Annotated in this window: 47 protein-coding genes, 1 tRNA gene and 1 pseudogene (1 of these 49 running past the window's edge); 35 read left to right on the top strand and 14 right to left on the bottom strand. The window is 72.5% G+C overall.

The genetic code is table 11. The annotated features are described in order from the left end of the window. Positions 1-1696, top strand: partial view of a hypothetical protein gene (locus tag ABD296_RS29710; protein ID WP_344274366.1) — the 3' portion only. Its footprint begins 92 nt before the window's first position; only the last 1696 of its 1788 coding nucleotides appear in the window; the start codon falls outside the window, past its left edge; it ends in the stop codon at positions 1694-1696. Here ABD296_RS29710 and ABD296_RS29705 read toward each other — a convergent pair. After that, a complete protein-coding gene (locus tag ABD296_RS29705) occupies positions 1693-3318 on the bottom strand; it encodes an ArnT family glycosyltransferase (protein ID WP_344274363.1) in 1626 nt (541 codons plus the stop codon). The genes ABD296_RS29710 and ABD296_RS29705 overlap by 4 nt on opposite strands. Before the next feature lie 197 nt (positions 3319-3515). On the opposite strand from ABD296_RS29705, the gene metG reads away from it, so the two are divergent. The 11 genes and pseudogenes from metG (at position 3516) to ABD296_RS29650 (ending at position 16298) form a co-directional block, all read left to right on the top strand. Next, positions 3516-5318: a methionine--tRNA ligase gene (metG, locus tag ABD296_RS29700; RefSeq protein WP_344274360.1), complete on the top strand. Its 1803-nt coding sequence runs from the start codon at positions 3516-3518 to the stop codon at positions 5316-5318. Continuing rightward, entirely contained in the window at positions 5315-6145 is an 831-nt protein-coding gene (locus ABD296_RS29695) for a TatD family hydrolase (RefSeq protein ID WP_344274355.1), read from the top strand. The genes metG and ABD296_RS29695 overlap by 4 nt, the downstream gene beginning before the upstream one ends. 38 nt (positions 6146-6183) lie before the next feature. Next, positions 6184-7869, top strand: coding sequence for an FAD-binding dehydrogenase (locus ABD296_RS29690; protein WP_344274353.1), 1686 nt, complete (start codon positions 6184-6186; stop codon positions 7867-7869). Between the two features lie 886 nt (positions 7870-8755). Then, on the top strand, positions 8756-9550 hold the full coding sequence (locus tag ABD296_RS29685) for a transglycosylase family protein (protein WP_344274350.1): 795 nt from the start codon (positions 8756-8758) through the stop codon (positions 9548-9550). Between the two features lie 18 nt (positions 9551-9568). Then, positions 9569-10417 (top strand): annotated as a pseudogene (gene rsmA / locus ABD296_RS29680) (16S rRNA (adenine(1518)-N(6)/adenine(1519)-N(6))-dimethyltransferase RsmA); the annotation flags it as partial. A 196-nt stretch (positions 10418-10613) separates the two neighbouring features. After that, positions 10614-11723, top strand: a complete 1110-nt coding sequence (locus tag ABD296_RS29675; RefSeq protein WP_344274347.1) for a glycoside hydrolase family 26 protein — start codon at positions 10614-10616, stop codon at positions 11721-11723. A 31-nt stretch (positions 11724-11754) separates the two neighbouring features. Next, positions 11755-12675: a 4-(cytidine 5'-diphospho)-2-C-methyl-D-erythritol kinase gene (locus ABD296_RS29670; RefSeq protein ID WP_344274388.1), complete on the top strand. Its 921-nt coding sequence runs from the start codon at positions 11755-11757 to the stop codon at positions 12673-12675. A 128-nt stretch (positions 12676-12803) separates the two neighbouring features. Continuing rightward, on the top strand, positions 12804-12947 hold the full coding sequence (locus ABD296_RS29665; protein WP_344274344.1) for a hypothetical protein: 144 nt from the start codon (positions 12804-12806) through the stop codon (positions 12945-12947). Positions 12948-13043: 96 nt separating this feature from the next. Next, positions 13044-13316: a hypothetical protein gene (locus ABD296_RS29660; RefSeq protein ID WP_344274341.1), complete on the top strand. Its 273-nt coding sequence runs from the start codon at positions 13044-13046 to the stop codon at positions 13314-13316. Between the two features lie 42 nt (positions 13317-13358). Next, a complete protein-coding gene (locus ABD296_RS29655) occupies positions 13359-15128 on the top strand; it encodes an ABC-F family ATP-binding cassette domain-containing protein (RefSeq protein ID WP_344274338.1) in 1770 nt (589 codons plus the stop codon). Positions 15129-15185: 57 nt separating this feature from the next. After that, the gene (locus ABD296_RS29650) at positions 15186-16298 is read left to right on the top strand and encodes an amidase (protein WP_344274335.1); all 1113 of its coding nucleotides are present in this window, start codon (positions 15186-15188) and stop codon (positions 16296-16298) included. A gap of 19 nt (positions 16299-16317) precedes the next feature. Here the strand turns inward: ABD296_RS29650 and ABD296_RS29645 are convergent, their stop codons facing one another. From ABD296_RS29645 to ABD296_RS29635, 3 genes are read right to left on the bottom strand one after another with little or no spacing between them, the layout of a single operon-like run. Beyond that, complete coding sequence (locus ABD296_RS29645; RefSeq protein WP_344274332.1) at positions 16318-16806, bottom strand: MarR family winged helix-turn-helix transcriptional regulator; 489 nt, start codon at positions 16804-16806, stop codon at positions 16318-16320. A gap of 49 nt (positions 16807-16855) precedes the next feature. After that, positions 16856-17254: a nuclear transport factor 2 family protein gene (locus tag ABD296_RS29640; RefSeq protein WP_344274329.1), complete on the bottom strand. Its 399-nt coding sequence runs from the start codon at positions 17252-17254 to the stop codon at positions 16856-16858. Positions 17255-17274: 20 nt separating this feature from the next. Next, on the bottom strand, positions 17275-18195 hold the full coding sequence (locus ABD296_RS29635; RefSeq protein WP_344274326.1) for a zinc-binding dehydrogenase: 921 nt from the start codon (positions 18193-18195) through the stop codon (positions 17275-17277). Positions 18196-18395: 200 nt separating this feature from the next. Here ABD296_RS29635 and ABD296_RS29630 point away from each other — a divergent pair, with 200 nt between their 5' ends. Genes ABD296_RS29630 through ABD296_RS29620 form a run of 3 tightly spaced genes read left to right on the top strand, consistent with a single transcriptional unit; the run spans position 18396 to position 22413 of the window. After that, a complete protein-coding gene (locus tag ABD296_RS29630) occupies positions 18396-20579 on the top strand; it encodes an MMPL family transporter (protein ID WP_344274323.1) in 2184 nt (727 codons plus the stop codon). Positions 20580-20584: 5 nt separating this feature from the next. Further along, a complete protein-coding gene (locus ABD296_RS29625; RefSeq protein ID WP_344274320.1) occupies positions 20585-21766 on the top strand; it encodes a sensor histidine kinase in 1182 nt (393 codons plus the stop codon). Continuing rightward, positions 21763-22413: a response regulator transcription factor gene (locus tag ABD296_RS29620; protein ID WP_344274317.1), complete on the top strand. Its 651-nt coding sequence runs from the start codon at positions 21763-21765 to the stop codon at positions 22411-22413. The genes ABD296_RS29625 and ABD296_RS29620 overlap by 4 nt, the downstream gene beginning before the upstream one ends. A 16-nt stretch (positions 22414-22429) precedes the next feature. On the opposite strand, the gene ABD296_RS29615 is transcribed toward ABD296_RS29620, so the two are convergent. After that, entirely contained in the window at positions 22430-23209 is a 780-nt protein-coding gene (locus ABD296_RS29615) for a patatin-like phospholipase family protein (protein ID WP_344274314.1), read from the bottom strand. Beyond that, positions 23209-23601, bottom strand: coding sequence for a PPOX class F420-dependent oxidoreductase (locus ABD296_RS29610; RefSeq protein ID WP_344274311.1), 393 nt, complete (start codon positions 23599-23601; stop codon positions 23209-23211). The genes ABD296_RS29615 and ABD296_RS29610 overlap by 1 nt, the downstream gene beginning before the upstream one ends. Before the next feature lie 112 nt (positions 23602-23713). On the opposite strand from ABD296_RS29610, the gene ABD296_RS29605 reads away from it, so the two are divergent. Next, positions 23714-24508 (top strand): trans-aconitate 2-methyltransferase, encoded by a 795-nt coding sequence (locus ABD296_RS29605; RefSeq protein WP_344274307.1) that lies wholly within the window; start codon positions 23714-23716, stop codon positions 24506-24508. A 270-nt stretch (positions 24509-24778) separates the two neighbouring features. Here ABD296_RS29605 and ABD296_RS29600 read toward each other — a convergent pair whose 3' ends face one another. Next, positions 24779-25531, bottom strand: coding sequence for a TetR/AcrR family transcriptional regulator (locus tag ABD296_RS29600; RefSeq protein WP_344274304.1), 753 nt, complete (start codon positions 25529-25531; stop codon positions 24779-24781). A gap of 53 nt (positions 25532-25584) precedes the next feature. Next, complete coding sequence (locus ABD296_RS29595) at positions 25585-26538, bottom strand: acyl-CoA desaturase (RefSeq protein ID WP_344274301.1); 954 nt, start codon at positions 26536-26538, stop codon at positions 25585-25587. A gap of 474 nt (positions 26539-27012) precedes the next feature. On the opposite strand from ABD296_RS29595, the gene ABD296_RS29590 reads away from it, so the two are divergent. The 12 genes from ABD296_RS29590 to rfbD all read left to right on the top strand — a co-directional run bounded on the left by ABD296_RS29590 (position 27013) and on the right by rfbD (position 39580). Continuing rightward, positions 27013-27083 (top strand) — tRNA-Gln (locus ABD296_RS29590). A 180-nt stretch (positions 27084-27263) separates the two neighbouring features. Continuing rightward, positions 27264-28715, top strand: coding sequence for a bifunctional UDP-N-acetylglucosamine diphosphorylase/glucosamine-1-phosphate N-acetyltransferase GlmU (glmU, locus tag ABD296_RS29585; protein ID WP_344274298.1), 1452 nt, complete (start codon positions 27264-27266; stop codon positions 28713-28715). Positions 28716-28897: 182 nt separating this feature from the next. Continuing rightward, entirely contained in the window at positions 28898-29878 is a 981-nt protein-coding gene (locus tag ABD296_RS29580) for a ribose-phosphate diphosphokinase (RefSeq protein ID WP_285912278.1), read from the top strand. A gap of 301 nt (positions 29879-30179) precedes the next feature. Beyond that, a complete protein-coding gene (locus ABD296_RS29575; RefSeq protein ID WP_344274292.1) occupies positions 30180-30827 on the top strand; it encodes a 50S ribosomal protein L25/general stress protein Ctc in 648 nt (215 codons plus the stop codon). A 75-nt stretch (positions 30828-30902) separates the two neighbouring features. Next, positions 30903-31478, top strand: a complete 576-nt coding sequence (gene pth / locus ABD296_RS29570; protein WP_344274290.1) for an aminoacyl-tRNA hydrolase — start codon at positions 30903-30905, stop codon at positions 31476-31478. 190 nt (positions 31479-31668) lie between these two features. Next, positions 31669-33144, top strand: a complete 1476-nt coding sequence (locus tag ABD296_RS29565) for a sugar transferase (RefSeq protein WP_344274287.1) — start codon at positions 31669-31671, stop codon at positions 33142-33144. A 106-nt stretch (positions 33145-33250) separates the two neighbouring features. Next, positions 33251-34198, top strand: a complete 948-nt coding sequence (locus ABD296_RS29560; RefSeq protein WP_344274284.1) for an inositol monophosphatase family protein — start codon at positions 33251-33253, stop codon at positions 34196-34198. A gap of 120 nt (positions 34199-34318) precedes the next feature. Further along, positions 34319-35236: a sulfate adenylyltransferase subunit CysD gene (cysD, locus tag ABD296_RS29555; protein WP_344274281.1), complete on the top strand. Its 918-nt coding sequence runs from the start codon at positions 34319-34321 to the stop codon at positions 35234-35236. Between the two features lie 74 nt (positions 35237-35310). Continuing rightward, positions 35311-36573: a sulfate adenylyltransferase subunit 1 gene (locus ABD296_RS29550; protein WP_344274385.1), complete on the top strand. Its 1263-nt coding sequence runs from the start codon at positions 35311-35313 to the stop codon at positions 36571-36573. A 64-nt stretch (positions 36574-36637) separates the two neighbouring features. Continuing rightward, a complete protein-coding gene (locus ABD296_RS29545) occupies positions 36638-37705 on the top strand; it encodes a glucose-1-phosphate thymidylyltransferase (RefSeq protein WP_344274278.1) in 1068 nt (355 codons plus the stop codon). Further along, positions 37702-38691 carry a dTDP-glucose 4,6-dehydratase gene (gene rfbB / locus ABD296_RS29540; protein WP_344274275.1) on the top strand — a complete coding sequence of 330 codons (990 nt, stop codon included), beginning with the start codon at positions 37702-37704 and terminating at the stop codon, positions 38689-38691. Before ABD296_RS29545 ends, rfbB begins: the two co-directional genes overlap by 4 nt. Positions 38692-38704: 13 nt before the next feature. Further along, positions 38705-39580 (top strand): dTDP-4-dehydrorhamnose reductase, encoded by an 876-nt coding sequence (gene rfbD, locus ABD296_RS29535; protein WP_344274271.1) that lies wholly within the window; start codon positions 38705-38707, stop codon positions 39578-39580. On the opposite strand, the gene rfbC is transcribed toward rfbD, so the two are convergent. Then, the gene (rfbC, locus tag ABD296_RS29530) at positions 39553-40152 is read right to left on the bottom strand and encodes a dTDP-4-dehydrorhamnose 3,5-epimerase (protein ID WP_344274268.1); all 600 of its coding nucleotides are present in this window, start codon (positions 40150-40152) and stop codon (positions 39553-39555) included. The genes rfbD and rfbC overlap by 28 nt on opposite strands. Positions 40153-40251: 99 nt before the next feature. Here rfbC and ABD296_RS29525 point away from each other — a divergent pair, with 99 nt between their 5' ends. Then, positions 40252-41238 (top strand): hypothetical protein, encoded by a 987-nt coding sequence (locus tag ABD296_RS29525; protein WP_344274265.1) that lies wholly within the window; start codon positions 40252-40254, stop codon positions 41236-41238. Here ABD296_RS29525 and ABD296_RS29520 read toward each other — a convergent pair. Next, on the bottom strand, positions 41182-42534 hold the full coding sequence (locus ABD296_RS29520; RefSeq protein WP_344274262.1) for an O-antigen ligase family protein: 1353 nt from the start codon (positions 42532-42534) through the stop codon (positions 41182-41184). The two genes, ABD296_RS29525 and ABD296_RS29520, sit on opposite strands and share 57 nt — an antisense overlap. A gap of 97 nt (positions 42535-42631) precedes the next feature. Here ABD296_RS29520 and ABD296_RS29515 point away from each other — a divergent pair, with 97 nt between their 5' ends. Next, on the top strand, positions 42632-43519 hold the full coding sequence (locus ABD296_RS29515; RefSeq protein WP_344274259.1) for a sulfotransferase: 888 nt from the start codon (positions 42632-42634) through the stop codon (positions 43517-43519). 55 nt (positions 43520-43574) lie between these two features. Here the strand turns inward: ABD296_RS29515 and ABD296_RS29510 are convergent, their stop codons facing one another. Then, positions 43575-45353: a right-handed parallel beta-helix repeat-containing protein gene (locus tag ABD296_RS29510; RefSeq protein WP_344274256.1), complete on the bottom strand. Its 1779-nt coding sequence runs from the start codon at positions 45351-45353 to the stop codon at positions 43575-43577. A 96-nt stretch (positions 45354-45449) separates the two neighbouring features. Then, positions 45450-46031: a hypothetical protein gene (locus ABD296_RS29505; RefSeq protein WP_344274253.1), complete on the bottom strand. Its 582-nt coding sequence runs from the start codon at positions 46029-46031 to the stop codon at positions 45450-45452. Positions 46032-46187: 156 nt separating this feature from the next. Here ABD296_RS29505 and ABD296_RS29500 point away from each other — a divergent pair, with 156 nt between their 5' ends. The 3 genes from ABD296_RS29500 (at position 46188) to ABD296_RS29490 (ending at position 53171) form a co-directional block, all read left to right on the top strand. Then, entirely contained in the window at positions 46188-49457 is a 3270-nt protein-coding gene (locus ABD296_RS29500) for a LamG-like jellyroll fold domain-containing protein (protein WP_344274250.1), read from the top strand. Positions 49458-49638: 181 nt separating this feature from the next. Continuing rightward, positions 49639-51285: a hypothetical protein gene (locus ABD296_RS29495; RefSeq protein ID WP_344274247.1), complete on the top strand. Its 1647-nt coding sequence runs from the start codon at positions 49639-49641 to the stop codon at positions 51283-51285. Positions 51286-51602: 317 nt separating this feature from the next. Next, positions 51603-53171, top strand: a complete 1569-nt coding sequence (locus ABD296_RS29490) for a PQQ-binding-like beta-propeller repeat protein (protein WP_344274245.1) — start codon at positions 51603-51605, stop codon at positions 53169-53171. A 101-nt stretch (positions 53172-53272) separates the two neighbouring features. Here ABD296_RS29490 and ABD296_RS29485 read toward each other — a convergent pair whose 3' ends face one another. Both ABD296_RS29485 and ABD296_RS29480 read right to left on the bottom strand, forming a co-directional pair. After that, entirely contained in the window at positions 53273-54190 is a 918-nt protein-coding gene (locus tag ABD296_RS29485) for a phosphotransferase (protein WP_344274243.1), read from the bottom strand. Positions 54191-54194: 4 nt separating this feature from the next. Beyond that, on the bottom strand, positions 54195-55325 hold the full coding sequence (locus ABD296_RS29480) for a DUF1972 domain-containing protein (RefSeq protein WP_344274241.1): 1131 nt from the start codon (positions 55323-55325) through the stop codon (positions 54195-54197). Positions 55326-55484: 159 nt separating this feature from the next. Here ABD296_RS29480 and ABD296_RS29475 point away from each other — a divergent pair, with 159 nt between their 5' ends. Then, positions 55485-56645, top strand: a complete 1161-nt coding sequence (locus ABD296_RS29475; protein WP_344274239.1) for a glycosyltransferase family 4 protein — start codon at positions 55485-55487, stop codon at positions 56643-56645. 18 nt (positions 56646-56663) lie between these two features. Continuing rightward, the coding region (locus ABD296_RS29470) for a GumC domain-containing protein (protein WP_344274237.1) at positions 56664-57671 on the top strand (1008 nt) is incomplete at its 3' end.

Raw genomic sequence — 57671 nt, 5'->3', positions numbered from 1 at the left:
CTGGGTACTGCTGTTCGTGCTCGGCTGGGCGCTGCAGGTCGCGGTGCGGCTGTGGCTGGCGTCCGGGCAGACGATGCCCGTCGCGACGCCGGACGAGTCGGGGTACCTGTTCGCCGCGCGGGTCCTGACCGGCGGCACCGACGCCGACATGTCGTACGGGACGGTGTACCGCGGCGGCTACCCGCTGCTGCTGGCGCCGGTGCTGTGGATCGCGCACGATCCGGTGAGCGTCTACCGCGGCGCGCTCGTCGTCAACGCCCTCATCAGCGCGCTGATGATGCCGCTGGCTTACCTGATGCTGCGGGTGCTCCACGTGCGCGCGCGCTGGGCGTACATGTTCGCGCACGTCACGGCGTTCCTGCCGGGGGTGCTGTTCTACTCCGAGTTCGTGCTGACCGACGCGGTCCTTCCGGTGGTCGTGGTCGGCTGGCTGCTGCTGGTGCACGCGTGGCTCCACGCCGACCGTACGCGCGCGCGGGGGATACCGCGCGTGACGCTGTACGGGGTGGGTGCCTCCCTGCTCGTCGCCTTCGCCTACACCTCCCATACGCGCGGGACGATCCTGCTGGGCGTCCATGCCGTGCTGCTGGTGGCGGCGCTGGTGTTCCGGTGGCGCCCCTGGCGCGGCGTGGCGGTGTCCACCCTCGCCCTCGCCGCCGCCGTGGGCGCCGGGACGCTGCTGAACCACTCGCTGCTGCCGCACATGTACCCGTCCGGCGACAACGACCTGAGCGGCAACCTCGTCCGGCGGGTCACCACGCAGGACGGCTGGGCCTGGATGCTGTCGCTCGGCACCGGCCAGATCTGGTACCAGGCCGTCGCCACGGGCGGGATCGCGGCGATCGGCCTCGTCACGGTCGCGGTCGCCGCCGCCCGGCGCGGCACGCCGCTCCGCGAGCGGACGCTGGCGCTCGGCGTGCTGGCGATCGTGGCGGGCATCGCCTTCGCGACGTCGGCGGCGCTCCCGGACGAGTACCGCATCGGCAATTACGTCTACGGCCGCTACCTGGCGTGCATCACGCCGGTGCTGTTCATGGTCGGGGTCGCCGTCCTGCTGCGGGCGCCGCGCCGGACGCTGGCGCTGGCGGCGGGATCGTCCGCCGCGCTGACCGTCCTGGCCGGGTTCGTGGTCGAGTCGTACGCCGGGACCCGGCTGACCCGGTACACGTTCACGCCGTACGACTTCCCGGAGACGTCCTTCCTGACCTGGGACTGGAAGTCCTTCCAGCTGTGGCACGCCACCATCGCCGGGCTGGTGCTGCTCGGCGCCGCCGTGGCGGCGGTGCTGCTGCGCCGCCACGGCCCGGCGCTGCTCGCGGGATTCCTCGCGGTCGTGGCGCTGACGATGTCGGTCACCGCGACGGACCGCATCGCCCACCCGCTCGTCAGCGCCGAGACCGCGCACACCGACCTGCGGAACGTCCGGGGGCTGCGGGACACGCGCCACCTCGCGATCGACTGGAACGTCCCGTGGACGATCCGGCTGTCGCAGTACTACTGGGCCTGGTGGAGCGACGGCGGCGTCTTCAACGCCCAGACCACGCCGGTGCCGCGGAACGCCGACATGGTCATCATGTGGTGGCCGAAGAACGTCCCGGCGGAGAAGTCGTGGCCGCACGGCGCGCCGGCCGGCTGGAAGGTCGTCGACGGCCGCCGCACCGTCGAGGGCGACTGGGTCGCCTGGACGCGCTCCTAGAAGGCGACCTTCCCGGTCGCGGCGCCGGGCGGCGGGTTCCACAGCTGCAGGACGCCGTCGGACGAGCGCCACATCAGCCGCCAGCCCCGCGCCGGGTCCGGCTTCCAGCCCGCGGCGATCTGCGACTCCTGGCCGCGCCAGTGCGTGTACAGCATCGGCCCTTCGAGGACGTCGCGCGGCAACTGCGGCACATAGTGCGGGAAGTCGCGGACCTCGCCGTGCCAGATGGGGTCGCCCCACATGTCCCGCGTGTAGAAGGTGAGGGTCTGCGCAAGGCGCCGGTCGGCGCAGATGAGCCTCAGGTCCTGGTGCTTGCCGAGGTAGATCCGCAGCTGGTTCCACGCCTTGTCGCGCGGCAGCTCGGGGACGGCCGTCACCGCGGCGTACACGTACGCGCCGCTCAGCAGCACCGCAACGACCGGGACAACGAGGGTCCGCAGCCGCAGCCGCGCGACCAGGCCGTCCGGGATCATCCGGAACATCAGGATCAGCGACCCGAACCCGCCCGCGAGCAGCGCGGGCAGCACCCCGAACCAGTACCGCTGCAGCCAGGCGCGCAGCGAGATGCTGTGCGGGTCGAGCACCCCGGAGAAGAGCGTCAGCGGCACGGCGAGGGTGAAGAACCACACCAGCACCAGGGCGAGCCGCCGGTCCCGGGTGACCGCGAACCCGACGATCGTCAGGACCAGCGCCCCGACGAAGACCGCCCCGAGCGGGTTCCAGTCGTGCATGGCGCGCAGGAACGAGCGGGCCGCCAGCGCGCGGGTCACGTAGTCGCGGGACTCGCCGCCGTGCTCGGCCGCCGAGATCAGCCCGGCGAGCGGGTTGCCCCACACGATCTGGTTGTGGACGAAGTTGAACACCAGCACGACGGCCATCGGCGCGCCGACCGTGACGTTGCGGCGCCACGGGATCCGCAGCAGCGCCAGGTAGGCGGGGATCGCCAGGAACAGGAACGCCAGGAACTCCCGGACCAGGAACGAGCAGCCGAGCAGCGCCCCGGCCGCCAGCAGGAACCGGGTCTGGACGCGGCCCTCCCGGCGGCTCGCCACCACCAGCGCCGCCATCCCGATCGCGAACAGCCCGGCGCCCGGCATGTCCGGCAGCATCACCCCGGTCGACCAGGTGATCTCGTGGCCGTACGGGTTGGTCATCGTGAAGAACGGGTGGACCAGCAGGACCCCGGCCGACAGCAGGCCCGCGACGTCGCCGAACAGCGCCCGCACGACCAGGTACGTGCCGACGAAGAACGCGATCGCGCCGAGCGCGGCGATCACGAAGTAGGCGGCCTGGCCGGGGCCGAGGACGTCCTGGACGAGCCGCGCCGGCAGCACCAGCCCGATCCGGGTCACCTGGTGCGGGACCTCGTCGAACGGGAACACGCCGAGCGGGATGTCCGGCCAGTCGCGGGCGGCGAGCCACACGTAGTACGGGTCGAAGTACAGGGGCGGTGTCATCAGCACCCACTGCGCGGCGACCGCGCACGCCCCCACCAGCAGCGCCAGCCACCACACCCGGCGGGTCCGGCGGATGCGGGCGAGCAGCCGCCGGGGCAGCCCGTCCGTCCGTCCGGCGGTCGTTTCCTGCGTGACGGCCGGCTGGTCGGCCGTGGTCTGCGGCATGGCTGGCTTCTGCCCCTGGATGGACTACAGGCTGGACTGCGCTGAACGCCGGACCAGGCTACTCGGGTGCCGGACCCGCCGTAGTCGGCCGTACCGGATCTGCGGCGAGCTTCCAGGGAACGATCATCGGGGGCCGGTTATCCACAGGTGGCGATATTGGTGCGGTTCAACGGGACGGCGCGACTACCCTTGATTTCATGTCCTCGTCAAGCCGACACATCCTGACCGCGCCCGCCTGGCCGTACGCCAACGGGCCCCGTCACATCGGGCACGTCTCCGGTTTCGCGCTGCCCGCCGACATGTTCAGCCGCTACCAGCGGATGGCGGGCAACAAGGTCCTGATGGTCAGCGGCACCGACGAGCACGGCACGCCGATCCAGGTGCAGGCCGACAAGGAGGGCGTGTCCGCCCGCGAGCTGGCCGACCGCTACAACGGCGTGATCGCCGAGGACCTGCACGGCCTCGGCATGACCTACGACCTGTTCACCCGGACCACCACGCGCAACCACTACGCGGTCGTCCAGGAGGTCTTCAAGGGCCTGTACGACAACGGCTACATCTTCCCGACCACCACGATGGGCGCGATCTCGCCGTCCACCGGCCGCACGCTGCCGGACCGCTACATCGAGGGCACCTGCCCGATCTGCGGCTACGACGGCGCCCGCGGCGACCAGTGCGACAACTGCGGCAACCAGCTCGACCCGGTCGACCTGATCAACCCGGTGTCGCGGATCAACGGCGAGACGCCGAAGTTCGTCGAGACCGAGCACTTCATGCTCGACCTGCCCGCCTTCACCGAGGTGCTCGGCCGGTACCTGCGCGGCAAGCAGAACGGCGCGCTGGCGTGGCGGCCGAACGTGCTGAAGTTCGCGCTGAACCTGCTCGACGACATCCACCCGCGGGCGATCAGCCGCGACCTCGACTGGGGCGTGCCGATCCCGCTGGACGGCTGGCGCGACAACCCGGCGAAGAAGCTGTACGTGTGGTTCGACGCCGTCGTCGGCTACTTCTCCGCCTCCGTCGAGTGGGCGCGGCGGTCCGGCGACCCGGAGGCGTGGCGCGCCTGGTGGCAGGACCCGGACGCCCTGTCCTACTACTTCATGGGCAAGGACAACATCGTCTTCCACGCCGAGATCTGGCCGGCGATGCTGCTCGGCTACAGCGGCCGGGGCGACAAGGGCGGCACGCCCGGCTCGATGGGCGCGCTGAACACCCCGACCGAGGTCGTGTCGTCGGAGTTCCTGACGATGGAGGGCAAGAAGTTCTCCTCGTCCCGCAACGTCGTCATCTACGTCAAGGACTTCCTGGAGCGCTACGACGTCGACGCGCTGCGCTACTACGTGGCCGTCGCCGGCCCCGAGAACAACGACACCGACTTCACCTGGTCGGAGTTCGTCCGGCGCAACAACGACGAGCTGGTCGCCGCGTGGGGCAACCTCGTCAACCGCTCGGTGAACATGGCCGCGAAGAACTACGGCGCCGTCCCCGAGCCCGGCGACCTCAACGACGCCGACCGCGCCCTGATGGAGCGCAGCCGCACCGCCTTCGCGAGGGTCGGCGCCGAGCTGGAGCGGTCCCGCTTCAAGAACGCGATCACCGAGGCGCTCGACGTCGTCCGGGACGCCAACAAGTACCTGTCCGACCAGGCGCCCTGGAAGCTGAAGGACGACCCGGCCCGCGTCCAGTCGATCCTGCACACCGCGCTGCAGGTCGTCGACGACGCCAAGTCGCTGCTCACCCCGTTCCTGCCGAACTCCTCGCAGAAGGTGTACGAGCTGCTCGGCGGCGAGGGCGTGTGGAGCGGGATGCCGCGGCTGGAGACGGTCTCGGAGGAGGGCGGCCCCGACTACCGCGTGCTGACCGGCGACTACGCCACCGCGGCGCGCTGGGAGTCCATGCCGATCAAGCCGGGCGTGCCGCTGGCCAAGCCGGCCCCCCTGTTCAAGAAGCTCGACACGTCCGTGGTGGACGAGGAGCTCGCCCGGCTGGAGGCCGAGTGAGCCCGGCCGGCGACGGCGGCGGGGAGGCCGCCCGGTCCTTCCCGCCGCTGCCCGAGCGGCTGCCGGTCGACGTCTTCGACAGCCACTGCCACCTCGACATCGTCGAGACGCCGGTCAGCGAGCAGCTGCACTCGGCGAAGGCGGCGGGCATCACCCGCATCGTCACGATCGGCTGCGACCTGCCGTCGTCGCGGTTCGCGGTGGACGCCGCGGACGAGTTCGACGACGTCTACGCGGGCGTGGCGATCCACCCGAACGAGACCACCGGGATCTCCGACGCCGTCCTGCACGACATCGAGGTGATGGCGGCCCATCCCAAGGTGAGGGCGATCGGCGAGACCGGCCTGGACTACTACCGCGACTGGGCGCCCAAGGCCGACCAGCACACGTCCTTCCGCGCGCACATCGCGATCGCCAAGCGCACCGGCAAGGCCCTGGTCATCCACGACCGCGAGGCCCACGACGACGTGCTGGCGATCCTGCGGGAGGAGGGCGCGCCCGAGAGGGTGGTGTTCCACTGCTTCTCCGGCGACGCCGAGATGGCGAAGGTCTGCGCCGAGCGCGGCTACGTGATGAGCTTCGCCGGCAACGTCACCTTCAAGAACGCCGAGCCGCTCCGCGAGGCCCTCCGCGTCGCTCCCCTCGACCTGATCCTCGTCGAGACCGACGCGCCGTTCCTCACCCCCGTCCCCAACCGCGGCAAGCCGAACGCCTCCTACCTGATCCCGCACACCGTCCGCGCGATGGCGGAGGTCAAGGACGTCGACCTGGCCGACCTCTGCACCGCCATCGCCGCCAACGGGGAACGCACCTTCGGCCCCTGGTAACCGGGTGCGGTCTCCCTTCCCGGGGGAAGGGAGACGATATGGACGCGGATGTCATCATCGTCGGCGCGGGCCTGGCCGGGCTGGTCGCCGCACACGAGCTGACCAGACGCGGGCGTCGGGTCGCACTGCTGGACCAGGAGAACGCGGCGAACCTCGGCGGGCAGGCGTTCTGGTCGCTCGGCGGCCTGTTCCTGGTCGACACGCCGGAGCAGCGCCGGCTCCGCGTCCGGGACTCCTTCGACCTGGCCTGGAACGACTGGCAGGGCAGCGCCGCCTTCGACCGGCTGGACGACGAGGACGCCTGGGCGGTCCGGTGGGCCCGCGCCTACGTCGAGTTCGCCGCCGGGGAGAAACGGTCGTGGCTGGCGTCCCACGGCATCACGTTCACCCCGGTGGTCGGCTGGGCGGAGCGCGGCGACCTGCGCGCCGACGGGCACGGGAACTCGGTGCCGCGCTTCCACATCGCGTGGGGGACGGGCACCGGCGTGGTGGCGCCGTTCGTACGCAGCGCCCACCGCGCCGCCGACGAAGGCCTCCTCACCTTCCACCACCGCCACCGTGTGGACGGCCTGACCCTGACCGGCGGCGCCGTGACCGGAGTGCACGGCACCGTCCTCGCCGGCGACGACTCCCCGCGCGGCGTCGCGTCCAACCGCGAGGAGACGGGGACGTTCGAGCTGTCGGCACAGGCGGTGATCGTCACCAGCGGCGGGATCGGCGGGAACCACGACATGGTCCGCCGCTACTGGCCCGACCGCCTCGGCACCGCGCCCACCCACATGATCACGGGCGTGCCCGCCTACGTGGACGGCCGAATGCTCGACATCAGCGCCGCCGCCGGGGCCCGCCTGGTCAACCGCGACCGGATGTGGCACTACACCGAGGGCGTGCGCAACTGGGACCCGATCTGGCCCGGCCACGCCATCCGCATCCTGCCGGGCCCGTCCCCCATGTGGTTCGACGCGCTCGGCCGGCGCCTCCCCGCCCCCTGCCTCCCCGGCTACGACACCCTCTCCACCCTTGAATACCTGCGCACCACCCCCGACATCGCCGCCTACGACCACTCCTGGTTCGTCCTCACCCAGAAGATCATCGAGAAGGAGTTCGCGCTGTCGGGATCGGAGCAGAACCCCGACATCACCAGCGGCGACCGCAAGGCGGTGCTGCGCGAACGCGTCCTGTCCAAGGGCGCACCAGCCCCGGTCGAGGCCTTCAAGCGCCACGGCGCCGACTTCGTCGTCGCCCCCAACCTCGGCGAACTGGTCGATGGCATGAACGCCCTCACCGACGAACCGCTCCTGGACGCGGCCCGGCTACGCCGCCAGATCGAAGCCCGCGACCTGCAGATCGCCAACCCCTACAGCAAGGACGCGCAGATCCAAGGCATCCGCAACGCGCGCCGCTACCTGGGCGACCGGCTCAGCCGCACCGCCGCCCCGCACCGCCTCCTCGCCCCGTCCGCCGGCCCGCTCATCGCCGTCAAACTGCACATCCTGACCCGCAAAACGCTGGGCGGCATCCAAACCGACCTGGACTCCCGAGCCCTGGCCCCGAACGGCAACCCGATAGACGGCCTCTACGCAGCCGGCGAGGTAGCAGGATTCGGCGGCGGCGGCGTCCACGGCTACAACGCCCTGGAGGGCACCTTCCTAGGCGGCTGCCTATTCACAGCCCGAGCCGCCGGCCAAGCCGCAGCCCAAGCCGCAGCCCAAGCAACCGCCTAACCCCACAAGCAACCCCCCACGCACCCAAGACACCCCGCACACCCACTCCCGCCCCACACGCGGACGGAGGCGGCCACACGCCCATGCGCAGACGAGAGGCGGCCACACGCGCGCGAGGCGGCCACGCGCGAGCGGCGGCCACCCACGGACGTGAGGCGGTCACACGCGCGCGTGGCGGTCAGGCGCAGACGTGAGGCGGCCAGATGGGCGGGCGGCGCATGCGCGCAGGGGCGAGAGGGTCATCCGCGGGCGGAGGCACTCATGCGCGGCCACGGTCGGACGGGGCTGGGTACGCGCGGGCGGCAGGCGGTGGGCGCGGAGGGGAGGCGGTCGTGGGCCGTTGGGGCGGGCCACGGGGCGGGGGGAAGGTGATCGTCCTTAAGCCGAGGGGGTGGTGGCCTGAGCGTTGCGATCGCGTGCGAAGCCAAGTTCGAGCTTGCGAGAACTTGATCGCGCAGCGAGCCCCCAGGGCGAGTCGGAGCGATGCAGCGATCGCCGCTTTGTCCGCCGAAGGGAGGGCCCCCAGGGCCCGACCGCCAAGGACAAAGCAATGAGCCGGGTGCGGACGGCCGGGCTCTGGCCGTCCGCACCGGCCCCCTTGCCTCTTCGCGGGTTTCCGCGCCCTGGACTCCCGCGGTCGGCGTGGGCTCCCTTCTCTTGCGGGCGGACTCTCGATTACTAACAGTAGTCAGATGATGACTCTGTGAATATGGCCGTTCGGGTTCGCTTCTTCTTACCCGAGGGGGCGGGGAGACCGCTGTGGGCGTTGAGGTGGCGGGGGACGGGCGTTCCGCTCTAGGGTCTGACGCTATCGATCGGCCGTCGCGCGAGCGCGCGAGTTGACCGGCGGGCACCCCCGAGCCCGCTCGGCCCCCCTGGAGGAACGGTGCGTCGAGCCCCTGCGGCTTCTGCTGCCCTGGCCGTGACGGTCCTGCTGGCGACGGCGTGCGGAGGCGGCGGATCGCCGAAGCCGGAGTCGACCGTCCGGGTGGCGGACGCGCCGCGGACGAGCGCCCCGGCGCCGCGCAAGGTCGTCATCGTCGTGGACAAGAAGAAGACGACCACGATGACCACGGGGACGACCGTCCAGCAGGTGCTGGACCAGGCCGGGATCCGGCTCGGCCGCTACGACCTGGTGAAGCCCGCGCGCGAGCAGCCTGCCGGGGGCACGGTCAAGGTGCTGCGGCTGCTGTCGAAGCCGGTCACCAAGACGGTGAGCGTGCCCGCACCGACGATCAGGAAGAAGAGCTCGTCGGTGCCGCCGTGGTCGGAGAAGGAGCTGCGCAAGGGCCGCACGGGCATCAAGGTCGTGCAGGTGGCCTACGTCCGGCGGAAGGGCAAGAAGGTCAAGGCGGTCATCGCGCAGAAGGTGAAGCGCAAGGCCGTCGCGCGGATCCTGGCGGTCGGCCCGAAGGCGGCGGCCACCGGTGCGGCGGCCAGGCTGAACTGGAGCGGGCTCGCCAACTGCGAGTCGCACGGCAATCCGAAGGCGGTGAACCCGTCCGGTTACTACGGGCTGTACCAGTTCTCGATGTCGTCGTGGGCGTCGGTCGGCGGGACGGGCAGGCCGTCGGACGCGAGCGCGGCGGAGCAGACCTACCGGGCGCAGCTGCTCTACAACCGGGTGAACGGGCGCTGGCAGGGGCAGTGGCCGGTATGCGGGAAGTTCCTGTTCTCCTGACCTGCCACACTTGTTCTCATGGGGGAGAGACGGGGGCTGCTCGGGCCGGCGGACGTGCGGGAGCTGGCGGGACGGCTGGGCATCAGGCCGACCAAGACGCTCGGGCAGAACTTCGTCATCGACGCCAACACCGTCCGGCGGATCGTGCGGGCCGCGGGCCTGGGGCCGGACGACGTGGTCATCGAGGTCGGGCCGGGACTGGGGTCGCTGACGCTGGCGCTGCTGCCGGAGGCGGGCCGTGTCGTCGCGGTGGAGATCGACCCGGTGCTGGCGGCGGAGCTGCCCGCGACGGTGGCCGCGCGGGAGCCGGAGCTGGCGGGCCGGCTGGAGGTCGTCCGCGCCGACGCGATGAAGATCACACGGGTGCCGGGCCCGGTGCCGACCGCGCTGGTGGCGAACCTGCCCTACAACGTCGCGGTGCCGGTCGTGCTGAACCTGCTGGCGGCGCTGCCGTCGCTGCGGTCCGCGCTGGTCATGGTGCAGGCGGAGGTCGCCGACCGGATGGTCGCGGCGCCCGGGAGCAAGATCTACGGGGTGCCGTCGGTGAAGCTCGCCTGGTACGGGGAGGCCCGCCGTGCCGGTGCGGTGGGGCGCGCGGTGTTCTGGCCGGCGCCGAACGTCGATTCCGGGCTGGTGGCGTTCACCCGCAGCGACCCGCCGCCCTCCGCCGCGTCCCGCGAGCAGGTGTTCGCCGTGGTCGACGCGGCGTTCGCGCAGCGCCGCAAGACGCTGCGGGCGGCGCTGGCGGGCTGGGCCGGCTCGGCGGCGGAGGCGGAACGGGCGCTGCGGGCGGCGGACGTCGATCCACGGGCCCGGGGCGAAGCGCTGGACGTGGCCGCCTTCGCCCGTATTGCCGAGTATGGTCCTTCAGACGTGGGGGACGGCGCGCGGAACGCCGGTACCGCCGGCACCGGCGCGATGGACGCCGGCACCGGCGCGATGAAAACGCGAGAGTCGGAGGACGATGGTGAAGGCGCGTTCGCGGACGGCGCGGGCGGGGACCAGGCGGGTTTGGACGGCGCGCGCCCTCCGGCCCGGCGCGGCGCGCAGGGCCCGGCTGCCGGTGGCGGCGACGGCGCTGGTGGCGGCGGGCGGGCTGGTCGCGACGGTGGCGGCGGGCTGCAGTGACGGCGCGGGCGCGGCTCCGAAGATAACGACGACCGCGCGGGCGGGCATCGCCCCGACCCCGCCGGCGAAGGGCGCCTACTTCGGCGCGTGGGTGCCGCCCGAGGTGGGGGGCGCGGCCACGAAGTCGCCCTCGGCGGGGGCGTCGAAGACCGCGTCCGGTACCCCGGAGGACAGCGCGTCCGGCACCCCGACGGGCACCCCGACAAGCACGCCCACCGGGAAGGACGCCGGCAAGCCGGGCATGGCGCCCGTCGCCGCGTTCGAACGCGACATGGGCCGGCAGCTGGACATCGTGCAGAGCTACCGGGGCTGGAAGTCCGACTTCCCCGCGGGCCTGGACTCCTCGGTCGTCGGCGGCAACCGGTACCTGCTGCTGACCTGGGCGGGCGCCGACACCAAGGAGATCGTGCAGGGCAAGTACGACGCGATGATCCGCGCCCGCGCCAAGGCGATCAAGGCGACCGGCAAGCCGGTGTTCCTGCGCTGGTCCCGCGACATGGACCGGTCGTCGCTGAAGGACCGGACGCACTCACCGGCGGACTTCGTCGCCGCGTGGAAGCACCTGCGGCAGATCTTCACCGCGGAGAACGTCGACAACGTGGCCTGGGTGTGGTGCCCGAGCGCCCGCGGGTTCGGCGCGCCCAACGCCGGCGCCTACTACCCCGGCGACGACCAGGTCGACTGGATCTGCGCGGACGCGCCGCCGGGCGCCGACTACGAGTACCGGGACCTGTCGGAGACGCTGAAGCTGTTCATGCAGTGGGCCCGCGGCCGGCACAAGCCCATCATGATCGCCGAGTTCGGGGTGCCGAAGTCCTACGGGCAGCGCCGCGCCGAATGGCTGCGGGCCGCCACCAGGACCCTGGAGGACCCGCAGGTCAAGGCCGTGGTGTACTTCGACTCGGACGAGCAGGCCGACGGCCCCCGCGACGAGCGGCGCGCCTACGCGGTGACGGGCGACACGCACGCGGTGTCGGCGCTGCGGGAGATGGCGACCGCGCCCTACTTCAATCCCCGCAACCTCCCGGTGACGAGCGGAGGCTGATCCCTGCCTTAGGGTTCTGGACGTGAGCGCAGTGAGGGTACGCGTCCCTGCCAAGGTCAACCTCCAGCTCGGCGTCGGGCCGATCCGGGAGGACGGCTACCACGATCTCGTGAACGTGTTCCACGCCGTGTCGCTGTTCGACGAGGTGACCGCGGAGTCGGCCGACGGCCTGGAACTCGCGGTCGAGGCCGCGCCGTACTCGCGGGTGGCGATCGGCCGCGTCCCGACCGACGCCGGCAACCTGGCGGCGCGGGCGGCGGTCATGGTCGCGGCCCGGCTCGGCGTCGAGCCGCTGGTGCGGCTGCGGATCCGCAAGGCGATCCCGGTCGCCGGCGGCATGGCGGGCGGCAGCGCGGACGCGGCGGCGGCGCTGGTCGCCTGCACCCGGCTGTGGGACGACCGGGAGCGGCCGGCGCTGGCCCGCGGCGACCTGCTGGAGATGGCCGCCGACCTCGGCAGCGACGTGCCGTTCGCGCTGCTCGGCGGCACCGCCATCGGCGTCGGGCGGGGCGAGCGGCTCACCCCGGCTCTCACCCGCGGGACGTTCCACTGGGTGTTCGCGACCGCCGACGGCGGCCTGTCCACGCCCCGCGTCTACGCCGAGTGCGACCGGCTGCGCGAGGCCGCGGGGGAGAGCGCCCCCCGGCCCACGGTCGCGGAGGACCTCATGACGGCCCTGGCGACCGGCGACGCCAAGGCGCTCGGCGCCGCGCTCGCCAACGACCTGCAGCCCGCCGCGCTGCGGCTGCGGCCGTCGCTGGCCCGCACCCTGAACGCCGGCCGCGACCTCGGCGCGATCGGCGCGCTGGTGTCGGGATCCGGCCCGACCTGCGCGTTCCTCGCCGAGAGCGACGAGGACGCCGCCGACCTCGCGGTGGCGCTGGACGGCGCGGGGGTCGCCGAGCAGATCGTCCGGGCGCAGGGCCCGGTGCCCGGCGCCGCGGTGCTCTGAGCGCCGCCGCCGTCCGGTCTCGTCGCAGCGTTCCGATCCGATCACTGTGTGCTCTCGGCACACAAGCGAACTCCCGGCGCTCCGCGGGCGTCTTGATCGGTGACGCCGATTCCCGACGAGGTGGAGCGATGACGTATCTGACGGGGCTGCTGGCGCTGGTGGCGGTCGCGATGGTGGCGACGCTCGCGGTGCGGGCGGTGCGCCGCGACCGGGCGATCCGCCGCGACGCCCCGGACGCGGTGATCTCCGCCCGGCGCCCGCCGCTACGCTGATGCCAGGCGGGCGCCACGGCGGGCCACGCGCGTCCGTGCGCGCCCGGCGCCGCAGCGTTCCCCGAAGTGCAGCGTCCCCCGAAGTCAGGAACCCGCATGGTCGCCCTCCTGCTGATCGTCCTGGTCCTCCTCGTCGTCGCCGCCCTGGTCGCGGTGATCGTCGTGGCCGCCGTCGCGAGCTCCCGGAAGCGCGCCGCGGGTTCGACGGCGTACCGGCCGCCCGGCGCCCCGTACCCGCCGCAGCCGCCGTACGGCCGGCCGGCGCAGCCCGGCCCGTACGGCCAGCCGGGCCAGCCGGGCCAGCCGGGCCAGCCCGACCCGTACGGCCGGCAGGGCCCGCCCGGGCCGCCGGCGCCGCCTCAGGGCTGACCGTCCGGGCAGGGCGCGCGGGGCAATAGGCTGGACGGCGTCGTGAATCTGATCAACGTTGAGAACGTCGTCAAGGCGTACGGGCCGAAGCCGCTGCTGGACGCCGTCTCCCTCGGGCTCGACGAGGGCGACCGGATCGGCGTCGTCGGCCGCAACGGCGGCGGCAAGAGCACGCTGGTGCAGGTCCTGGCGCGCGAGGTCGAGCCGGACGAGGGCCGCGTCACGCACACGCGCGGCCTGCGGCTCGGGTACCTGACGCAGCGGGACGTGTTCGCGGAGGGCGCGACGGTCCGGTCGGTGGTGCTGGGGGACCGCGCCGAGCACGAGTGGGCGGGCGACACCCGCGCCCGCGAGGTCCTCGCCGGGCTGCTCGCCGACGTCGACCTGGACGCGCCGCTGGCCGGGATGTCGGGCGGGGAGCGGCGCCGGATCGCGCTGGCGCGGCTGCTCGTCCCCGAGTCCGACCTGCTGATGCTGGACGAGCCGACCAACCACCTCGACATCGAGGCGATCGCGTGGCTGGCCCGGCACCTGAAGGGCCGCCGGGTCGCGCTGCTGGTCGTCACGCACGACCGCTGGTTCCTCGACGAGGTGACCGAGCGGACGTGGGAGGTCGTGGACGGTTCCGTCGAGCGCTACGAGGGCGGGTACTCCGCCTACGTGCTGGCGAAGGCGGAGCGGTCCCGGATCGCGGCGGCGACGGAGACCAAGCGGCAGAACCTGCTGCGCAAGGAGCTGGCGTGGCTGCGGCGCGGCCCGCAGGCCCGCACGTCCAAGCCGAAGTTCCGGGTGGACGCGGCGCAGGCGCTGATCGCCGACGAGCCGCCGCTGCGCGACTCGGTGGAGCTGACGACGTTCGCGACCGCGCGGCTCGGCAAGACCGTGTACGACGTCGAGGACGTCGGCGTGCGGGTCGGCGGGCAGGAGATCTTCGAGCGGATGACGTGGCGGCTCGGCCCCGGCGACCGGGTCGGGCTGGTCGGCGTCAACGGCAGCGGGAAGAGCACGCTGCTGCGGCTGCTGGACGGCTCGGTGGAGCCGGTGTCGGGCAAGGTGGTGCGGGGCAAGACCGTCCAGCTCGCGCACCTGTCGCAGAACCTGGAGGAGCTCGACCCGGAGCGCCGCGTCCTGGAGTCGGTGGAGGAGATCCGCCGCCGCATCACGGTCGGCAAGCGCGACTGGACGGCGAGCCAGCTGCTGGAGCGGCTCGGGTTCGTCGGCGACCGGCAGTGGACGCCGGTCGGCGACCTGTCGGGCGGCGAGCGGCGCCGCCTGCAGCTGCTGCGGCTGCTGATGCGCGAGCCGAACGTGCTGCTGCTGGACGAGCCGACCAACGACCTCGACATCGAGACGCTCACCGAGGTCGAGGACCTGCTGGACGGCTGGCCCGGCACCCTCGTCGTCGTCAGCCACGACCGGTACTTCCTGGAGCGCATCACCGACCACGTGGTGGCGCTGCTCGGCGACGGGCGGGTGTCGATGCTGCCGGGCGGCGTCGACGAGTACCTGGAGCGCCGCGCCGCCGGCACGGCCCGCACCCGGACGGCCCAGGTGCACGCGCAGGAGGCGCCCGCCGCCGCGCCGCCGAAGCCGAAGGGCGGGCAGGACTGGAAGGCCCGCAAGGAGCTGGACCGGCTGGAGCGCCGCCTGGAGAGGCTGTCCGGGCAGGAGGCGGAGCTGCACGAGAAGCTCGCCGCGCACGCCACCGACTTCGTCAAGCTCCAGGAGCTGGACGGGAAGCTGAAGGAGATCCAGGCGGAGGCGGCCCGGGTCGAGGAGGAGTGGCTGATGCTCGCCGAGGACGTCGACTAGGTCCGGACATCGGCGGAAACCCTGGTGCTCGCCGTCCGGAATCGTCATGATCCACCAATGACGACTTGGATCGTGAAGATCGACGATGCGCCGGGGGACGGGCCGCGGCTCGCGGTGAAGGACGCCATCGACGTGGCCGGGCTGCCCACCACGGCGGGCAGCCGGGCGGTGGCCGAGCGCGCCGGGCCGGCGGCGGTGGACGCGGCCGTCGTCGCGTCCGCCCGCGCGCAGGGCGCCCGCATCGCCGGCAAGGCCAACCTCACCGAGTTCTGCCTGGCCGCCGACGGCGTCAACCCCTGGTCCGGGACGCCGGTGAACCCGCTGGACCCGGCGCGGGTGCCGGGCGGGTCGTCCAGCGGGTCGGCGGTGGCGGTGGCGTCCGGGGAGGCCGACGTCGCGTTCGGCACCGACACCGCCGGGTCCGTGCGGATCCCGGCGGCGTGCTGCGGCATCGCGTCGCTGAAGACCACGAACGGGCGCGTCCCGCTGGACGGCGTCTACCCGCTGTCGCCGACGCTCGACACGGTCGGGCCGATGGGCCGCGACGTCGCCGCCGTCGTCACCGGCATGCGGCTGATCGAGCCCGGTTTCACCCCGGACGCCTACGACCCGGACCTGCCGGTCGGGCGGCTGCGCGTCCCGAACGTGGACCCCGCGATCGACGCGGCCGTGGACGGCGCGCTCCGCCTCCTCGGCCCGATCACCGATGCGACCTGCGAGCACTTCCAGGACGCGGCGCTCGCCAACGGCGTGTTCGTCGGCGAGGAGGCGCACGCGCAGAACGGGCACCTGCTCGGCGACCCGTCGAAGATCAGCGAGCGGATGCACCGGCGGCTGACCGTGCTGAAGGAGGCCGCGTCCGGCCGCCGGTCGTGGGCGGAGGACGTGCGGAAGACGCTCAGGGCGGAGTTCGACGAGCTGCTCGCCCGGCACGGGGTGCTCGCGCTGCCGGTGCTGGCCGGGGTCGCGCCGGAGCCGCCGGACGGCGACGACGACCTGCTGCTGACGATGCTGACCGGCCCGGTGAACGTGGCGGGGCTGCCGGCGTTCGCGCTGCCCGTCCCGCTGCCCGGCTCGCATCTGCCCGCGTCCGTCCAGCTCATCGGACCGGCGGGCGGCGAGGAGCGGCTCTGCGCCGTCGCCGCCGCACTCGAATCCGCGCTGCGCTGACCTGCGGCGGGGATGAGGGTCAGGCGTCGAAGGGGATCAGGAGGGTGCGCAGCAGGACGGCCAGGGTCTCGTGCTGCTCGGGGCTGAGCGCTTCAAGGATGGCCTCCTCGCGCGCCAGCAGGTCGGCGAACGCGGTGTCCACGCGGGTCAGGCCCGCCTCGGTGAGGCGGACCTGGACGCCGCGCTTGTCCTGCGGGTCGGGATGCCGCTCGACCAGGCCCGCGGCGGCGAGCCGGTCGATGCGGTTGGTCATCGTGCCGGAGGTCACCAGCGTCGCGCGCAGCAGTTGCCCGGGGCTGAGCTGGTAGGGGGAGCCGGCCCGGCGCAGCGCGGTGAGCACGTCGAACTCCCACGACTCCACCTGGTGGGCGGCGAACACGGCGCGGCGGGCGCGGTCGAGGTGGCGGGCCAGCCGGGAGACGCGGCTGAGGACCTGGAGCGGCCGGACGTCCAGGTCCGGGCGCTCGGCCTGCCATGCCGCGACCAGCCGGTCGACCTCGTCCTCCATGCCGCAAGCCTACCTGTCTTGATGTCGAGGGACCTGTGGCCGGGCCCGGCTAACCGAACAGGGTTCGCTCGACGTGCTGGGTGTCGGCGTACTCCTTGACCGACACGATCCTGCCGTCCCGGACGACGTAGATCCCGGCGCACGCGTTGTCGTAGATCTTGCCCGACCTGGTGATCCCCTTCGCCGTCCACTCGGCGAGCACCTGGTCGCCCTCGGCGATCACGTTGACCAGCGCGACCTCCGGCGCGGTGCCCGGCTTGAACAGGCCGCCGGTCGCGGCCCCGAGGAAATCGTCGACGATCGCGTCGCGGCCCTTCCAGGTTCCGGTGAGCGGCAGGTCGCCCGGGTAGGTCCAGGTCGCGTCCTCGGCGAAGCTGTCCCTGATCGTCTCCAGGTCCCCGTCGGCGACGGCCTGGACGTAGCGGACGACGACATCCTTGGCGTTCATGGCGTTCTCCTCTTGTGCGTTCAGCGGTCGATGGTCAGGACGGCGTTGCCGCGCACGCGGCGTTCGCGCAGGTCGGTGAGGACGGCGGCGGTCTCGGCCCAGTCGGCGACCCGCCCGATCTCCGGGTGCAGCCGCCCCTCGGCGACGAGCCGGACCAGGACGGCCAGGTCGTCGGCGTCCGCGGTGCCGGCGTCCTCGTAGTGGAAGTGCCGGATGGTGGCCGATTCCGGCCCGTCGAAGAACCGGAAGAAGTCCAGCGTCACCGGGGTCCGGGACGCCTGCCCGAACCAGATCAGCGTGCCGCGGCGGCGCAGCCGCTCCAGCGCGGCCGGGAACTGCGCGCCGCCGGTCGACTCCAGCACCAGGTCGAACGGGCCCCGCGCGGACGCCGCGTCCGGCACCACCGCGGCACCGAACTCCGCCAGCCGCCGGCCCCGCTCGGTCGTCGCCGACACCGCGGTGACCTCCGCGCCCGCCGCCACGGCCAGCTCGGTGACGTAGTGCCCGACGCCGCCGGACGCCCCCGTGATCAGGACCCTCCGCCCGGCCAGGGACCCGGCGGTGCGCAGCAGCCGCAGCGCGGTGAGGCCCGCCAGCGGCAGCGCCGCCGCCGTCTCGGCCGGAACCCGATCGGGCAGCTCCGCCAGCGACGACGCCGGCACCGCGACGTACTCGGCCCAGCCCGCCGCCGGCGGGTGCCCCACGACGCGCGTCCCGCACGCGGGACCCGACCCGTCCGCCGCCGCCTGCACGACCAGGCCCGCCACGTCCTTGCCGGGCCGCCAGCCGGGGCGGTCGCCCTCCAGCTGGAACGTCTCGCCGCGGTTCACCGAGAACGCCGCCACCTTCACCAGCGCCTCGTCCGCGTGCGGCACCGGCTCGTCGGCATCGGCGAACGCGACGGTCTCCCGCGCGTCGCCGGTCGGCACGAGTGCCTTCACGACCCCTCCTCAGATCCCTGCCGGCGGCCTTCCGCCGGCCCGGTGGACCCAGTGGACCGTGCCGCCAATACCCCCGTCCAACAGCTGTTGAGCAGCTATGACAACCGACGGTTGTCACGGCAGGTCCACCGGTCGGTGGACGGCAGGTTCAGCCGGTCGAGGCTCATGCCGGAGGGGCCCGGGACGCGAGCATTTCCGGCATGAGAGATCTTCCTGTGCGCATGGCCCGGTGGAGCGCCGGGCACCCCTGGCGGGCGATCGCCGGCTGGTTCCTGTTCGTCGCGGTCTGCCTCGGCGTCGGGATCTCCGTCGGCGGGCACGCCGCGACCAGCGCGGACTTCCGGATCGGCGAGGCCGGACGCGCCGAGGCGATGGCCGCCGAGGGCGGGCTCCAGCAGAAGCCGGTCGAGCAGGTGCTGATCACGGCGCGGCCCGGCGCCGGCCCGCTCGACGCGGCCGCCGCGACCGCCGCCGCACGCGACGCGGCGGGCCGGATGGCGCGGCTGCCCGACGTGGAGTCGGTGTCCAGCCCGATCGGCTCGGCCGACGGGACGGCCGTCCGCGTCGAGGTCACCATGCGGGGAGCGGAGCTGGACGGCGACAAGCACGTCGCGACGCTGATCGCGCAGACCGCCCGGGTGCAGGCCGCGCATCCCGGACTCCGGGTCGAGGAGACCGGCGGGCCGTCCGTCAGCAAGGGCGTCGACGACCTGCGCGACCGCGACCTGTCGCGCACCGAGATGATCGCGCTGCCGGTCACGCTGGTCACGCTGCTCGTCGTGTTCGGCTCGGTGTCGCTGGCCGTGGTGCCGATGCTGCTCGCGCTGTCCTCGATCGCGGCGGCCGTCGGGCTGTCGATGCTCGCCTCGCACGTCTTCCCGGACGCGGGCGTCGGCACCAACGTCATCCTGCTCATCGGCATGGCGGTCGGCGTCGACTACACCCTCTTCTACCTCAAGCGCGAACGGGAGGAACGCGCCCGGTCCGGCGGACGGCTGCCGGCGGCGGCCGTTGTCGAACTCGCCGCCGCCACGTCCGGGCGGGCCGTGGTCGTGTCCGGGCTCGCCGTCGCCATCTCCAGCGCCACCCTGTACCTCGCCGACGACGTGATCTTCTCCTCGATCGCCACCGGCGCGATCGTCGTGACGCTCGTCGCCGTCCTCAGTTCCCTCACGGTGCTGCCCGCCCTGCTCGCCAAGCTCGGCCAGTGGGCGGAGAACCGCAGGGAACGCCGGATCCGGCGCGGCAGGCCGGTGCGCGGGACGCGATCGGAGAGCGGCGGGCGGCTCACCCGCGCCCTGCTGCGGCCGACCGGCCGCCGTCCCGGCGTCACGCTGGCCGTCGGGGTCCTGGCGATGCTCGCGCTCGCCGCGCCACTGCTCGGCATGAAGCTCACCGACATGGGCCGCGAGACCCACCCGCGCTCCATCCCGGCGATGCAGGGCTACGACCGGATCAACGCCGCGTTCCCCGACCTCAAGGCCATGCACCAGGTCGTCGTGAAGGCCGACCCGTCCCGCCGGGCGGAGGTGGCGGGCGCGCTCCGCGACCTCGCCCGCCGCGCGGAGAACGACCCGCGCCTGTCCGGCACGCCCGAACTGCGCACCTCCCCGGACGGCCGGATCAGCCTGCTCGAACTCCGCGTCCCGCACTACGTCAGCGACCCGGCGGCGGTCGCGTCGCTCAAGACCGTCCGCGGCGACTACGTGCCCGCCACGGTCGGGCGGCTGCCCGGCGTCAAGGTCGCCGTCACCGGCGACGTCGCCCGCTACGCCGACTACCCCGACCACCAGAAGCAGAAGCTGCCGCTGATCATCGCGTCGCTGCTGCTGGTCACGTTCGCGATGACGGTGTGGGCGTTCCGGTCCGTGGTCCTCGGCGTGGTCGGCGTGCTGCTGAACCTGCTGTCGGCGGGCGCCGCGCTCGGCCTGCTCGTCCTGACGTTCCAGGGGACGTGGGCCGAAGGGCTGCTCGGCTTCACCTCCACCGGGACGATCGGGTCCCGGGTCCCGCTGTTCCTGTTCGTGATCCTGTTCGGCCTGTCGATGGACTACCAGGTCTTCGTGATCAGCCGGATCCGGGAGGCCAGGCTCGGCGGCGTCCCCACCCGCACCGCCGTCCTGGACGGCATCGGACGCTCCGCCGGCGTCGTCACCAGCGCCGCGTTCGTCATGGTGACCGTCTTCGCCAGCTTCATCCCGCTGCACATCATCGAGATGAAGCAGATGGGCTTCGCGCTCGCCGTGGCGGTGCTGGTGGACGCGTTCGTCATCCGCATCGTGGTGCTGCCCGCCCTGATGCTGCTGCTCGGCGAACGCAACTGGTGGCCGTCCCGCCCCGGACGCACCGCCGTCCCGGCGCCCGCCCCCGCGAAAGTAGGCTGACCGGCATGGAGCAACGGCCACAGCACGACGACCGGCTCCAGGCGCAGGCCCTGCGCCGCTGGTACGCCGCCCTGTGGGTGTGCTTCGGCCTCGTCCCGCCCGGCATCGCCGTCTGGGACCACGCCGAGGGCACCCGGTCCGGCGCGCTCGCGCTGCTGGCCGTGCTCGCGGTCTGCCACCCGATCACCGGAACGTTCCCCGGGAACCCGGCCGTCCGCCGGTACACGTTCCTGGCCGTGCTGATCATCGGCATCGGCACCGTCTCCTACCTGCTGGACGGCGCCGCGTCGCTGCTGATCGTCTCGCTCCCGCACTTCTGGATCCATGGCGGCGGCCCGCGGCGCGCGATCGCCCTCAGCGGCGCCGCCGCCGCGGCCACCGTCGCGGGCATCGCCGCGAACCCGGACGGCCCGCCCCTCACCGGCAACACCGTCGCCGCCCTCACCGGCTACGCCGCGAGCATCCTCGTCGGGCTGTGGATGACCCGCGTCGTCGGGCGGCACGACGAGCGCGCCCGGCTCCTCGCCGCCGACCTCGAGGACGCGGAGCGCCGCCTCGCCGAGGCGCAGCGCCGGCAGGGCGCCGCGGACGAGCGCGAACGGCTCGCCCGCGAGATCCACGACACCCTCGCGCAGGGCCTTGCGTCCATCGTCGTGCTCGCCGAGGCCGCCCGCGAGGGCCTCGGCACCGACCCGGCGGCGAGCGCCCGCCAGCTGGTGTCCATCGAGCGCACCGCCCGCGAGAACCTCGCCGAGGCCCGCGTCCTGGTCGGCGCCGCCCCGGGCGGCGGCGTCGCGTCCGGGTCCATCGCCGCCACCCTGCGCCGCACCCTCGACCGGTTCGCCGAGGACACCGGCCTCACCGTCGGCGCCGACCTGCCCGACGTCGACTGCGACCAGCCGACCCGCGTCGCGCTGCTGCGCTGCACCCAGGAGTCCCTCGCGAACGTCCGCAAGCACGCCGCCGCCACCACCGTAGGCGTCGTCCTCGCCGCGCACCCGCACGGCGTCGAACTGGAGATCACCGACGACGGGCGCGGGTTCGCGCCCGGCACCGCGTCCGGCGGGTTCGGGCTGGACGGGATGCGCCGCCGCCTCGCCGAGCTCGGCGGCCGGCTCACCGTCACCAGCGCCCCCGGCGAGGGCACCCGCGTCCTCGCGCTGCTTCCCCGCGAAGGCACCCCATGAACGACGGTTCCTCGAAAAACAGCACGGTCCGCGTGATCCTCGTGGACGACCACACCGTGATGCGCGCCGGCGTCGCCGCGCTGCTGGCCGGCGAGCCCGGGATCGAGATCGCCGGCGAGGCCGGCGACGGCCGCGAGGCGGTCGCGCTCGCCGAACGGCTCCGCCCCGACGTCGCGCTCGTCGACCTGCGGATGCCCGTCCTTGACGGCGTCTCGGCCACCACCGAGATCCTCGCCCGCTGCCCCGGCACCCGCGTGCTGATCCTCACCACCTACGACACCGACGCCGAGATCGAGCGCGCCGTGGAGGCCGGCGCCATCGGCTACCTGCTCAAGGACGCCACCCGCGAGCAGCTCGCCGACGCCGTGCGTGCCGCCGCGCGCGGCGAGACCGTGCTCGCCCCGCGCGTTGCGCAGCGGCTCGTCGCCCGGATGCGGCAGCCCGCGCCCGTCGCCCTCACCGCCCGCGAGGCCGAGGTGCTGAACGCGGTCGCCGACGGCCTGTCCAACGCCGACATCGGGCGGCGGCTCGTCATCGCGGAGGCCACGGTGAAGACCCACCTGCTCCGCGTGTTCGCCAAGCTCGACGTGAGCGACCGCACCCGCGCGGTCGTCGTCGCGATGGAACGCGGCCTGATCAAGCGCTGACGGCCCACCCTCCCCGTCAGGCCACGGCGGCGATCAGCTTCGCCGCCTCGGGGGCCTGCCGGACGCCCGCGCGGTAGCACTGCGACCAGCGGGTCACGTCGCCGACGTCGCCGCCGAACGCCTCCAGCGCCGCCTCGTCCGGGACGATCCGGACGTCGCCCCCCGACCCGTCCGACATGTGCGCGAACGGCTCGACCAGCACGACCGGCCCCGCGTCCTTCGCCAGCCACGGCCACGAACCGCCGCCGAACGCCCCGTCCATGTAGAGGCGCCCGCCGACCTCCACCGGACGGGCGTGACCGGGCGCCGCGCTGCTCGCCGCGACCGCCGCCGACAGCGGGACGCCGCTCGCCCGGTCCCAGACGACGGGCTCGCCGGACGCCACGTCCACCCCGGTGAGCAGCAGCGGCCGCTCCGGCCACACGTCCGTGCCGACCAGGAACTCCATGCTCGCGCGGTGCACCTCGGCCGGCAGCGCGGCGGCCTCCAGCGCGAGCCTCCCGACCCGGCGGCGCGCCTCGTCCGGGGGCAGCACCGGGTCGTTGAGCAGCCCGAACACCCGCTCCATCGCCGACGGGTCGTGCGGGCGCGGCCCGTCGCGCGGCGGGAGCTCGGCGACCGCCGCCAGGTCGCGGCCCGCGGCGATCATCGCGCCGGCGATCGCGCCCGCCGACGTCCCGACGATCAGGTCCGCGGCGGCCGGGTCGACGCCCGCCTCGCGGAGCCCGGCGGCGAGGCCCGCCATCCACGCCGTGCCGACCGGGCCTCCCGGGCCCAGCACCAGGCCCCAGCCCATCAGCCCGCCTCGACGTCGCGCGCGGCCATGCCGGGGCGGTCCGGGTCGATGTTGAACGCCAGCAGCCGGCGCGGCCGGATGCGGATGAACCAGTCCTCCTGCCCGCCGTCCCGGACCTGCTCGGCCAGTCCCCGGATCTCCAGGAACCGCATGTTCTCCGCGCCCTCGCCGATCGCGTCGTCCACGACGAACGACACCGCCGCGTTCCGCCCGACGTTGCGGAACTTCGCCGAGCCCGCCATGCCGAACCCGTGGATGTCGATCGTGCCGTGCTCGGCGTTGTGCTCGAACCCGACCGGCTTGTTCTGCGGGCTCCCGTCCGGCGCGACCGTCGCCAGCCGCCCGCGCGGGACCTGCGCCAGATACCTCTGCTCGACCTCGTTGAACGTCATGCCCCGACCCTAGGAACGGGACGCCCCGGGCGGCATCCGTCGGATGACTGGTGCGGCGCGCCGCGACGAAGACTCTTGACATCAAGATAAGCGCGCGGCATCATGTCTCTTGATGTCGAGACAAGCCGAGGCCGTGTGGGACCCCGCCCAGTACGGGGTCTACGGCGACGAGCGCGCCAGGCCGTTCACCGAACTGGTCGGCCGCCTCGGGCCGATCGAGCCCCGGCGCGTCGTCGACCTCGGGTGCGGGAGCGGGGAGCTCACCGCGACACTCGCGGGCCGCTGGCCCGGCGCGGTCGTGGAGGCCCTCGACTCTTCCCCCGAGATGATCGCCGAGGCCCGCGCCCGCGAGATCCCCGGACGGCTCACCTTCGAGGTCGCCGACGTCACCGCCTGGGAGCCCGGGCGGCCCGTCGACCTCATCGTCTCCAACGCCGTCCTGCAGTGGGTCCCCGAGCACCTCGACCTGCTGCCGCGCTGGATCGGCGCCCTCGCCCCCGGCGGCCGCCTCGCCTTCCAGGTCCCCGGCAACTTCGCCGCCCAGAGCCACGTCCAGCTCCGCGAACTGTGCCGCTCCCCGCGCTGGCGCGACCGCCTGGCCGGCACCGTCCGCGACGACCCCGTCCTCGACCCGGCCGGCTATCTCGACCGCCTCGCCGGCCTCGGATGCGCCGTCGACGCCTGGGAGACCACCTACATGCAGGTCCTCACCGGCGACGACCCCGTCCTCGAATGGGTCAAGGGCAGCGCGCTGCGCCCCGTCCTGTCGGCCCTCCCGCCGGACGAGACCGGCGAGTTCCTCACCGCCTACCGCGACCGGCTCCGCGCCGCCTACCCCGCCCGCCCCTACGGCACCGTCTTCCCGTTCAGGAGAGTGTTCGTGATCGCCACACGGCACGCCCCGTAGACGGGGTGCCGCCCGCCGGCCGAGGCAAGCCAATCGTTCCCCTGCGGTGTGCTCCTCGGCCGGCGGGCGGCATCCAGGCCGCGCGGACGCGACCACGACAGGATCGCGGAGCGCGCGGCCCGGCACCGAACCCCGGCTTCGCGACCCGACGCCGGCGACCCCTGCCGGTGGCCGCCCGGACGAACTCCGGACGGCCACCGGCGTCCGCAGGAGCCCCGGAACGCACGAGACCGGCCGCGCGCTCCACGCGCACGACCGGCCAACGGCGGTTCAGACCGACGGGTGCGGACTCGGATCGACGAACTCGGCCTCCGCGTCACGACGGCTCCGGCGCTGCGCCTTCGCCGCCGCCTTCTCTTCGGCCTTCTCCGCCTTCGCCGCCGCCTTCTCGGCGCGCTTCTCCGCGCGCTCCAGCTCCTTGCGGCGCTGCCGCGGATCCAGCGACGGCTTCGGCTCCAGCCCGGCGAGGCCGTTCCACGCGAGGTTCACCACGTGCGCGGCGACCTCCTCGCGCTTCGGCTTGCGCACGTCCAGCCACCACTGGCCCGTCAGGGCCACCATGCCGACCAGGCTCTGCGCGTACAGCGGCGCGAACTTGTCGTCGTAGTCGTGCCGGTCGAACTCCTGCGCGAGGATGTACTCCACCTCGCCGGCGATCTCGCTGAGCAGGCTCGCGTAGCTCCCGGTCCCCGTGCCGCCGTGCGAGTCGCGCACGAGGATCCGGAACCCGTCCGGATGCGCCTCGATGTACTCCAGCAGCGCGAGCGCCGCCTTCTCCAGCTTGCTCCGGTAGTGGATCGCCGAGTTCAGCGCCTCCGTCACCAGGCTCAGCAGGCGCTCGAACTCCCGGTCGACGACGACCGCGTACAGGCCCTCCTTGCCGCCGAAGTGCTCGTACACCACGGGCTTCGACACACCCGCGGCGGAGGCGATCTCCTCCACCGAGGTGCCGTCCAGGCCGCGCTCGGCGAACAGCGTGCGGCCGATGTCGAGGAGCTGCTCGCGGCGTTCCTTACCGGTCATCCGCTTTCTGCGCGGCCTGGGAGCGGGATCTGTCACGGGATCAATTGTGACGGTCACGCCGCCTGCTTCGCGCGCTTCGCGGCGAGCCTGTCGTCCTTCGGCCACCGGACGTCCCGCGCCCAGCCCAGCCGCTCGAACGCCCAGATGATCCGGGCACTGACGTCGACCTGCCCCTTCAGCACGCCGTGCCGCGCGCACGTCGGGTCCGAGTGGTGCAGGTTGTGCCACGACTCGCCCAGCGACGGGATGGCCAGCCACCACACGTTGCGGGACTTGTCGCGCACCTCGAAGTGCTCCTTGCCGAACGTGTGGCAGATCGAGTTGATCGCCCACGTCACGTGGTGGACGAGCGTGATCCGCACGAACCCCGCCCAGAACAGCGCCGTGAAGAAGCCGAGCCACGACATCGTGATCAGCCCGCCGAGCGCGGCCGGCAGGAGGAAGGACACCGCCACGAGGCCGGGGAAGGCCAGGTGGATCCGGGTGATGTCGCGGTCGTTCAGCAGGTCCTTGGCGAACCGCTGCTTGGACGTCCGGTTCGCGTCGAACAGCCAGCCGTAGTGGGCCCACACCAGGCCCTTGGCGAGCGCCTTCCAGTCGTCCCCGAACCGCCACGGCGAGTGCGGGTCGAACTCCTGGTCGGAGTGCTTGTGGTGGCGCCGGTGGTCGGCCACCCAGGTGATCACCGGGCCCTGGATCGCCATGCTCCCGGCCAGCGCCAGGAAGATCTTCAGGCCCCGGTTCGCCTTGAACGACCCGTGCGTGAAGTACCGGTGGTACCCGACGGTGATGCCGCCGGCGGACAGCACGTAGAAGACGGCCGTCAGCGCGACGTCGGTCCAGCCGAGGAACCTGCCCCAGGCGAGCGGGACGGCCGCGAACAGGGCCAGGAACGGGACGCCCGTGAACACCGCGACGAGCGCGCGTTCGGCGTTGCCCTGCTGGTCGGGTGCTAGTTCGGGACGCCGTTCGGGTTGAGGAGGAGCCATGGTCGGAGCCGTTGTCATGCGTCACCACTTCCTGCGACTAGGGGCTGCCTTACCTACGCCAACGTAACCTACGCAACCGTAAGTTGGACAGGGACCGCCGGTGAATTCGGCGGGAATCTGTCTCATGGGCCACAGAACTCTCATGCGAACGTCCGGTCGCCCGCCGCGGAAGGAACCCCATGCCCCCGGCCCTGATAGGGCGCTCCGACCGCTCTCGTGCGGGTGGTCGGACGACACGGTGATGGAGTGCTCCGTAGTGGGCGTTCTAAACCGATTCGGGAAAATCGGCCAGGACGTGCCGGTGGGGTCGCCGGCCGGTTCGAGGTCCACCGCTGCTGCGGCGCGGGGCTAGGCCTGCGAGCCCGTGCCGGACCGGTCCACCCAGTAGAGTCCTGCGCGAGACGAAAGCCCTGGGGATCGCGCGGGTCCACTCGGTATCGTTGGTCTCGCTCGAGTCGGCCCTCTCTCCTGCAGAGGGGTCCGAACCGCCCATCCCGGGTCGTCTAGGGGCAGGACAACTGATTTTGGTTCAGTCAACGGAGGTTCGATTCCTCCCCCGGGAGCTCTCTAGTCCGGATCGCCGCACTCCGGGGCGTCCGTCCTGGTGAAGTGGCCCTCCGGGTGACGCGCGCCCGGCGGGCGGTATCCTTCCCGTGTCGGGTGCGCTTCGGCCTGCCGTGCCGTGATCTCGCAGGTGGGCGTACTCGCCGTCGATCCCGTCCGCGATGCCGAGGAGCCTCCTAGTGAGTGCCAAGAGCCCGGCCGCCGTCATCGTTCTCGCCGCGGGCGAGGGCACACGGATGAAGTCCCGCACCCTGAAGGTCCTACACGAGCTGTGCGGGCGCGCCATGCTCGGCCACGTGCTGGCCGCCGCCCGCGAACTGGAGCCGCGCAGGCTCGTCGCGGTCGTCGGGCACCGGCGCGAGCAGGCCGTCGCCTACCTGGGCGAGCAGGCGCCGGACGTGGAGCCCGTCGTCCAGGAGGTCCAGGGCGGGACGGGCCACGCCGTCCGGATGGCGCTGGAGCAGACCGGGTCGCTCGACGGGACGGTCGTGGTGACCAACGGCGACCACCCGCTGCTGCGCGGCGAGACGCTCGCCGCGCTGGTCCGCGCGCACGAGGACGAGGGCAACGCGGTCACCGTGCTGACGACGGAGATGCCCGACGCGACCGGGTACGGGCGGATGATCCGCGCGGCGGACGGCAGCGTCGAGGCGATCGTCGAGCACAAGGACGCGACCGAGGCGCAGCGGGCCGTCACCGAGATCAACGTCGGCATGTACGCCTTCGACGGGACCCTGCTGGAGGACGCGCTCAAGCGGGTGACCACCGACAACGCGGGCGGCGAGGAGTACCTCACCGACGTGGTGGCGATCCTGCGCGGCGACGGCCACCGGGCCGGCGCGCACCTGGTCGCGGACTGGGTGGAGACGCAGGGCGTGAACGACCGGGTCCAGCTCGCGCAGGCCAGGCGGCAGCTGAACGACCGGATCCTGGAGGCCCACATGCGGGCCGGGGTGACGATCGTGGACCCCGCGTCCACCTGGATCGACGTGGACGTGACCGCCGAGCCGGACGCCGTCGTGCACCCGGGGACGCAGCTGCACGGCCGCACCCATCTGGAGGCGGGCGCAAGCGTGGGGCCGAACTGCACGCTGACCGACACGCGGGTGGGCGAGGACGCGTCCGTGGTGAACGCGGTGTGCGTCGAGGCGGAGATCGGCCCGGAGGCGTCGGTGGGCCCGTTCGCCTACCTGCGGCCGGGCACGCGGCTGGCCCGCAAGGGCAAGATCGGAACCTACGTCGAGACCAAGAACGCCGACATCGGCGAGGGCACGAAGGTGCCGCACCTGACCTATGTCGGCGACGCGGAGATCGGCGAGCACTCCAACATCGGCGCGAGCTCGGTGTTCGTGAACTACGACGGCGTGCGGAAGAGCCGCAGCGTGATCGGCTCGCACGTGAAGGTCGGCAGCGACAACATGATCGTCGCGCCGGTGACGGTGGGCGACGGCGCCTACACCGCGGCCGGGTCGGTGATCATCCAGGACGTCCCGCCGGGGGCGATGGCGGTCGCGCGGGCGCGCCAGCGCAACGTCGAGGGCTGGGTCGAGCGCAAGCGGCCGGGGACGCCGGCGGCGGAGGCCGCGGAGGCGGCGCGGCGCGCCGCCGAGGGCCGGGACGAGCCGGCCTGACGGTACGCGCCGGTATCCGGCGCGCTGATGACTGCCCCGCCGTGCGGCGGGGAGGTGGAGGACAGCGGCGTCCCCCACGGACAACAGACGGCCGGGCATCGTGAGGGACCCTTGTGATGCCTGGTGTGTGGGGACGACAACCCACATGAGTGCACAGTTCCATTGAGGGGGAGTTGTCAGAGGTGAGTGGGATCAAAGCGAGCGGTCAGAAGAAGCTGATGCTCTTCACCGGCCGAGCCCACCCGGACCTGGCCAAGGAAGTCGCCGACAACCTCCACGTCGACCTGACGCCGACGTCCGCATACGACTTCGCCAACGGTGAGACGTTCGTGCGGTTCCTGGAGTCGGTCCGCGGCTCCGACGCCTTCGTGATCCAGAGCCACACAGCTCCCATCAACCAGTGGATCATGGAGCAGCTGATCATGGTGGACGCGCTGAAGCGGGCGTCCGCCAAGCGGATCACGGTGGTGGCGCCGTTCTTCGGGTACGCCCGGCAGGACAAGAAGCACCGCGGCCGCGAGCCGATCTCGGCGCGGCTGATGGCGGACCTGTTCAAGACGGCGGGCGCCGACCGGCTGATCGCGGTGGACCTGCACACGGCGCAGATCCAGGGGTTCTTCGACGGTCCGGTCGACCATCTGTTCGCGCTGGACCTGCTGGCGCACCACTTCGAGAGCCGGCTGGACACCTCGCGGGTGACGGTGGTGGCGCCGGACGCGGGCCGGGTGCGGGTGACCGAGCGCTGGTCGGACCGGCTCGGCGGGGTGCCGATGGCGATCATCCACAAGAAGCGCGACCCGGACGTGGCCAACGAGGTCAAGGTGTTCGACGTCGTCGGCGAGGTCAAGGGCCGCACCTGCGTGGTCGTGGACGACATGATCGACACCGGCGGGACGATCGTGAAGGCGGCGGACGCGCTGTTCGAGCAGGGCGCCGACAAGGTGGTCGTCGCGGCGACGCACGGCGTGCTGTCGGGCCCGGCGGTGGACAGGTTGAAGAACTCGCGGATCTCCGAGGTGGTGCTGACCAACACGCTGCCGATCCCGGAGGACAAGCAGTTCGACAAGCTGACGGTGCTGTCGATCGCCCCCCTGGTCGCCCGCGCGATCAACGAGGTCTTCAGCGACGGCTCGGTCACCAGCCTCTTCGGCGGTCACAGCTGAGCCGGCCCTTCGCGGGCCGGTGCCGGACCGCCAGGTCAGGGGCGTGCCGGCGGCGGGGACGGGGGGCGCCGGAGGGCGCCCCCCTGGGGGTGTTGGCGTTGCGCGTGGAAACGATCGGCTAGACTTCTTGAATCCGCGTATGCCCCGGGTCGTCAGTGCGGCGCCGTTCAGGTCCGTACTCCCCGGGTAACGCAAAGAATCTTCGAGGCGCCTGACGCATCGAGCTACGCCTGATTCGCTCTGTCCGTAGCGGACGTCCTTCGGGACGGCCGTGGATCGCAACAAGCAAGGAGTTTCCGCCGTGTCCGAGGTACGCATCGCCGCCGAGCCGCGCACCGAGTTCGGTAAGGGTGCCGCGCGGCGCACCCGCCGGGCCGGCAAGGTGCCCGCCGTCCTCTACGGCCACGGCACCGACCCGCAGCACATCGCGCTGCCGGGCCACGAGCTGATGCTCGCGCTGAAGACCCCGAACGTGCTGCTGACCATCGAGGGCCTCGGCAACGGCTCGGAACTCGCGCTGCCCAAGGACGTGCAGCGCGACCCGATCAAGGGGTTCCTCGAGCACGTCGACCTGCTGCTGGTCAAGCGGGGCGAGAAGGTCACGGTCGACCTCCCGGTGAACCTGATCGGCGACGTGGTCCCCGGCGGCGTCATCCAGCAGGAGGTCGTGCAGGTCTCGGTGGAGACCGAGGCCACGCACATCCCGGAGGCCGTCGACCTGTCGATCGAGGGCCTCGAGGTCGGCACGCAGGTGCTGGCGAAGGACCTGAAGCTGCCGTCGGGCACCACGCTGTCGCTCGACGAGGAGGCGCTGATCCTCCAGATCACGGACGCGTCGGCGTCCGCGGGCGCGACCGAGACCGAGGCCGAGGTGGAGGCCGCCGCCGAGGCGGCGGAGACCGCCGCCGCGGAGGCCGAGGCCGAGGGCGCGGCGGAGTCCGCCGAGTAGGAACGCGGAACGGCGAGAACGGCGAACGGCCCCCGCAGGTGATCCTGCGGGGGCCTTCGGCTGCGAGGAGAGCGGATGAGCGCGGACGTCTGGCTGGTGGTCGGTCTGGGGAACCCGGGGCCGTCGTACGCCGGCAACCGGCACAACGCCGGGTTCATGGTGCTGGACGTGCTGGCCGGCCGGGCGGGGAGCCGGTTCAAGGCGCACCGGTCGCGGGCGGACGTGCTGGAGGGCCGGCTGGCGGGCGCGCGGGCGGTGCTGGCGAAGCCGCGGACGTACATGAACGAGTCGGGCGGCCCGGTGAAGGGGCTGCGGGACTTCTACAAGGTGCCGGTGGAGCGGCTGGTCGTCGTCCACGACGAGCTGGACGTCCCGTTCGGGGCGCTGCGGTTGAAGCGCGGCGGCGGTGACAACGGTCACAACGGGCTGCGGTCGGTGACGAAGTCGCTGGGCGACCGGGAGTACCTGCGGGTCAGGTTCGGAGTGGGGCGGCCGCCGGGGCGGATGGATCCGGCGGCGTTCGTGCTGAAGGACTTCGCCGCGGCGGAGAAGAAGGCGCTGGAGTTCGAGGTCGACCGGGCGGCGGACGCGGTGGAGGCGCTGCTGACCGGGGGCCTGGAGGCGGCGCAGAACGTCTTCCATGCGGGTTGATCCGCGGCCGGGTGGGGGTTTTCGGGGGATCGGCCGGATGCGGCCCGTGGTGGGCTGGACACGGTGAGGCGCTCGTAAAATCATGCGTGCATGAGGTTCGTGTTTTATGTGAACCTTGAGCGCTCTTCAACCGTCTCTGGGGTGGATCGAGCTTTTCGGGGCGCGCGTTACATGGGTTGGGTGAGGTCGTATGGCCGTCGTTGACAAGGTTCAGGCCGAGTCACCGATCCGCCACGAGCAACGTCGCCCGGATGCGCAGAGCTGGAGTGGATGGTATCGCCGGTTCGCCGGCGGGCTGGACTTCTTCAGCATGCTGGCGGCCGGGGTGATCGCGTTCGTGCTCCGCTTCCCGGGGGTGCCGAGCGATCCGACGGCCCCCTATGTGGCGCTGACGGTCGCCCTGCCGGTGCTGTGGATCCCGATGCTGGCGGCGTGCCGGGCGTACCAGCCGCGCTACATCGGCGTGGGGTACGAGGAGTTCAAGGGCGTCCTCCGGGCGGGGTTCATCTTCACCGCGACGCTGGCGATCCTGGCGTACGCCACCAAGACGGAGGTCGCGCGCGGCTACGTGGTGATGGCGATGCCGCTCGGCACGTTCCTGAACCTGGTCGCGCGGTACCGGCTGCGCAAGTGGCTGCACCGCAAGCGCTGGAACGGCGAGTGCATGCGGCGGGTGGTGGTGGCGGGGCACCGCACGTCCGCCGCGGATCTGATCCGGCTGCTGCGGCAGAAGCGCTACCACGGGATGGACATCGTGGCGGTGTGCCTGCCGCCGGCGCTGGCGTCCGGTGAGGACGCGGTCCGCGAGGTCGAGGGCGTGCCGGTGCTGGGCGACTTCGCCCAGACGGCGGCGGTCGCGGAGCGGATCGGTGCCGACTCGGTCGCGGTGCTGGCCTGCCCCGAGATGGACGGGGTGGCGCTGCGGCGGCTGGCGTGGCAGATCGAGCGCGACGACGTGGAGCTGGTGGTCGCGCCGGCGCTGATGGACGTGACGGGTCCGCGGATCTCGATCCGTCCGGTGTCGGGGCTGCCGCTGCTGCACGTGGAGCATCCGGAGCTGGACGGCGGCCGCCGGGTGCTGAAGGGGCTGTTCGACCGGACCGCGGCGCTGACCGGGCTGCTGCTGCTGAGCCCGCTGATGCTGGTGGTCGCGTTCCTGATCAAGGTGACGAGCGCGGGCCCGGTGATGTTCAAGCAGGTCCGGGTGGGCCGCGGCGGCCGCGAGTTCACGGTGCTGAAGTTCCGCACGATGGTGCAGGACGCGGAGGCCCGCAAGGTCGCGCTGCTGCAGCACAACGAGAACGACGGCGTGCTGTTCAAGATGCGCGAGGACCCGCGGATCACGCGGGTCGGGCGGTGGCTGCGCCGGTACTCGCTGGACGAGCTGCCGCAGCTGTTCAACGTGGCGCGCGGCGACATGTCGCTCGTGGGGCCGCGCCCGCCGCTGCCGGAGGAGGTCGCGCAGTACGGCGGCGACGTGTACCGGCGGCTGGTGGTGAAGCCGGGGCTGACCGGGCTCTGGCAGGTCAGCGGCCGTTCGGACCTGACGTGGGACGAGTCGGTCCGGCTCGACCTGCGGTACGTGGACAACTGGTCGCTCGCCCTGGACCTGCAGATCATGTGGAAGACGTGGTCGGCGGTGTTCCGCGGCTCCGGCGCGTACTAGCGCGGGCTCCCGCCGACCGGGACCGCGACCCTGGCACCGGTCACCGTGCGGTATCCATGAGAAAGTAGACCGGGCAGACCAGTCGAGTCGGGAATGTGATCAACGGATGACCGAGAGAGCGGCGGCGGACGACCACGCGCTGGCGGCGGAGCTCGCCGCGGCGGCGGGACGGCTGCTGCTGGGCGTGCGGGACGAGGTGGGCTTCGCCGACGGGCGCGCCCTGAAGGACACCGGCGACCTGCGGTCGCACGAGTACCTGATGGCGGCGCTGGCGGAGCGGTGTCCCGGCGACGCCGTGCTCTCCGAGGAGGGCCGCTCGTCGGTCGCGGGCAAGCGCTCGAAGGACGACGACCGGGCTCCGACGCGCAACACCGGCGAGGCCGAGCGGCTGTCGGCGCCCCGCGTGTGGATCATCGATCCGCTCGACGGGACCCGCGAGTTCTCCGAGGAGGGCCGCCGCGACTGGGCCGTCCACGTGGCGCTGTGGGAGCGGGACGCGGCGGGCGCGGCGCGGCTGTCGGCGGGCGCGGTGGCGCTCCCGGCGCAGGGCCTGACGCTGCGGACCTGCGCGACCGGCGGTGCGGTGCTCGTCCGCGACGACGCCGGCGAGCCCGACCCGGTGACCGCCGGGTCGGACGCCGCGCGCCGGGGCCTGCCGCGGGAGGTGCCGCTGCACGTGCCGGCGCCGGACACGGGCAAGCTGCGGATCGCGGTGAGCCGGACGCGTCCGCCGGAGTTCGTCCAGCGCCTGGCCGAGAAGCTCGACCTGGACGTGGAGCTGGTGCCGATCGGGTCGGCGGGGGCGAAGATCTCCGCGGTACTGCTCGGCGAGGTGGACGCCTACGTGCACGCGGGCGGCCAGTACGAGTGGGATTCGGCGGCGCCGGCGGCGGTCGCGCTGGCCGCGGGCGCGCACGCGTCGCGGATCGACGGGGCACCGCTGGAGTACAACCGGAAGGACCCCCGGCTGCCGGATATCCTGGTGTGCCATCCCGTGTCGGCATCGACGCTGCTGACCGGCATCCGGGACGTGGGCGACGGCTTGCCCGGTTAGACCGCCCCGTCGGCGGGATTGATCAGAGGCGGGCCGACGTTCGATCCGGTGGGAAGGCGTGCGCCCGTCCCGTGCCACCGGTTTGCATCTGCCAGAACAGCGTGGAGAGAGCCCCAGACCATGCAGCGTTGCGATTATCTGCTGTCCCAGCTAGACGTCCTCGAGGCCGAGTCGATCCATATCTTCCGGGAGGTGGCGGCCGAGTTCGAGCGGCCGGTGCTGCTGTTCTCGGGAGGCAAGGACAGCATCGTGATGCTGCGCCTGGCCCAGAAGGCGTTCTGGCCCGCGCCGATCCCGTTCCCGGTGATGCACGTCGACACCGGGCACAACTTCCCCGAGGTGATGGAGTTCCGCGACCGGCGGGTCGCCGAGCTGGGCGTCCGGCTGATCGTGGCGTCGGTGCAGGACGCGATCGACTCCGGTCGTGTGGTGGAGCAGAAGGGGCGCCGCGCGTCGCGGAACCGGCTGCAGATCACGCCGCTGCTGGACGCGATCGAGGAGCACGGGTTCGACGCGGCGTTCGGGGGTGCGCGCCGCGACGAGGAGAAGGCCCGCGCCAAGGAGCGCGTCGTGTCGTTCCGCGACGAGTTCGGCCAGTGGGACCCGAAGAACCAGCGCCCCGAGCTGTGGAACCTGTTCAACACGCGGATCACGCAGGGCGAGCACGTCCGGGTGTTCCCGCTGTCGAACTGGACCGAGCTGGACATCTGGGACTACGTGCGGCGCGAGGAGCTGGAGCTGCCGCCGATCTACTTCGCGCACACCCGCCGCGTGTTCGAGCGGGACGGCCTGCTGCTGGACTCCGAGACCGGGTTCGCCAACCGCGGCGACGACGAGCCGGAGTTCGAGGCGTCGGTCCGGTACCGGACGGTCGGCGACGCGTCCTGCACGGGCGCGGTGAAGTCGAACGCCGAGTCGCTCGAAGAGGTGATCGCGGAGATCGCCGCGACCCGGATCACCGAGCGGGGCCAGACCCGCGCCGACGACCGGACCAGCGAGGCCGCCATGGAGGACCGCAAGAAGGAGGGCTACTTCTAATGTCCAGCACGAACGAGCCCGCCGCGAGCGCGTCCGCCACGAGCACGGCCATCACGGGCGAGCCGGCCAAGACGATGGACCTGCTGCGCTTCGCGACGGCCGGCAGCGTCGACGACGGCAAGTCCACCCTCATCGGACGGCTGCTGTTCGACTCCAAGTCGATCTTCGAGGACCAGCTGGAGTCGGTCGAGAAGACCAGCGTCGACCGCGGCGAGGAGTACACGAACCTGGCGCTGCTGACCGACGGCCTGCGCGCCGAGCGGGAGCAGGGCATCACCATCGACGTGGCGTACCGCTACTTCGCGACGCCGCGCCGCAAGTTCATCATCGCCGACACCCCGGGGCACATCCAGTACACCCGGAACATGGTGACGGGCGCGTCCACCGCCGACCTCGCGATCATCCTGGTGGACGCCCGCAAGGGCATCCTGGAGCAGTCCCGGCGGCACGCGTTCCTGACCACGCTGCTGCAGGTCCCGCACCTGGTCGTGGCGGTCAACAAGATGGACCTGGTCGACTACGACAAGGCCGTCTACGAGCGGATCGTGGACGAGTTCACCGCGTTCGCCTCCAAGCTGGACGTCTCCGACCTGACGTTCATCCCGATCTCGGCACTGCACGGCGACAACGTCGTGGAGCGCAGCGTGAACACGCCGTGGTACGACGGGTCGTCGCTGCTGCACCACCTGGAGCACGTGCACATTGCCTCCGACCGCAACCTGATCGACGTGCGGTTCCCGGTGCAGTACGTGATCCGCCCGCACGCCTCCACCGACCCCGAGTTGCACGACTACCGCGGCTACGCGGGGCAGGTCGCGGGCGGCGTGCTGAAGCCGGGCGACGAGGTCGTCCACCTGCCGTCCGGGCTGACCACGACGATCACCCGGATCGACGGCCCGAACGGTCCGGTCGACGAGGCGTACGCGCCGATGTCGGTGACGCTGCGGCTCGCCGACGACATCGACATCTCCCGCGGCGACATGATCGCGCGGCCGCACAACCGGCCGGAGACGGCGCAGGACCTGGACGCGATGGTCTGCTGGATGACCCCCGACCGCACCCTCACGCCCCGCTCCAAGCTGATCATCAAGCACACCACCCGCACCGCGAAGGCGCTGGTGAAGGAGCTGCACTACCGGCTGGACGTCAACACGCTGCACCGCGACGAGCAGGCGCCGGGCCTCGGGCTGAACGAGATCGGCCGGGTCTCGCTGCGGGTGACGCAGCCGCTGTTCGTCGACGACTACATCCGCAACCGGCTGACCGGCGGGTTCATCCTGATCGACGAGGCCACCAACAACACCGTCGGCGCCGGGATGATCACCGGCGCCCGGTAACACCCCTTTTGGAGCCCCCCGTGCACCTGCCCGCCCCCCAGGGCCCGAGCCCGATCCTCGAGCCGTGAAGGCCCTCGTGCTGGCGGGCGGGGCCGGGTCCCGGCTCCGCCCCATCACCCACACCTCCGCGAAGCAGCTCGTCCCGGTCGCCAACAAGCCGGTGCTGTTCTACGGCCTGGAGGCGATCCGGGACGCCGGGATCCGCGAGGTCGGCATCGTCGTCGGCGACACCGAGGCGGAGATCCGCGGCGCCGTCGGCGACGGCTCGGCGTTCGGCCTCGACGTGACGTACCTGCGCCAGGACGCCCCGCGCGGGCTGGCGCACGCCGTCCTCATCGCCCGCGAGTACCTCGGCGGCGACGACTTCGTGATGTACCTCGGCGACAACTTCATCGTCGGCGGCATCGACGGGCTCGCCGGCCGGTTCCGCGCGGAGCGCCCGCAGGCGCAGATCATGCTGACGCACGTCTCGGACCCGCGCGCGTTCGGCGTCGCCGAACTCGACGACGCGGGCCGCGTCGTCGCGCTGGAGGAGAAGCCGGAGTTCCCCAAGAGCGACCTGGCGCTGGTCGGGGTCTACCTGTTCAGCCCGGCCGTGCACGAGGCGGTCGCGGAGCTGAAGCCGTCCGCGCGCGGCGAGCTGGAGATCACCGACGCGATCCAGTGGCTGATCGACCAGGGCCACCGGGTCGAGTCCACGGTGATCACCGGCTACTGGAAGGACACCGGCAACGTCACCGACATGCTGGAGGTCAACCGGCTCGTCCTGGAGGGCGTCGAACCTCATGTGGAGGGCGAGGTGGACGAGGCCAGCGAGCTGATCGGCCGGGTCGTGGTGGAGCGGGGCGCGCGCGTCGCCGGGTCCCGCGTCGTCGGCCCGGTCATCGTCGGCGCCGGCTCGCTCGTCCGCGACTCCTACGTCGGGCCCTTCACCTCCATCGACCGCGACTGCGCGGTCCTGGACAGCGAGATCGAGTACTCGATCGTGCTGCGCGGCGCGTCCATCGACGGTGTCGGCCGCATCGAGTGCTCCCTGATCGGCCGCGAGGCCGAGGTCACCCCCGCCCCCCGGGTGCCGAAGGCGCACCGGCTCGTACTGGGAGATCACAGCAAAGTGCAGATAAGCAAGTGAGCGCCCCCCGCGTTCTGGTGACGGGTGGGGCCGGGTTCATTGGGTCGCAGTACGTGCGGGACCTGGCGTTCGGTACGTTTCCCGCGTGGGACGGCGCCGAGATCACCGTGCTGGACAAGCTGACCTATGCCGGGAACCTGGCGAACCTGGAGCCCGTCGAGGGGCGGTTCACGTTCGTCCACGGCGACATCTGCGACGGCGGGCTGCTCGCCGAGCTGGTGCCGGGGCACGACGTGGTGCTGAACTTCGCGGCCGAGTCGCACGTGGACCGGTCGATCGCCAGCGGCGCGGAGTTCGCGCGGACGAACGTGCTGGGCGTCCAGACGCTGATGCAGGCGTGCCTGGACGCGGGGACGCCGCGGGTCGTGCAGGTGTCCACCGACGAGGTGTACGGCAGCATCGACGAGGGCTCGTGGGACGAGGAGGCGCCGCTCGCGCCGAACTCGCCGTACTCGGCGGCCAAGGCGGGCGGTGACATGATGGCGCGCGCCTACGCGCGCACGCACGGGCTGCCCGTCAGCATCACGCGCTGCGGCAACAACTACGGGCCGTACCAGTACCCGGAGAAGGTCATCCCGCTGTTCGCCACGAACCTGATGGACGGCCGTACGGTGCCGCTGTACGGGGACGGCGGGAACGTCCGCGACTGGATCCACGCCGCCGACCACTGCCGCGGCATCCAGGTGGTGGCCGAGCGCGGCGAGCCCGGCGAGGTCTACCACATCGCGGGGACGGCGGAGCTGACGAACCTGGAGCTGACGCGGCGGCTGCTCGACGCGGTCGGCGCCGGCTGGGACATGGTCGAGCGCGTCGAGGACCGCAAGGGCCACGACCGCCGCTACTCGCTGTCGGACGCGAAGCTGCGGGCCCTCGGGTACGCGCCCCAGGTGTCCTTCGAGGACGGCCTGGCCGCGACGGTCCGCTGGTACGAGGAGAACCGCGCCTGGTGGGAGCCGCTGAAGAAGCGGGCGGAGGACGCCGAGTGAACGGAAACGCAGGGTGACCTGGCTGGTCACGGGAGCGGGCGGGATGCTCGGCACCGACGTCGTCGCACGCCTCGATGACGTGGTCGCCCCCGGACGCGGCGAACTCGACCTCACCGACGCCGGAGCGGTCCGCGAAGCGCTGCGGCGGCACCGGCCCGAGACCGTGGTGAACTGCGCCGCCTGGACGGCCGTGGACGACGCGGAGACCCACGAGGACGCGGCACTCGCCGTCAACGGCACCGCCGTCGAGGCGCTCGTCGCGGGCTGCGCGGAGATCGGCGCGAAGCTCGTCCAGGTGTCCACCGACTACGTGTTCCCCGGCACGGCCACCGAGCCCTACCCGGAGGACGCGCCGACCGCGCCCGTCAACGCCTACGGCCGCACGAAGCTCGCAGGCGAGACGGCGGTGCTCGGCTACGAGCGCGGCTACGTCGTACGGACGGCGTGGCTGTACGGGGCGAACGGGCCCAGCTTCGTCCGGACGATGGCGCGGCTGGCGAGGGAGCGCGACACCGTCGAGGTCGTGGACGACCAGGCTGGGCAGCCGACCTGGACCGGCGACCTCGCCGACCGGATCATCGCGCTGGCCCGCGCGGACGCCCCCGCCGGGGCGTACCACGGCACGAACGCGGGCCGGACGACCTGGTACGGGCTGGCCCGCGAGGTGTTCGCGCTGCTCGGCCTCGACCCGGACCGGGTGCGCGCCACGACGAGCGAGAAGTTCGTGCGGCCCGCGCCGCGTCCGGCGTTCAGCGTCCTCGGCCACGGCCGCTGGGCGGCGGCGGGCCTGGCGCCCATGCGCGGCTGGCAGGAAGCGCTGCACGCCGCCTGGCCGTCCCTGCGGGCCGGCTGGGCCGAGGCTCAGCCGGGCAGCCCCAGCTTGGCGTAGTGGTCCAGGCAGTCCTGGTAGGACGGCAGCAGGCCCGCCCGGCGGGTCTCCTCGAGCGTCGGCGCCTGCGCGTCCTTGTCGGACAGGACCGGCTCGATGTCGGCGGGCCACTCGATGCCGAGGCCGGGGTCGAGCGGGTGCACGCCGTGCTCGCGGCCGGGCGCGTAGGGCTCCGAGCACAGGTAGACGACGGTCGCGTCGTCGGTCAGCGCCATGAACGCGTGCCCGACGCCCTCCGCGACGTACAGGCAGCGCCGTGACTGATCGTCCAGCCGGACGCCCTCCCACTGCCCGAACGTGGGGGAGCCGACGCGAAGGTCGACGACGACGTCGAGGATCGCGCCGCGCAGGCAGGTCACGTACTTGGCCTGCCCGGGCGGGACGTCGGCGAAGTGCACGCCGCGCAGCACGCCCTTGGCCGACACCGAGCAGTTGGCCTGCGCCAGGTTCAGCCCGTGCCCCGCCGCCGAGCGCAGGTCGTCGCCACGGAACCACTCATGGAAAGATCCCCGCTGGTCACCGTGCACGCGCGGGTCGAAGGAGTAAGTACCTTTGATGCCGAGTGGATCCACATGCGCAAGAATGCCACACGGTCCCCCGCAGAGATGGACGTCTGTACTGTGAGAACACACCCCCTCAGGCTCCGGCCCGCCGCAGGCAGTGCGGCGGCGGTGCTCGTGGTTCTGACAGGGCCGGCGGCGGCCGCGGAGCAGGCGCCGTCGCCGAGTCCCGCGGCGACGAGCACGGCCGCCCCGCACCCCGCGTTCCGGTCCGGCGTGGCCGCTCCCGCCGCGATGGTCGCCGGCGTCGTGCATCCCGACATCTGGTGGACGGTCGCGTCCGGGACGGCCGGGTCGCGGCTGTACGCGCTGGACGGCAAGGGCCGCACCCGCGCCGCCTACACGCTGACCGGCGCCCCGGTGGGCCGCTGGGACGCCATCACGATCGTCAAGAACGGGTCCGGGGAGTCGGGGCTGTTCATCGGCGACCTGAGCGCGGGCAGGGCCGGGACCCTGCTGCTGCACCGCGTCGCCGAGCCGAAGGCGCTGACCGGCGGGGCGCTGCCGGTCAAGTCGTTCAAGGTGAAGTACCCCGACGGCGGGCACCGGGGCGCCGCGCTGCTGGCCGATCCCTCGGAGACCCGGATCTACATCATCACCCGGGACTCGACGGCCGCGGGCGTGTTCGCGCTGCCCGGGGTGCTCGGCCCGTCGACGAACGCGCTGACGCGGCTGCGGACGCTGCCGTTCCCGGTGCGCGGCGGCGACTTCGCTCAGGACGGCCGGCTGGTCCTCAAGACCACCACGGACGTGCGGATCCTCGGCGGGATCCGCGACGACGTCGGCCAGGTCGTCAAGACGACCGCGTCGCTGGCCGGGCACGCGTTCGGGGTCTCCTCGGACGGCCGGAAGGCGTTCCTGGCGGGTGCGGGGAGTCGGCCGGTCTTCCGGTCGGTGACGCTGCCGGCGGTGAACGCGGCGACGCAGCCGGACGCGTCCGCCTCCCCGGCGGCCGACGACGGCTCACCGGTCGCGTACCCGTCCCAGTCCGGCATGCCCGGCGGCCTCCTCGGCACCGGCGCGCTCGTCGGCCTGGTGCTGCTAGGACTCCTGGGGGGCGCGTTCTACGTACGGGGCCGCCGTCACGGTGGCGCCTGAGGGGTCCGGGCGCTCCAGCGCCTCCTCGGGCCGCCGCTGGACGACGGCCGGGTCGCCGCCCTGCCGGCGCAGCACCTCGGTCCACGCGACGAGGAGGAACAGCCACACCGACGACACGTTCGCCGGGGCGGCCAGGCCCTCGGTCGTCATGCTGTCGGTGAGGAAGCAGCCGAAGATGCCCAGCATCATGCCGGCGTCGGCGCGCAGCGTCCGGTGCCGGCACAGCGTCAGCAGCACGAACCCGAGGGTCAGCAGCAGCGCCGCGAACGCGACGGTGCCGACGACGCCGTTGTCGACCAGCGCGTTGATGAACGCGTTGTGGCCGCCGCCGAGGCCGATGCTGTCCAGGAACAGCCCGCGGGAGGCGCCGAGGCCCCGGCCGAAGATCGGCTCCTCCCGGAAGGCGTCCATCGCCAGCGACCACAGCTCGGTGCGGGAGTTCAGGGTGGCGAGCTGCTCGGTGCTCTCGCCGCGGGACACGAACGCGAGGATCTTGTCGGAGAACGCCAGCACCGCCAGCACGGACACGGCGGCGCCCATCACGATCACGTCGATGCGGCCCTTGGGGCCGCGCGCGGTGGCCAGCAGGACGAGCAGCCCGGCGGCGCAGCCGAGCGCCGCGCCGCGCGTCCCGGTGGCGACGAGCGCGCCCGTCAGGACTGCCAGCGCCACCACGTAGACGACCGGGTGCCACAGCCGGTCCTGCGGCCGGTTCCACCGGATCAGGTAGCCGACGACCAGCAGGATCGCGACGGCGAGGTACACGCCGGCGATGACGGGGTGGACGTACAGCCAGTTGAAGCGCGACTCGGTGTGCAGCGTGCGGGGGAACGGGTGCGCGACGCCGATCCCCACCGACACCAGCACGATCCCGACGAAGACGTGCGCGAGCTTGCGCAGGTCTTCGGGGGTGGCGCGGGTCGCGATGGTGTGCGCCACCAGCATCGTGATCAGCAGTTCGACGCCGCGGACGATGCCGAGCGACTTGAACGGCGACCACAGCGCCGAGAACGCCACGTACCCGCAGAAGCACCACGCCGCCAGCAGCAGCCCGGTGGTGCGGCGCCGCGGCAGGTAGAGCCCGAACCGCCAGACCAGGTACAGCGCCGCCGCGCCGTAGACCGCGATCTCCAGCACCACGGTCAGGTCGGCGCTGCCGCTGACCGCGTTGTCGACGTCCCGGCTGCGCAGCTTGTAGTCGCTGGCGAGCATCAGGGCGAGCGGCAGCGCGTAGGCCCACCATCCGGCGCTCGGCGCCGGCGGCCGGCGGCGCGGGAAGACGCCCTTGACGGTCATGAGGCCCTCCCTGGGTGAGTCCGGCCGCCGCCACGCCCCTTGCGGGCCCGTTAAAGACGAGACCAAGGATACGGGTGGCGGCCGGTAGCCTGTCCCCGTGAATCGAGGGACTCTTCCCGGCCCGGTCGTCGCCGCGGGCCGTAGCGTGATCCGTGGGTACGGGATGAGCACGGCGGCGCTGCGCCCCGGCCCCGACTTCCTGCTGATCGGCGCCAAGCGCGGCGGCTCCACCTCGCTGTACTACACGCTGCTGGAGCATCCGCAGGTCATGCCGCTGTTCCCGAACGCGCGGCTGCTGCCCAAGGACAACCACACCAAGGGCGTGCACTACTTCGACACCGGCTACGACAAGGGCGGCGCCTGGTACCGGTCGCACTTCCCGGCGTCCGGGCGCCGGGCCGGCAAGGTCGTCGGGGAGGGCTCGCCGTACTACCTGTTCCACCCGCTGGCGGCGGAGCGGGCCGGGCGGGACGTCCCGGACGCGAAGATCCTGCTGGTGCTGCGGGACCCGATCGAGCGGGCGTTCTCGCACTACCGGGAGCGGCGGCGGCAGAACGCCGAGGAGCTGCCGTCGTTCGAGGAGGCCCTGGCCGCCGAGGAGGGCCGGCTCGCCGGCGAGGTGGAGCGGATCATCGCCGGGCAGCCCGGCTACGCCAGCTACGCCCACGAGCAGCAGTCCTACCGGGCGCAGGGCGAGTACGCCCCGCACCTGCGGCGCTGGATGGAGCACTTCCCGGCCGAGCGGTTCTGCGTGCTGGCGGCGGAGGAGTTCTACGCCGACCCGCAGACCGCCTGCGACACCGTGGCGCGGTTCCTCGGGCTGGAGCCCGCGCCGCTGCCCCCGTCGGCGATCAAGGTGTGGAACGCGGCGCCCAGCGAGGACCTCGCCCCCGCCACCCGGCAGGCCCTCGCCGAGCACTACGCCCCCTACAACGCCGACCTCGAAGCGCTCCTCGGCCGATCCTTCCCGTGGACACGTCCCTGAGCACCTGAGAACAAAGGACCCGGCCCTCGGAGCCCGGCCTTTTTCGCGTCGACCGTCAGGACGTCCAGGCGCCGATGTGGCGGGTGCCGGTGGGCTTGTCGAGGAGGGCGGCGATGGGGGCGGGGAGTGGGAGGGCGGTGCCGGCGTCCGCCTGGGCGGCGAGGGAGCGCTCCAGGGCGCCGTCCTGCCCGGCGGCGCCGTCGGCCGTCTTCAGCACGCCGCGCTTCTCCTGACCGGTCGCTGACCGGAACCGGCCAAGGTCGGTGAAGTCGGACGTGGCGCCGGAGCTGCGCGCCCACCGCACGACCGCGTGCGGGTTCCCGTCCGGGCGGACGTAGACGTTGCCGTCGACGGTGACGCCCATCTGGCCGGCGCCGCGCTGGTGCGTCCCGTCCTCGACGCACAGCAGGCACGGGGTGCGCGGCCGGGCGTCGGCGAGGGTGTTGTTGCTGATGACGACCTTGGACACGCGCCAGGTCATCGCCGGGTCCCCGCCCTTCTGGCGGGGGTCGCGGCCGGCCGCGTGCGGGTCGGACGGGCTGCGCGGGTCCTGCGCGAGGTGGATCGTGCGGCCGTTCCCGGTCAGCGAGTTGTTCCAGACCTGGACGTCGGAGGTGTTGTTCACCTTCAGTCCGTCCCCGGCGTTCCCGCCGATCACGTTGCCGGCGACGACGGCCTTGGCGCTCAGCTCCAGCGAGACGCCGTGGTCGGCGTTGCGCAGGATCCGGTTGCCGGTGAGCGTGATGCCGTAGACGGACTCGTCCATCCACACGCCCTTGCCGAGGTTGTCGGCGAACACGCCGCCGGTCACCGCGACCTGCCGCGACCGGGTCACCTTCAGTCCGCCGGAGACCGGCGAGTACTTGAAGCGCTCGACGTTGTTGCCGGTGCTGCGCACCGCCTCCAGCCGCAGGTCGTCGGCGTAGTTGGCGTGGACGCCGAGCATCCCGTTGCCGTCGGCGGTGACGTGCCGGACGAGGGCGTGCGCGGCGAGCACGCTGAGGCCGGTGGTGGCCGAGCCGTTCATCGCGACGTTCTCGACGGTGACGTGCGGCGCGGTGACCTTCACGCTGCCGAGCTGGGGGAGCGAGGTGGCGTAGCGGCGGACGCCGAGGCCGCGCAGCCGCGAGCCGGCGCCGCCGACCGTGATCGCCTCCGACAGCGTGCTGGCGCGCACGTCGTGGCCGCGCGGGTCGGACCCGAGGTAGAGCCTGCGGGCGCCCTCGTCGACGTAGAAGGCGCCGGGCTTGACGTCGGCGCGGGACCCGACCTGCTTCTGCGGGACGCCGTCCAGCCACACCTGGTCGGGGTGCGCGGCCATCGGGTGGTCGGGGGAGACGAACTGGAAGTCGCCGTCCCCGCTGGCCTTGGCGCCGGCGGTGTAGGTCGGGCTGGCGTCGAAGCGGGTGGTCCAGCCCTCGTGCACCCAGGCGTCGTTCCCGGCCCGCCATCCGTCGACGGGCGAGCTGCCGTCCAGCCAGACGGCCTCGTGCGGCGCCGACTGGATGGTCAGCTTCTTGCCGCCGGGCACGGTGACCGACTCGTGGTAGGTGCCGCCGCGCAGCACGATGGTGCCGTTCGAGTGCGCCTTCGCGACCGCCCTGGCGAGCGTGCGCAGCGGGTGCTTTCGGTCGCCCGCCGCGCCGTCCCGCCCGGACGGCGACACGAACAGCGCGCCGTCCGGGATCCGGTAGTCGGTGGAGCCCAGGGGGGCCGCGCCGGGCGGTCCCTGCACCGGGACGGTCTGCGGCGCCGAGTCGTGGCTCTGCGGCAACTGCCAGCCGAGGAAGCCCACTCCCGCGATCACCGGCAGGGCGAGCACCCTGACGATCATCGTCCGGTTCGAGCTGCGAGACCGGTTCGAGCTAGGCATAACACGACCCTTTACCCCCGGGGAACGCTTGAACAACGAACGTACCCCGCGGAACCGTCAGTTGTGGAGGGCGCCCGCGAACAGTGCGGTCTTGTGCTGGGCGTCGAACTTGACACCGACCATGACCGACTTGTAGCCCGACGAGGGCAGGTCGAAGGCGTAGGACGCCGACCTGGTCCCGCCGGCCGGGACGGCGCCGTAGAAGTCGTTCAGGTTGGCGTAGGAGGTGTGCTGCGCCCGCGTCTTCTTCGACCCGTACACGGCGGTGACCTGCACCTTGTTGAGGTCGAGGGTCTTGGCGGAGCCGTTGGCGAACTTCAGCGTGAAGATGGTGAGCGTCTTGCCGGTGAGCTCGCCGGGACCCTGGTCCTTGTTCTTGACGTAGCGGATGTTGCTGATCGCCACGCTGATCTTGTCGCCGTAGGTGACGGGCTTGCGCAGCCCGCCGGACGACTTCAGCGCGGTGGAGCCGGGCGCGGCGTTGGCCTGCTCCGTCGGCTGCGCGCTCGGCGGCGGGGGCGGCGTCGGGTCGGACGCCTTCTTCTTCCCGCCGCCGCATCCGGTCAGCGCCAGCGCGAGGGCGAGGACGGCTCCCGTCGCGGCGAGATGCCTGTGCGGACGCGCTCCCCGATCGGACATCCGGCTCTCTCCTCATCCAGTGGCAACGAACGTCGTCCCGTGACAACGAACGGAAACTTCCAGGGCAGAACAGTGTAAACAGGGTTTCCGGATTACCCTGCTTTTACTTCCGTGACCGAGGGGGCCAACGGAGACGAACGGCAGGGGACCGGCCCAGTGAGATCTGTACCTTCGCATCGGCGCGCGTCACACGTCCGCAAAACGGCGATAGCCGTCTTCGCCGCCATCTCGACGGTCCTCGCCGGCGTCGCCGCGCCGGCGGCGCCCGCCTCGGCCGACACTGACCCGCCGTCCGGCACGCCGGCCACGGTCAGTGCCGACCCGCTGCCGACCGCGCAGGTCAACGGGGTCGTGTGGAGCATGGCCACGGTCGGGAGCACCGTCTACGCGACCGGGAACTTCACCAAGGCGCGCCCGGCGGGCGTCGCCGAGGGCGGGGCGGGCGAGGTCGCCCGCGGCAACATCGTCGCCTTCGACCTCACCACCGGGAACCTCATCTCGTCCTTCGACCACTCCCTGAACGGGCAGGGCCTGCGGATCGTCGCCTCGCCCGACGGCAAGCGCGTGTACGTCGGCGGCGACTTCACCACGGTGGACGGCCAGGCCCGCGGCCACGTCGCCGCCTTCGACACCGCCACCGGCGCCCTCGACGCGTCGTTCGCCCCGTCCGTGTCGGCCAAGGTGCGCGGCATCGCGGCGACGAACTCGACCGTCTACCTGGGCGGCAACTTCTTCAACGTGAACGGCAAGTCGCGGACGCGGCTGGCGGCCGTGAACGCGTCCAACGGCGCCAACATCGACACGTGGCGGCCGACCGCCGACGACGACGAGGTGTTCGCGCTGGCGCTCGCGCCCGCGGGCGACCGGGTCATCGTCGGCGGCCGGTTCCAGCAGCTGAACGGCGAGAAGCACGTCGGCATCGGCGCGGTCAGCGCGGCCAACGGCGGGACGGCGCCGTGGAGCAGCACGCCGATCCCCGCCAAGCTCGGCGACAGCCTGTTCTCCTACGTGACGGACCTGTACGTCTCCGGCGACACCGTCTACGGCGCCGCGGACGGGGAGGGCTGGCACTGGTTCGACGGCCGGTTCGCCGCCAAGGCCGCCACCGGCGACCTGGTGTGGCTGGACAACTGCTACGGCGCGACCTACGGGATGTTCGTGCAGGGGCAGTCGGTCTACAGCGTCTCGCACGCGCACGACTGCACGTCGCTCGGCGCCTGGCCCGACACCAACCCGCAGACGTTCCAGCGGGCGCTGGCCGAGACCACGGCCGCCACCGGGACCGACCACGGGTCCCCGAGCGTCGGCAGCAGCTACAGCGGCCAGCCGATCCCGAGCCTGCTGCACTGGTTCCCGAGGCTGGCGATCGGGTCGTTCACCAAGCAGTACCAGGCGGCGTGGGCCGTCACGGGCAACGCCGACTACGTCGCGATGGGCGGCGAGTTCCCGAACGTGAACGGCAAGGCGCAGCAGGGCCTGGTGCGGTTCGCGGTCAAGGCGAAGGCGCCGAACAAGGCCGGCCCGCAGGCCGGCGACCTCGGCACCCCGACGGCGACCGCCATGGCGGACGGCAGCGTCCGCGTCGGCTGGAAGACCACCTGGGACATGGACAACGCGTCACTGAAGTACGAGGTGCTGCGCGACGGCGGGACCACGCCCATCGGGACGGTCGACCGGACGTCCACCTTCTGGGACGAGCCGAACGCCGCCTACTTCGACGGGACGGCCGCGCCCGGCACCGCCCACACCTACAAGGTGCGCGCGGTGGACGCCGCCGGGAACGCCGTGACCAGCGCCGCGTCCAATGCGGCGACGACGGGGAACGGCACACCGGGCCCGTACTCGGACCAGATCAGGACCGACGGCGCGCAGGCGTACTGGCGGCTCGGCGAGCCGAGCGGCCCGGCCTACGACTACGCGGGCTCCAACGACCTCACGCTCGGCCTCGGCGTCACCCGCGGGCAGGACGGCGCGATCTCCGGCGACGCCGACAAGGCGGTGGGCTTCGGCGGCTTCTTCGGCTCGTCCGCCGGGAGCGGCGCCGCGTCCACGCCGGGCGACTTCAGCGTCGAGGCGTGGGTGAAGACGGCGTCCGGCAGCGGCGGGAAGATCATCGGGTACGGCGGCAGCGCGTCCGGCAACAGCTCGTCCTATGACCGCCAGCTGTACATGACCAATGACGGCCGGGTCGTGTTCGGCGTCTACCCGGGGTCGGCGAAGACGGTCCAGAGCGCGGCCGGGCTGAACGACGGCAAGTGGCACCACGTCGCCGGGACCCTGGACGGCGCCGCCGGGATGAGGCTGTACGTCGACGGCGCGCAGGTCGCGGCCGACGGCGGCGTGACGTCGGCGCAGAGCTACTCCGGCTACTGGCGGATCGGCGGCGACAACCTCTCCGGCTGGCCGAACCGGCCGTCGAGCGACTACCTCAACGGGACGATCGACGAGGCCGCGGTGTACCCCCGCGCCCTGACCGCCGAGCAGGTCGCCCGCCACCACGGCCTCGGCACCGGCGCGGTCCAGCCGAACCAGCCGCCGACCGCCGCGTTCACCTCGTCGTGCGACGCGCTGGCCTGCACGTTCGACGGGTCCGCGTCGGCCGACCCCGACGGGACGGTCGCGTCCTACTCCTGGGACTTCGGCGACGGGACGACCGGGACGGGCGCCAAGCCGTCGCACACCTACGCGGCGGGCGGCGACCACACCGTCAAGCTCACCGTCACCGACGACAAGGGCGCGACCGGCGACGTCGTGCACACGGTCACGACGACGGCGTCGCCGGCGCTGCTGGCGTCGGACGCGTTCGGGCGGACGGTCACCGGCGGCTGGGGCAGCGCGGACAGCGGCGGCGCCTGGAGCCGGGTCGGCTCCGGCGGCGTCCTGTCGGTGGGCGGGACCGGGCAGATCGAGTTGCCGGCCGCCAAGAACGACGGCGGCGCGAACCTGAGCGCGGTGTCGTCGCAGGACACCGACCTGACGTTCACCGTCGCGACCGACAAGGAGGGCACCGGCAACGGCGTCTACGTGTGGGCGATCGGGCGGCGCGTCGCCGGGCAGGGCGACTACCGGGCCCGCATCAGGCTGCGCCCGTCCGGTGTGGTGTCGTTGCAGCTCAGCCGCGCCAACGCGAGCAACACCGAGACGGCGATCGGCACCGAGCAGACGGTGTCCGGCCTCACCTACCAACCGGGCGTGCCGCTGCACCTGCGCCTCCAGGTGACCGGCGGGTCGCCGACCGCGCTGAAGGCGAAGGTGTGGGCGGACGGCGCGGCCGAGCCGGGCTGGCAGGTCACCGGGACCGACGCGACGGGCGGGCTGCAGGCCGCCGGCGCGGTCGGGATCCGGGCCTACCTGGCGGGCAACGCCACCAACGCGCCCACGGTCGTGTCCATCGACGACCTGAGCGCGTCCCGCGCCGCCGGCTGACCACCGGCGGCGCGGGCCGCGGGGCGCGGGCGCCGGAGAGTGGTGCCGGAAAGTGACCATCGTGAGCGACTTCGGTCACGATTTCATAAGAGGCCGGATGTATCGGATGGTGTGGCTAATAGGATCCGTGCACCGCAGTGACCGTGGTGGTCACCGGGCTGAGGTCTAGGGGAGCCGACTCGTGAGAGCTCTTGTGCGACAGCGGCGGACGGGCGTCCGCGCGGGCCTGGCGGCCGCCGCCGCCCTCTCGCTGGCGGGTGCGGCCTTCATGCCGGCCGGCCCGGCGGCCGCCGACACCGATCCGCCGTCCGGCACGCCGGCCACCGTCAGCGCCGACCCGCTGCCGACCGCGCAGGTCGACGGCGTCGTGTGGAGCATGGCGACGGTGGGGAACACGGTCTACGCGACCGGCAGCTTCACCAAGGCGCGCCCGGCGGGCGTCGCCGCGGGCGGGGCGGGCGAGGTCGACCGCGGCAACATCCTCGCGTTCGACCTGACGACCGGGAAGCTCAGCACCTCGTTCGTGCACACGCTCGACGGCCAGGGCCTGCGGATCATCGCGTCCCCGGACGGCAGCCGGGTGTACGTCGGCGGCGACTTCACCAAGGTCGACGGCAAGGCGCACAACCATCTCGCGGCCTTCGACACCACCACGGGCGCGCTGATCGACTCGTTCGCCCCGAACGTGCACAACCGCGTCCGCGCCATCGCCGCGACGGACTCCACCGTGTACGTCGGCGGCAACTTCTTCAACGTCAACGGCAGCGGGCGGACGCGGCTCGCCGCGGTGAAGGCCACCGACGGGTCCAACATCGCGACCTGGAAGCCCACCGCCGACGACGACGAGGTCTACGCGCTCGCGCTGTACGGCGACCGCGTGCTCGTCGGCGGGAAGTTCCAGAAGCTGAACGGCGAGGCCCACGTCGGCATCGCCGCGGTCAGCGCCACCAACGGCGGCACGCTGCCCTGGAGCAGCAGGCCGGTCCCGACCAAGCAGAGCAGCACCAACTTCTCGTACGTGACGGACCTGCGCGTCGACGACGGCATCGTCTACGCCGGCGCGGACGGTGAGGGCTACCACTGGTTCGACGGCCGGTTCGCCGCCAAGGCCGACACCGGCGACCTGGTGTGGCTGGACAACTGCTACGGCGCCACCTACGGCGTCTACCCGGTGGCCAACGAGGTCTACAGCGTCTCGCACGCGCACGACTGCACCTCGCTCGGCGCGTTCCCCGACACCAACCCGCAGACCAACCACCGGGCGCTGTCGGAGACCAAGGCCGCGACCGGCACCGACCACGGCTCGCCGGGCACGAACAGCAACTACAGCAGGCAGCCGGTCCCGAGCCTGCTGCACTGGTTCCCCAAGCTCGCCATCGGGTCGTTCACCAAGCAGTACCAGGCGGCGTGGGCGGTCACCGGCAGCGGCGACTACGTCGCGATGGGCGGCGAGTTCCCGAAGGTGAACGGCAAGGCGCAGCAGGGCCTGGTGCGGTTCGCGGTCAAGGCGAAGGCGCCGAACAAGGTCGGCCCGGAGTCCGCCGACCTCAAGGCGCCGACGGCGAGCGCCCGGCTCGGCGGCACCGTCCGCGTGACGTGGAAGACCACCTGGGACATGGACAACGCGTCGCTGAAGTACGAGGTGCTGCGCGACGGCGGGACCACGCCCGTCGGGACGCTCACCAGGTCGGCCGCGTTCTGGAACCAGGCGAGCCTCGTCTACAACGACACCTCGGTCCCGAGCGGCACCCACACCTACAAGATCCGCGTCGTGGACGCGAACGGGAACACGGTGACGAGCGCGGCGTCCAACTCCGTCAGGCGGTGAACGGCGTCCCAGAAAGGCGATCATCCGACGCCTGAAAGTGCTCCGGGGTTTACACCTCGGAGCACTTTTCTGTTTCCGGAAGAGGCCATACTGCGCTGAGCAGCCGACTTCAAGCGGAGGGTGAGCGATTTCTGTCACGATTTCCTGAGACACCGGATGATCGCGACCGGATTACCACTAAGATCGCCAGACTGGAGTGGCCGATGGGGCCATCCGGGGTCACGTGCTTTTAGGGGATCCGACTCGTGAGAGCTCATCTACGACTGCGCCGTACCAGCGTGCGCGCGAGCCTGGGGGCCGCCGCCGCACTCTCGCTCGTGGGCGCCGCATTCATGCCGCTCGGCACGGCCACGGCCGACACCATGCCCGCGGGCGGAGTGCCCGCGACCGTCAGCGCGGACCCGCTGCCGACGGCCCAGGTGGACGGCGTCGTGTGGAGCATGGCGACGGTGGGGAACACGGTCTACGCGACCGGGAACTTCACCAAGGCGCGCCCGGCCGGCGTCAAGGCGGGCGGGGCCGGCGAGGTCGCGCGCGGCAACATCATGGCGTTCGACCTGACGACCGGGAAGCTCAGCACCTCGTTCGTGCACACGCTCGACGGCCAGGGCCTGCGGCTCATGGCCTCCCCGGACGGCAAGCGCGTCTACGTGGGCGGCGACTTCACCAAGGTCGACGGCAAGGCGCACAACCACCTCGCGGCGTTCGACACCGCGACCGGCAAGCTCATCGACTCCTTCGCCCCCAACGTGCACAACCGCGTCCGGGCGATCGCCGCCACGAACACGACGGTCTACGTCGGCGGCAACTTCTTCAACGTCAACGGCAAGTCGCGGACGCGGCTCGCGGCGGTGAAGGCCTCCGACGGCTCGAACATCGACACCTGGCGGCCCGCCGCCAACGACGACGAGGTGTACGCGCTGGCCGTCTACGGCGACCGCGTCATCGTCGGCGGCCGGTTCCAGCAGCTGAACGGCGAGAAGCACGTCGGCATCGGCGCGGTCAGCGCCACCAACGGCGGGTCGCTGGCGTGGAGCAGCAAGCCGATCCCGACCAAGGACGGCCAGGGCGGGTTCTCCTACGTGACCGACCTGCGGATCCAGAACGGCGTCGTCTACGGCGCGGCCGACGGCGAGCTGTACCACTGGTTCGACGGCCGGTTCGCCGCCAAGGCCGACACCGGCGCGCTGGTGTGGCTGGACAACTGCTACGGCGCGACCTACGGCATCCTGCCCGTCGGCCAGACCGTCTACAGCGTCGGGCACCCGCACGACTGCTCCTCGCTCGGCGCGTTCGGGGAGACGAACCCGAAGACCTTCCACCGCACGCTCGCCGAGACCTTCGACGCGCGCGGCACCGACCAGTCCAAGCCGGGCACCAACAGCAACTACAGCAAGCAGCCGATCCCGGCGCTGCTGGACTGGTTCCCGAAGCTCGGCATGGGCTCGTTCACCAAGCAGTACCAGGCAGCGTGGGCCGTCACGGGCAACAGCACCTACGTCGCGATGGGCGGCGAGTTCCCGAACGTGAACGGCAAGGCGCAGGCCGGCCTCGTGCGGTTCGCGATCAAGGCGCAGGCGCCGAACAAGGTCGGCCCGACCACCGGCATCAAGGCGCCGACCGTGTCCAGGACGTCCACCGGGCTCAAGGTGTCCTGGACGGGCACCTGGGACATGGACAACGGCTGGCTGCACTACGAGGTGCTGCGCGACAGCTCGACCACCGCGCTGACCTCCGTCAAGCGGCTGTCGAAGTTCTGGGCCGAGCCGTCGATGACCTTCACCGACGCCAAGGCCGCGAAGGGCAAGCACACCTACCGGATCCGCGTGCACGACCCGCTGGGCAACACCATCACCAGCCCGGCGTCCGCGGCCGTCACCTGGTGAGCCGCGGCATCGGCATCCGCTGAACGCGTGACACGAGAACGCGCCCCGGTGAGCGTCACCGGGGCGCGTTCTCATGCGTGCGGGATCCGACGCGGGCGGGGTCAGGCCGCCCCCAGCGACCTCAGGATGTCGCTCAGGCGCGTGTTGAAGGCCGCGTCGTGGTCGCCCGCGGAGCGCTGCGCGACCCGCTTCAGCCAGAACTCCGCCGCCTCCGCGCACCCGCTCACGTCGTCGCGCCCGGACGGCTTGCCGAACACGGTGGCGTGCGTCGCCTCGTAGTAGACGAGGTCGGCGCCCGGCGGCGCCCAGGCCGCGTCCTCCCAGTCGATCAGCCACGGCAGGCCCCGGCCGCAGTGCCGCAGGTTCCACGCCGTCAGGTCGCCGTGCATCGGCGTCCAGTGGTCCGGGACGTCCGCCGGGCGGGGCAGCACCGCCGCGAGCCGCCGCTGCAGGTCCGCCAGCAGCGGTGACAGCGCGACGCCGCGCACCGGACGGGCCGGACGCGGCGGCATCGCCTCGATGACCATCCAGTGCCAGCCGGCGGTCGCGTCGCGGTCCAGGACGCGGGGGACGCGGAAGCCGTCCGCGCGGCCCTCGGGGAAGGCCGACAGCGCCCGCTGCTCGCGGTCCAGCTCGCCCGGATCGTCGCGCAGCTTGAGGAACCCGGTGGGCCGCCCGTCGCGCAGGAGCACCGCCGCCAGGCCCGTCCGGGACGCCTGGGGGCGCTCGTAGAGGGCCAGGCCGTCGAACGTGCCGATCCGCTCCACCAGCGTCCGCCACCGCTCCGGCCCGCCCGGCGGCTCCCAGCGGACGCGGGCGCCCGGCAGGACGCGCGGCCCGGCGACCGCCACGGCGCCGTACATCGCCCACTGCGCGGCCAGCGCGGGCAGCTTGGATCGGGTGAACAGCGAGACGCCGGCGAGCGCCCCGCGCCGCGACCCGGCGGGGACCAGGACGTTGCCGGTGCCCATCCGGGGCCGGACGAATTCGTGACCAGATGTGGTCATCTGCTCGGTCATGTCGTCACTTGCCGCGAATGGTCTTGCGCGTACGGCGACCGGCCACCAGGTCCTCGCACAGCCGCTCGTAGGACGCCGCGACGTCGTCCCACACGTACCGCTCCGCGGCCCGCTTGCGCGCCGCCGTGCCCCGGTCGGCCGCCGCACCCGGATCGGCCTCCGCCGCCTCGACCTGCGCCGCCAGCTCCGCCGCGTCGCCGAAGAAGCGGCCCGCCTCCTCGCCCAGCACCTCGCGGTTGAAGTTCACGTCGAAGGCCAGCACCGACGCGCCCGCGCCCATGGCGCGCAGCAGCGACGGGTTCGTCCCGCCGACCGAGTGGCCGTGGACGTAGGTGAGCGCGCCCGCGTACAGGGCGTCCAGCAGGTCCTGGTCCCACACGCCGCCCATGAAGGTGATGCGCGGGTCGTCGCCCGCAAGCTCCTTCACCTGCGCGGTGTACTCGTCGGCGTACGGCGCCGAACCGACCACGACCAGCGGCTTCTCGGCCTTGCTGCGCCGGTAGCCTTCCACCGCCAGGTGCACGTGGTTCTCCGGCTCGAACCGGGCCACGACCAGGTGGTACCCGCCCGGCTCGTATCCCGCCTCCGCCAGCTTCGCGGTGTCCGTGCCCGCCAGGATGGGCGCGCCGTACGGGATGAACACCGTGTCGGCGTCGAACCGCTCGCGGTAGTAGTCCTGGATGCCGACGGCGTCGGCGATCAGCGCGTCCGACCAGCGCACCGCCATCGACTCCGCGGCCCGGTAGTACTTCTGCCCGGTCCCGCTCCACTTGGTGCGCTTCCACTCCAGGCCGTCGACGTGCGTGGCCACCGGGATCCGCAGCGTCCGCAGGATCGGCAGCATCGGCGCGTTCGCCGCGTTGAACAGCAGCGCGACGTCCGCGCCCTCCCTGCCGATCTTGCCGCGGAAGGCGTGCAGCACCGACAGGCCGGTGTGGCTGAGCGTCTCGGCGACCTTCTTCTCGATCGCCGGCAGGTACACCAGGCGCATGCCCAGGTACTCCGGTTCGGGGTGGCGCTCGCCCCGGCAGTAGACGGTGACCTCGTGCCCGCCGGCGGCGAGCCGCTTGCCGATCTCCTCCACCGCCGTCTCGAAACCGCCGTACCGCGCCGGGACTCCGCGAGTCCCTACCATGGCGATGCGCACCCTGACCCCCAGCCTTACCGTCACTTTGTGATTGATCCGCACAGATTATGCGGAAGGGGGGTTGCGCGTCCCTGCGGTAAACGACAGTTAATCTGAAGGTTGCGGGAGACTGGTATCCAGGGGGCTGGATCGCCAGAAGGAGGGCAAGTGGCCGAACGGGACCCGAGGTCCGCGGTGGTGCTGGCGCACCCGTCGCCCGACCTCTACGGCTCCGACAGGATGCTCGTGGAGTCGGTGCGCGCACTGGTCCCCGGCCGCCGCGTCATCGTGACGCTGCCGGAGGACGGGCCGCTCTCACCGGTGCTGAGGGACGCGGGCGCCGAGGTGGTCGTGCTGCCCGTCCCGGTCCTGCGCAAGTCGTACATGTCGCCGCTCGGCCTCGTGCGGCTGGCGTTCGCCGCGAGCCGGGCGCTGCCCCGGGCGTGGCGGCTGCTGCGCCGCGAGCGGGCCGCGGCGCTCTACGTCAACACCGTGACGATCCCGCTGTGGCTGCTCGCCGCGCGGGTCGCCCGCGTGCCCGCGCTGTGCCACGTCCACGAGGCCGAGGACGACGTGCCCGGCCCGGTGCGCGCCGCGCTGTCGATGCCGCTGCGGTTCGCCCGCACCGTCGTCGTCAACAGCCGCGCCAGCGCCGCCGCGCTCGGCTCCGCCGGGCGGAACGCGCAGATCATCTACAACGGCGTCGAGGAGCCGCCCGGGCCGGTCGAGCCGCCGCGCGCCGACCTGGACGGGCCCGCGCGGATCGTCCTCGTCGGCCGGCTGTCGCCGCGCAAGGGCACCGACGTCGCCGTCCGGGCCGTCCGATCACTGCGCGATCGCGGCTACGATGCGAACCTGACCCTGGTCGGGAGCGTCTTCCCTGGATATGAATGGTTCGAGGAGGAACTGCGGGCCCTCGCCGGCGACGACGGCGCGGTGGAGTTCGCGGGTTTCCGCCCGTCGGTCTGGAATTCGTTCGGCGCGGCGGACATCGCGATCGTCCCCTCGCGCGTCGAACCCTTCGGTAACGTCGCCGTCGAGGCGATGCTCGCCGGCCGGCCGGTGGTCGCCAGCGCCACCCAGGGGCTGGTGGAGATCGTCGCCGACGGCGAGAACGGGGTGCTGGTCGCCCCCGACGACCCCGCCGCCCTGGCGGCCGGGATCGCCCGGCTGCTGGACGACTGGAACGGCGCGCTGGCGATGGCCAAGCGGGCCGGCGCCGACGCCGCCCGGCGCTTCGGCAAGGACCGTTACCACCGCGAGCTGCGGGACGCCGTCCGCGAGCTCGCCGGACCCGAAGCCGCCCCCCAACCGCCCACGGCCACCTGAGGACTCCAAGAGCATCCGATGACAGCACAGACCCCCGTTACACCGGAGATCAGCCTCGTCGAGGCGGTCTGGCGCTACCGGCTGATGTCGCTCATCATCGTGCTGGCCAGCGTCCTCGCCTCCGTCGCGGCCACCCAGATCCTGTTCAGCGGCGCGACCGCCACCGCCAGGTTCGCGGTCACCGACCCGACCAACAACAACAACGCGCTGCGCATGGGCGTGGTCTCCGGGCAGGGCTATGCCGCCTACACCGCGCAGCGCGCGGCGTTCGCCGGCTCCACCCCGGTGATGGCCCGCGCCGCGGAGATCGTCAAGAGCAAGCACGGCCCGAGCCTCACCGGCGAGCAGCTGCGCGGCCGGGTGAAGACCTCCAGCAAGCCGGACGGCGGCGTCGTCGTCGTCACCGCCAACGGCTCGAACATGCCCGAGGCCGCCGTCATCGCCAACGCGGTGCTGCAGGCCTACCAGGACGTCACCGTCTCCACGAACAACAGCAACCTCGACGACCAGATCAAGGGGCTGAAGGAGCAGGAGACGAAGATCACGGAGCAGATGCAGTCGACGCAGGCGGGCACGCACCCCTACAAGGTGCTGGCGAGCCAGCTGGCGAAGATGCAGTCGGACGAGAGCGGCCTCCTGTCGGCCCGGTCGAAGAACAACGACGGCGTCCAGTTCACCGACAGCGCCGACCCGACCGCGCCGACGCCGAGCAAGCTGCCGCAGAACGGCGCGATCGGCTTCGCCGTCGGCGCGATCCTGGCCTGCATCGTGTCGTTCCTGCGCGCCTCCTCCCGGCCCCGCGGCCAGGTCCACGGCGGGCCCGCCGCGGCGATGGGCGGGGTCCCGGGCGGCGCCGCCGGCGGGGCGCTCGGCGCCCCGGGCACGCCGATGCCCGAGCTTCCGGCGGGCCGGTCCTACCAGGGCCGCCGGTCCATCGGCGACGGGCGCCCGCCCGCGCCGGCGGACGACTACCGGTCCGACGACGACGACGGGCACGCCGACGAGCAGCCGCCGCCCGAGCGGCGC

Origin of the sequence: Actinomadura napierensis (assembly GCF_039529375.1) — a bacterium.
GTDB lineage: Bacteria > Actinomycetota > Actinomycetes > Streptosporangiales > Streptosporangiaceae > Spirillospora > Spirillospora napierensis.
The sequence above is the reverse complement of the archived record's forward strand: the minus strand, read 5'-3'. Positions and strand labels throughout refer to the sequence as shown.

Coding starts and splice junctions, on each gene's coding strand:
- ABD296_RS29705 (WP_344274363.1), bottom strand. CDS start 3,318: ATGCCGCAGACCACGGCCGACCAGCCGGCCGTCACGCAGGAAACGACC.
- metG (WP_344274360.1), top strand. CDS start 3,516: ATGTCCTCGTCAAGCCGACACATCCTGACCGCGCCCGCCTGGCCGTAC.
- ABD296_RS29690 (WP_344274353.1), top strand. CDS start 6,184: ATGGACGCGGATGTCATCATCGTCGGCGCGGGCCTGGCCGGGCTGGTC.
- ABD296_RS29665 (WP_344274344.1), top strand. CDS start 12,804: ATGACGTATCTGACGGGGCTGCTGGCGCTGGTGGCGGTCGCGATGGTG.
- ABD296_RS29660 (WP_344274341.1), top strand. CDS start 13,044: ATGGTCGCCCTCCTGCTGATCGTCCTGGTCCTCCTCGTCGTCGCCGCC.
- ABD296_RS29650 (WP_344274335.1), top strand. CDS start 15,186: ATGACGACTTGGATCGTGAAGATCGACGATGCGCCGGGGGACGGGCCG.
- ABD296_RS29645 (WP_344274332.1), bottom strand. CDS start 16,806: ATGGAGGACGAGGTCGACCGGCTGGTCGCGGCATGGCAGGCCGAGCGC.
- ABD296_RS29640 (WP_344274329.1), bottom strand. CDS start 17,254: ATGAACGCCAAGGATGTCGTCGTCCGCTACGTCCAGGCCGTCGCCGAC.
- ABD296_RS29630 (WP_344274323.1), top strand. CDS start 18,396: ATGAGAGATCTTCCTGTGCGCATGGCCCGGTGGAGCGCCGGGCACCCC.
- ABD296_RS29625 (WP_344274320.1), top strand. CDS start 20,585: ATGGAGCAACGGCCACAGCACGACGACCGGCTCCAGGCGCAGGCCCTG.
- ABD296_RS29620 (WP_344274317.1), top strand. CDS start 21,763: ATGAACGACGGTTCCTCGAAAAACAGCACGGTCCGCGTGATCCTCGTG.
- ABD296_RS29615 (WP_344274314.1), bottom strand. CDS start 23,209: ATGGGCTGGGGCCTGGTGCTGGGCCCGGGAGGCCCGGTCGGCACGGCG.
- ABD296_RS29610 (WP_344274311.1), bottom strand. CDS start 23,601: ATGACGTTCAACGAGGTCGAGCAGAGGTATCTGGCGCAGGTCCCGCGC.
- ABD296_RS29605 (WP_344274307.1), top strand. CDS start 23,714: ATGTCGAGACAAGCCGAGGCCGTGTGGGACCCCGCCCAGTACGGGGTC.
- ABD296_RS29600 (WP_344274304.1), bottom strand. CDS start 25,531: ATGACCGGTAAGGAACGCCGCGAGCAGCTCCTCGACATCGGCCGCACG.
- ABD296_RS29595 (WP_344274301.1), bottom strand. CDS start 26,538: ATGACAACGGCTCCGACCATGGCTCCTCCTCAACCCGAACGGCGTCCC.
- pth (WP_344274290.1), top strand. CDS start 30,903: ATGAGCGCGGACGTCTGGCTGGTGGTCGGTCTGGGGAACCCGGGGCCG.
- ABD296_RS29565 (WP_344274287.1), top strand. CDS start 31,669: ATGGCCGTCGTTGACAAGGTTCAGGCCGAGTCACCGATCCGCCACGAG.
- ABD296_RS29560 (WP_344274284.1), top strand. CDS start 33,251: ATGACCGAGAGAGCGGCGGCGGACGACCACGCGCTGGCGGCGGAGCTC.
- cysD (WP_344274281.1), top strand. CDS start 34,319: ATGCAGCGTTGCGATTATCTGCTGTCCCAGCTAGACGTCCTCGAGGCC.
- ABD296_RS29550 (WP_344274385.1), top strand. CDS start 35,311: ATGGACCTGCTGCGCTTCGCGACGGCCGGCAGCGTCGACGACGGCAAG.
- ABD296_RS29520 (WP_344274262.1), bottom strand. CDS start 42,534: ATGACCGTCAAGGGCGTCTTCCCGCGCCGCCGGCCGCCGGCGCCGAGC.
- ABD296_RS29510 (WP_344274256.1), bottom strand. CDS start 45,353: ATGATCGTCAGGGTGCTCGCCCTGCCGGTGATCGCGGGAGTGGGCTTC.
- ABD296_RS29505 (WP_344274253.1), bottom strand. CDS start 46,031: ATGTCCGATCGGGGAGCGCGTCCGCACAGGCATCTCGCCGCGACGGGA.
- ABD296_RS29485 (WP_344274243.1), bottom strand. CDS start 54,190: ATGACCGAGCAGATGACCACATCTGGTCACGAATTCGTCCGGCCCCGG.
- ABD296_RS29480 (WP_344274241.1), bottom strand. CDS start 55,325: ATGGTAGGGACTCGCGGAGTCCCGGCGCGGTACGGCGGTTTCGAGACG.